Source organism: Streptomyces sp. NPDC021356 (assembly GCF_040641015.1).
Lineage (GTDB): Bacteria > Actinomycetota > Actinomycetes > Streptomycetales > Streptomycetaceae > Streptomyces.
Window position 1 is genome coordinate 1 of sequence record NZ_JBFACU010000041.1, and the last position, 57,671, is coordinate 57,671.

The 57,671-nt window shown below is 73.5% G+C and carries 38 protein-coding genes and 3 pseudogenes (1 of these 41 running past the window's edge); 24 read left to right on the forward strand and 17 right to left on the reverse strand.

Features of this window, described 5'->3' with window-relative positions:
* Nucleotides 1–389 precede the first annotated feature (389 nt).
* Entirely contained in the window at nucleotides 390–2,276 is a 1,887-nt protein-coding gene (locus tag AB0G56_RS35895; protein ID WP_360978422.1) for an MMPL family transporter, read from the forward strand.
* Nucleotides 2,261–2,527, forward strand: a pseudogene (locus AB0G56_RS35900) (TetR/AcrR family transcriptional regulator); the annotation flags it as partial. The gene AB0G56_RS35895 and the pseudogene AB0G56_RS35900, both read left to right, overlap by 16 nt.
* Before the next feature lie 39 nt (nucleotides 2,528–2,566).
* Here the strand turns inward: AB0G56_RS35900 and AB0G56_RS35905 are convergent.
* Nucleotides 2,567–3,277 (reverse strand): DUF4232 domain-containing protein, encoded by a 711-nt coding sequence (locus AB0G56_RS35905; RefSeq protein WP_360978425.1) that lies wholly within the window; start codon nucleotides 3,275–3,277, stop codon nucleotides 2,567–2,569.
* A 385-nt stretch (nucleotides 3,278–3,662) separates the two neighbouring features.
* On the opposite strand from AB0G56_RS35905, the gene AB0G56_RS35910 reads away from it, so the two are divergent.
* On the forward strand, nucleotides 3,663–4,016 hold the full coding sequence (locus tag AB0G56_RS35910; RefSeq protein WP_360978428.1) for a hypothetical protein: 354 nt from the start codon (nucleotides 3,663–3,665) through the stop codon (nucleotides 4,014–4,016).
* A gap of 160 nt (nucleotides 4,017–4,176) precedes the next feature.
* Here the strand turns inward: AB0G56_RS35910 and AB0G56_RS35915 are convergent, their stop codons facing one another.
* A complete protein-coding gene (locus AB0G56_RS35915; protein WP_360978431.1) occupies nucleotides 4,177–5,070 on the reverse strand; it encodes a helix-turn-helix transcriptional regulator in 894 nt (297 codons plus the stop codon).
* Between the two features lie 264 nt (nucleotides 5,071–5,334).
* On the opposite strand from AB0G56_RS35915, the gene AB0G56_RS35920 reads away from it, so the two are divergent.
* The 4 genes from AB0G56_RS35920 to AB0G56_RS35935 all read left to right on the forward strand — a co-directional run bounded on the left by AB0G56_RS35920 (nucleotide 5,335) and on the right by AB0G56_RS35935 (nucleotide 8,069).
* A complete protein-coding gene (locus AB0G56_RS35920; protein WP_360978433.1) occupies nucleotides 5,335–6,351 on the forward strand; it encodes a zinc-dependent alcohol dehydrogenase family protein in 1,017 nt (338 codons plus the stop codon).
* A gap of 258 nt (nucleotides 6,352–6,609) precedes the next feature.
* Nucleotides 6,610–7,275 (forward strand): SDR family NAD(P)-dependent oxidoreductase, encoded by a 666-nt coding sequence (locus AB0G56_RS35925; RefSeq protein WP_360978436.1) that lies wholly within the window; start codon nucleotides 6,610–6,612, stop codon nucleotides 7,273–7,275.
* A 245-nt stretch (nucleotides 7,276–7,520) separates the two neighbouring features.
* Nucleotides 7,521–7,868, forward strand: a complete 348-nt coding sequence (locus AB0G56_RS35930) for a cyclophilin-like fold protein (RefSeq protein ID WP_360978439.1) — start codon at nucleotides 7,521–7,523, stop codon at nucleotides 7,866–7,868.
* A 24-nt stretch (nucleotides 7,869–7,892) separates the two neighbouring features.
* Nucleotides 7,893–8,069 (forward strand): hypothetical protein, encoded by a 177-nt coding sequence (locus tag AB0G56_RS35935; RefSeq protein WP_360978442.1) that lies wholly within the window; start codon nucleotides 7,893–7,895, stop codon nucleotides 8,067–8,069.
* A gap of 20 nt (nucleotides 8,070–8,089) precedes the next feature.
* Here AB0G56_RS35935 and AB0G56_RS35940 read toward each other — a convergent pair whose 3' ends face one another.
* Nucleotides 8,090–9,001, reverse strand: coding sequence for an SDR family oxidoreductase (locus tag AB0G56_RS35940; protein WP_360978445.1), 912 nt, complete (start codon nucleotides 8,999–9,001; stop codon nucleotides 8,090–8,092).
* A gap of 143 nt (nucleotides 9,002–9,144) precedes the next feature.
* On the opposite strand from AB0G56_RS35940, the gene AB0G56_RS35945 reads away from it, so the two are divergent.
* Both AB0G56_RS35945 and AB0G56_RS35950 read left to right on the forward strand, forming a co-directional pair.
* Nucleotides 9,145–9,750, forward strand: a complete 606-nt coding sequence (locus tag AB0G56_RS35945; protein ID WP_360978448.1) for a TetR family transcriptional regulator — start codon at nucleotides 9,145–9,147, stop codon at nucleotides 9,748–9,750.
* A 224-nt stretch (nucleotides 9,751–9,974) separates the two neighbouring features.
* On the forward strand, nucleotides 9,975–13,412 hold the full coding sequence (locus AB0G56_RS35950; protein WP_360978451.1) for a phosphocholine-specific phospholipase C: 3,438 nt from the start codon (nucleotides 9,975–9,977) through the stop codon (nucleotides 13,410–13,412).
* A gap of 279 nt (nucleotides 13,413–13,691) precedes the next feature.
* Here the strand turns inward: AB0G56_RS35950 and AB0G56_RS35955 are convergent, their stop codons facing one another.
* On the reverse strand, nucleotides 13,692–15,188 hold the full coding sequence (locus tag AB0G56_RS35955) for an MFS transporter (protein WP_360978454.1): 1,497 nt from the start codon (nucleotides 15,186–15,188) through the stop codon (nucleotides 13,692–13,694).
* A 55-nt stretch (nucleotides 15,189–15,243) separates the two neighbouring features.
* Between AB0G56_RS35955 and AB0G56_RS35960 the strand changes: the two genes are divergently transcribed.
* The 3 genes from AB0G56_RS35960 (at nucleotide 15,244) to AB0G56_RS35970 (ending at nucleotide 17,616) form a co-directional block, all read left to right on the forward strand.
* Nucleotides 15,244–15,999: a helix-turn-helix transcriptional regulator gene (locus AB0G56_RS35960; RefSeq protein WP_360978457.1), complete on the forward strand. Its 756-nt coding sequence runs from the start codon at nucleotides 15,244–15,246 to the stop codon at nucleotides 15,997–15,999.
* 304 nt (nucleotides 16,000–16,303) lie between these two features.
* Nucleotides 16,304–16,732, forward strand: a complete 429-nt coding sequence (locus AB0G56_RS35965; RefSeq protein ID WP_360978460.1) for a hypothetical protein — start codon at nucleotides 16,304–16,306, stop codon at nucleotides 16,730–16,732.
* Nucleotides 16,733–16,908: 176 nt separating this feature from the next.
* A complete protein-coding gene (locus AB0G56_RS35970) occupies nucleotides 16,909–17,616 on the forward strand; it encodes a hypothetical protein (protein WP_360978463.1) in 708 nt (235 codons plus the stop codon).
* Between the two features lie 42 nt (nucleotides 17,617–17,658).
* Here the strand turns inward: AB0G56_RS35970 and AB0G56_RS35975 are convergent, their stop codons facing one another.
* Nucleotides 17,659–18,624, reverse strand: coding sequence for an alpha/beta hydrolase (locus AB0G56_RS35975; RefSeq protein WP_360978466.1), 966 nt, complete (start codon nucleotides 18,622–18,624; stop codon nucleotides 17,659–17,661).
* A gap of 146 nt (nucleotides 18,625–18,770) precedes the next feature.
* Here AB0G56_RS35975 and AB0G56_RS35980 point away from each other — a divergent pair, with 146 nt between their 5' ends.
* Nucleotides 18,771–19,448, forward strand: coding sequence for a response regulator transcription factor (locus AB0G56_RS35980; RefSeq protein ID WP_360978469.1), 678 nt, complete (start codon nucleotides 18,771–18,773; stop codon nucleotides 19,446–19,448).
* Nucleotides 19,449–19,600: 152 nt separating this feature from the next.
* Here AB0G56_RS35980 and AB0G56_RS35985 read toward each other — a convergent pair whose 3' ends face one another.
* Both AB0G56_RS35985 and AB0G56_RS35990 read right to left on the reverse strand, forming a co-directional pair.
* Entirely contained in the window at nucleotides 19,601–21,127 is a 1,527-nt protein-coding gene (locus tag AB0G56_RS35985) for a carboxylesterase family protein (protein ID WP_360978471.1), read from the reverse strand.
* Between the two features lie 48 nt (nucleotides 21,128–21,175).
* Nucleotides 21,176–21,607: an ASCH domain-containing protein gene (locus tag AB0G56_RS35990; protein ID WP_360978474.1), complete on the reverse strand. Its 432-nt coding sequence runs from the start codon at nucleotides 21,605–21,607 to the stop codon at nucleotides 21,176–21,178.
* A gap of 223 nt (nucleotides 21,608–21,830) precedes the next feature.
* On the opposite strand from AB0G56_RS35990, the gene AB0G56_RS35995 reads away from it, so the two are divergent.
* Complete coding sequence (locus AB0G56_RS35995) at nucleotides 21,831–22,139, forward strand: hypothetical protein (RefSeq protein WP_360978477.1); 309 nt, start codon at nucleotides 21,831–21,833, stop codon at nucleotides 22,137–22,139.
* Between the two features lie 17 nt (nucleotides 22,140–22,156).
* Here the strand turns inward: AB0G56_RS35995 and AB0G56_RS36000 are convergent, their stop codons facing one another.
* Nucleotides 22,157–23,026, reverse strand: a complete 870-nt coding sequence (locus tag AB0G56_RS36000; RefSeq protein WP_360978480.1) for an SDR family oxidoreductase — start codon at nucleotides 23,024–23,026, stop codon at nucleotides 22,157–22,159.
* A gap of 197 nt (nucleotides 23,027–23,223) precedes the next feature.
* Entirely contained in the window at nucleotides 23,224–24,132 is a 909-nt protein-coding gene (locus AB0G56_RS36005) for a helix-turn-helix transcriptional regulator (RefSeq protein WP_360978482.1), read from the reverse strand.
* A 222-nt stretch (nucleotides 24,133–24,354) separates the two neighbouring features.
* On the opposite strand from AB0G56_RS36005, the pseudogene AB0G56_RS36010 reads away from it, so the two are divergent.
* Nucleotides 24,355–24,471, forward strand: a pseudogene (locus AB0G56_RS36010) (aldo/keto reductase); the annotation flags it as partial.
* Nucleotides 24,472–24,590: 119 nt separating this feature from the next.
* On the forward strand, nucleotides 24,591–25,619 hold the full coding sequence (locus tag AB0G56_RS36015; RefSeq protein WP_360978485.1) for an alcohol dehydrogenase catalytic domain-containing protein: 1,029 nt from the start codon (nucleotides 24,591–24,593) through the stop codon (nucleotides 25,617–25,619).
* On the opposite strand, the gene AB0G56_RS36020 is transcribed toward AB0G56_RS36015, so the two are convergent.
* Together AB0G56_RS36020 and AB0G56_RS36025 are read right to left on the reverse strand one after the other, a co-directional pair.
* A complete protein-coding gene (locus AB0G56_RS36020; protein WP_360978488.1) occupies nucleotides 25,606–25,923 on the reverse strand; it encodes a hypothetical protein in 318 nt (105 codons plus the stop codon). The genes AB0G56_RS36015 and AB0G56_RS36020 overlap by 14 nt on opposite strands.
* Entirely contained in the window at nucleotides 25,871–26,761 is an 891-nt protein-coding gene (locus AB0G56_RS36025; protein WP_360978534.1) for a hypothetical protein, read from the reverse strand. Before AB0G56_RS36025 ends, AB0G56_RS36020 begins: the two co-directional genes overlap by 53 nt.
* Here AB0G56_RS36025 and AB0G56_RS36030 point away from each other — a divergent pair.
* A pseudogene (locus AB0G56_RS36030) lies at nucleotides 26,699–26,884 on the forward strand (LuxR C-terminal-related transcriptional regulator); the annotation flags it as partial. The gene AB0G56_RS36025 and the pseudogene AB0G56_RS36030 overlap by 63 nt on opposite strands.
* Nucleotides 26,885–27,112: 228 nt before the next feature.
* Here AB0G56_RS36030 and AB0G56_RS36035 read toward each other — a convergent pair.
* Entirely contained in the window at nucleotides 27,113–28,144 is a 1,032-nt protein-coding gene (locus tag AB0G56_RS36035) for an LLM class flavin-dependent oxidoreductase (protein WP_360978491.1), read from the reverse strand.
* A gap of 398 nt (nucleotides 28,145–28,542) precedes the next feature.
* Between AB0G56_RS36035 and AB0G56_RS36040 the strand changes: the two genes are divergently transcribed.
* Together AB0G56_RS36040 and AB0G56_RS36045 are read left to right on the forward strand one after the other, a co-directional pair.
* Entirely contained in the window at nucleotides 28,543–29,349 is an 807-nt protein-coding gene (locus AB0G56_RS36040) for an alpha/beta hydrolase (protein ID WP_360978494.1), read from the forward strand.
* A gap of 13 nt (nucleotides 29,350–29,362) precedes the next feature.
* Nucleotides 29,363–30,298, forward strand: coding sequence for a TauD/TfdA family dioxygenase (locus tag AB0G56_RS36045; RefSeq protein ID WP_360978531.1), 936 nt, complete (start codon nucleotides 29,363–29,365; stop codon nucleotides 30,296–30,298).
* A gap of 88 nt (nucleotides 30,299–30,386) precedes the next feature.
* Here the strand turns inward: AB0G56_RS36045 and AB0G56_RS36050 are convergent, their stop codons facing one another.
* The 5 genes from AB0G56_RS36050 to AB0G56_RS36070 all read right to left on the reverse strand — a co-directional run bounded on the left by AB0G56_RS36050 (nucleotide 30,387) and on the right by AB0G56_RS36070 (nucleotide 35,257).
* Nucleotides 30,387–31,223, reverse strand: a complete 837-nt coding sequence (locus AB0G56_RS36050; protein WP_360978497.1) for an ABC transporter permease — start codon at nucleotides 31,221–31,223, stop codon at nucleotides 30,387–30,389.
* The gene (locus AB0G56_RS36055) at nucleotides 31,220–32,194 is read right to left on the reverse strand and encodes an ATP-binding cassette domain-containing protein (protein ID WP_360978500.1); all 975 of its coding nucleotides are present in this window, start codon (nucleotides 32,192–32,194) and stop codon (nucleotides 31,220–31,222) included. Before AB0G56_RS36055 ends, AB0G56_RS36050 begins: the two co-directional genes overlap by 4 nt.
* A 25-nt stretch (nucleotides 32,195–32,219) precedes the next feature.
* On the reverse strand, nucleotides 32,220–33,455 hold the full coding sequence (locus AB0G56_RS36060; RefSeq protein ID WP_360978503.1) for a lipase: 1,236 nt from the start codon (nucleotides 33,453–33,455) through the stop codon (nucleotides 32,220–32,222).
* 129 nt (nucleotides 33,456–33,584) lie between these two features.
* The gene (locus AB0G56_RS36065) at nucleotides 33,585–34,847 is read right to left on the reverse strand and encodes a methylaspartate mutase (RefSeq protein ID WP_360978506.1); all 1,263 of its coding nucleotides are present in this window, start codon (nucleotides 34,845–34,847) and stop codon (nucleotides 33,585–33,587) included.
* Nucleotides 34,844–35,257 carry a cobalamin-dependent protein gene (locus AB0G56_RS36070; protein WP_360978509.1) on the reverse strand — a complete coding sequence of 138 codons (414 nt, stop codon included), beginning with the start codon at nucleotides 35,255–35,257 and terminating at the stop codon, nucleotides 34,844–34,846. The genes AB0G56_RS36065 and AB0G56_RS36070 overlap by 4 nt, the downstream gene beginning before the upstream one ends.
* Before the next feature lie 443 nt (nucleotides 35,258–35,700).
* Here AB0G56_RS36070 and AB0G56_RS36075 point away from each other — a divergent pair, with 443 nt between their 5' ends.
* From AB0G56_RS36075 to AB0G56_RS36095, 5 genes are all read left to right on the forward strand, one after another.
* Entirely contained in the window at nucleotides 35,701–37,524 is a 1,824-nt protein-coding gene (locus tag AB0G56_RS36075; protein WP_360978513.1) for a fatty acyl-AMP ligase, read from the forward strand.
* 186 nt (nucleotides 37,525–37,710) lie between these two features.
* Nucleotides 37,711–39,330 (forward strand): acyl-CoA dehydrogenase family protein, encoded by a 1,620-nt coding sequence (locus AB0G56_RS36080; protein WP_360978516.1) that lies wholly within the window; start codon nucleotides 37,711–37,713, stop codon nucleotides 39,328–39,330.
* Nucleotides 39,327–41,051 carry an acyl-CoA dehydrogenase family protein gene (locus AB0G56_RS36085; RefSeq protein WP_360978519.1) on the forward strand — a complete coding sequence of 575 codons (1,725 nt, stop codon included), beginning with the start codon at nucleotides 39,327–39,329 and terminating at the stop codon, nucleotides 41,049–41,051. The genes AB0G56_RS36080 and AB0G56_RS36085 overlap by 4 nt, the downstream gene beginning before the upstream one ends.
* A 293-nt stretch (nucleotides 41,052–41,344) precedes the next feature.
* Nucleotides 41,345–41,632: an acyl carrier protein gene (locus AB0G56_RS36090; protein WP_360978522.1), complete on the forward strand. Its 288-nt coding sequence runs from the start codon at nucleotides 41,345–41,347 to the stop codon at nucleotides 41,630–41,632.
* A 116-nt stretch (nucleotides 41,633–41,748) separates the two neighbouring features.
* Nucleotides 41,749–57,671, forward strand: partial view of a non-ribosomal peptide synthase/polyketide synthase gene (locus tag AB0G56_RS36095; protein WP_360978525.1) — the 5' portion only. The gene runs 5,830 nt beyond the window's last position; only the first 15,923 of its 21,753 coding nucleotides appear in the window; it begins with the start codon at nucleotides 41,749–41,751; the stop codon falls past the right edge of the window.

A 57,671-nucleotide genomic window follows, 5' to 3' on the forward strand; every position in this document is an offset into this window, starting at 1 on the left:
CCCCCAGGTCATCCACTCGACAGGGGGGAACAGTCATGCCGGGCCCGGAGGCCAGCGGCCCTCTTGCAGGACCGCGAAGAAGATAACGGGGGCAGCCCGGCCAGGTCGTCGGAGCGGCCGGGGGAGACGCGGAGGCGAGACCTACGTCGTCCGGTGACCTCCGCGTCCTTCCGCCCATGGGTGGAAGTGGCGCGAACCGGGGTCGTCCTGTGCCGGGGCGCCCACCGAGGACACGTCGGCGAAAAGCACCGCTCCAGCGGCGCGACGGGGTGCCGACCCGACTGCGAGCCGGGGGAATCCCCCTCCCCTCCCGTCCACCGACCGGTGGACCCCAAGTTCGACCGGGCACCTCTGTCGGCGGACCGGGGCGGCGAGCGAGGCTCTCGGGTATGAACTCATTCGCGGTGCGCATGGCGCGACGAAGTGCTCGGCACCCCTGGTGGGCCATCGGCGGATGGCTCGTGTTCGTGGTGGTGTGCCTGGGGGTCGGCAGCGCGGTCGGCACGCACAGCGCCACCACGGCCGACTACCGGGTCGGGGAGGCCGGGCGGGCGGAGGCGATGGCCGCCGAGGGGCATCTGGAGCGAAGGTCCACCGAGCAGGTGCTGATCTCGTCCCGGTCGGGTGCCCTGGACGGGAAGGCGGCCGGCGCCGCCGCGAAGGATCTGACGCAGCGGATGGAGCGGCTGCCCGAGGTGGCGGGCGTGGCCGGTCCGCGGCTGTCTGCCGACCACCGGGTCCTCCTGGTCGAGGTGGCCCTCAAGGGCGAGGAACGGGACGCGAAGGACAAGGTCGACGCGCTGCTCGCCCAGACCGAGGCCGTGGGCAGGACGTACCCGGGGCTGCTGATGGAGGAGACCGGAAGCCCCTCCATCAGCAAGGGAGTCGACCAGCAGCGCGGTGACGACCTGGCGCTCTCCGAGGAGATGACGCTGCCCGTCACCCTGGTCACCCTGCTGGTCGTCTTCGGGTCGGTGACGATGGCGGGGGTGCCTCTGCTGCTCGCGCTGTCGTCGATCGCGGCGGCCGTGGGGCTTTCCATGGTGGTCTCGCACATCTCTCCCGACGCCGGGGTCGGCACGAACGTCATCCTGATGATCGGCCTCGCGGTCGGCGTCGACTACACGCTCTTCCACCTGAAACGGGAACGCGAGGAACGTGCCCGCTCGGGCGGCCGGCTGAGCCCGCAGGCGCTGGTGGAGCTGGCCGCGGCGACCTCCGGTCGCGCGGTCGTGATCTCCGGGCTCGCGGTGGTGGTCTCCACCGCCACGCTGTATCTCGCCTCCGACGTCATCTTCTCCTCGCTGGCCACCGGCACGATCGTGGTGGTCCTGGTGGCCGTGGCCAGTTCCCTGACGGCGCTGCCCGCACTCCTGGTCAAGCTCGGAGAGCGCGAGGAGCGCCGGGCGCGGCGGCGTGCGGAGCGCGGCAGGCCCGCGCGGCGGACGAGGGGCGACGGCGATGGCCGGGCATGGGCCGCGCTGCTGCGTCCCGCGAGCCGGAACCCCCTGGCCACCCTGTGCCTCTCGGTGCTCGCCCTGCTCGCGCTCGCCACCCCGCTGTTCGGGTTGAAGATCACGGAGATGAGCCGGGACACCCACTCCCGCGCCATCCCCGCCATGCGGGTGTACGACCGGCTCAACGACACGTTCCCCGAGCAGCGCGTCACTCACCAGGTCGTCGTACGGGCCGGCGCCGCGCGCTCCGGCGAGGTCACCGCCGCGCTGCGCGAGCTGGCCCGGCGCGCCGGCAGGGACCCGCTGTTCAGCGGCGCCTCACCCGTGCGCACCTCCGCCGACCACCGGATCAGCGTGCTCGAACTGAAGGTGCCGTACCTGGGCAACTCCGAGCAGGCGTACGACTCCCTGGAACGCCTGCGGGGCGACCTCATGCCCGCGACGGTCGGCCGGATCGCCGGGGCGGAGTCCGCGGTGAGCGGGGACGTCGCCCGGTACGCCGACTATCCCGCCCACCAGAACAGCAAACTCCCGCTGGTGCTCGGCGCGTTGCTGCTGGTGACCTTCGCCATGACCACGTACGCGTTCCGCTCGGTGGTCCTCGGCCTGATCGGTGTCGTACTGAACCTGCTGTCCGCGGCGGCGGCGCTCGGACTGCTCGTCCTCGTCTTCCAGGGAACCTGGGCCGAGGGACTGCTGGACTTCCGATCCACCGGTTCGATCGGCTCGCGCGTCCCGCTGTTCCTCTTCGTGATCCTCTTCGGGCTCTCCATGGACTACCAGGTGTTCGTGGTGAGCCGGGGGCCAAGTACGGCATGACCGACGCGCTGCGAGCCATCGCCGCGACGGGGAACAGCCCGTACGGCCACAGCCGGGAAATGATCCATGCCGCCCTGAGCACGCTCATGGACGCGTGTGTGGCCGCCGGGGAGATCCGCACCGACATCGGACCCACCGACATGAGCGCCGCCCTCGAAGGCATCGCCGTCACCTCGGCGAGCCCCGAGCAGCAGCAGCAAGCGGAACGCCTGCTCGATCTCACCCTGGACGGCCTGAAGATCCGTCCGTGAGGGAGGGAAACGGGGGGCGTGGCCCCTGAGACGTGCGGGTCAGCCGCCCTGGCCGGCGCTGCCCATCGGGCCGACCTTCACCGAGGAGGCGCTGTCCTCCGTCGCGGGCAGCGTGGCGGCGCCCGGCCAGGCGAGGGTGACCGTCTTCGTCTCGTCCGGCGGGGTCACCAGCAGCCCGGTGATGCGGACGCCGGAGCCGCCCGTCCTGTTGATCGGGTACTGGATGCCGAAGTACGTCGACTGCCCGTCCTTGAGGACGGTCCGGTCGGCCTTCTCCCCCGTGCGATTCGCGGACAGCGAGCCCGCGTTGGTCTTCAGGTCGACGCCCGCGTACCCGGACAGCGTGCAGTCCCGGCCGCCGCGGTTCTTCAGCCGCACCGCGACGGTGCCCTCGGGGTCGCCGCTGACGGTGCTGTCCGTCGCCGTGATCTCCAGCTCGTCGGTGCGGCACTTGCCGGCCTTGCCGCTCCCCGCGGAGCCGGTCCCGGCGGCCGTGTCCTGCCCGCCGGAGCTCTTCCCGGCGGAGTTCGTCCCACCGTTCTTCCCGCTCGTCCCGGCGGAGTCGTTCGCGCCGCCCTGACCGGAACCGCCGTCGGAGGCACCCGATCCCGAACCGCCGCCCGAGGACGCCGCGGTGGACCCGGACGACGAGTCGCTCTTCCCCGTGCCGCCGTCGTCGCTCTGGCACGCCGTGAGCGACAGACTCGCGGCAACGATCAGGGCTGCGAAGGTGACCTTGTGAACGCGCATCGTTGTTTCCTCGGTATGGGTTGGGGCGGCCGCTCGGCATGAGTCGGTACGAGCGAGTGTTTCTGATGACCAGGACCCGTTCCGCCCGGCCCACCGTTGCGCACAACCACCACCCAGTACATCCCTGTTACACGCACAACCAGGCACGACGCGCCATCGGCCGCCGGCACCGAGGCGGCCAGGGCAGCACCTGGCCGGTTGCGGCCCGAATCCACCGGCGCGCCGACCGGCGCCGTCGAGTCGTCAGGATCGCGGGCCGGCCCGTCATCCGTTCGCGGGGTGGGCAAACGATTCGGCGTGCACGTTCGGGGGACAGTGCGCTTGGCGGCCGGGGGCCGGGGCATCGCTGGAGGTGACCGGACCGACCTCCAGAAAGTCATGCCTCATGCCTTTTCGCACCATCACCGCAGCCGTGGGCGCTGCGGCCGGCGCTCTCGTTCTCCTCGTGGCCGTGCCGGGCTCGGCCTCGGCGGCGACCGGCCAGTTCCGCTACTCCTACACCACCGCCGAGGGATACGAGGCCGTCGGCTTCCTGAACAACCCGGACAGCGGCACGTGCATCAACCTCACCCCGCCGGGTTCCGCACCCGGATCCGCCTCACGGGCACCGAAGAACCGCACGGACGCCACTGCCACCGTGTTCCTCGACTCCGACTGCGAGGGCGACGTCTACTACACCCTGCGGCCCGGGGCGGGAGCCTCCGACCGCCTGCTCCTGCGCTCCGTCGTCTTCTCCTGACGGAGCGAGCGCCGCGTTCAGGGGGGTTGAACTCCGGCGCCGTCCGCGCGTCGGTCGCCGACGGTCACCGGGCTGCTCGCTCCCGGCGACCGTCGGCGCCGCGGGTGTGAGGACGGCCGGCGACCGGAGCGCGGCGCCGCTTCTCCCGTGGCCGAGGGGTTCAGCCGGTGGTCGCCGGTTCCGTCGTGGTGGCGGCCGCGTCCTGGGTGGCGGCCAAGGAGGCGAGGAGACGCAGGCCCTCCTCGGAGGGTGAGCCGGGTTCGGCGGTGTAGATGGTGAGGGTGAGCCCGGGTTCGGCGGCCATTTCCAGGCCCTCGAAGGCGAGCGTGAGTTCCCCGACGGCCGGGTGGTGGAAGCGCTTGGTGCCGGTGCCGTGGTGGCGGACGTCGTGGGCGCCCCAGCGGGTGCGGAACTCGTCGCTGCGGGTGGACAGTTCGCCGACGAGGTCGTGCAGGTCCTTGTCGTGGGGGTCGCGGCCCGCCTCGGTGCGCAGGATGGCGACGGCGACGTCGGCGAAGGTGTCCCAGTCCGGGTACAAGCGGCGGGAGGCCGGGTCGAGGAAGTTGAAGCGGGCGAGGTTCGCCTGGTTGTGGGACGTGGCGTAGAGGTCGGCGTAGAAGGCGCGGGCGAGCCGGTTGGCGGCGAGGACGTCCATGCGGCCGTTGCGGACGAACGCGGGCCCGGCGGTGATGGCGTCGAGCGTCCACTGCAGGCTGCGGTGGGGTGTCCACTGCCGGGTGGCGCGGCGCCGGGGGCGGGTGAGGGCGTCGGAGCCGTCGGCGGCCTGGGCCAGGTTCAGCAGGTGGGCGCGTTCGGCGTCGTCGAGCCGGAGGGCGCGGGCCACGGCTTCGAGGACGGCCGGGGAGACACCGGCGAGACTGCCTCGTTCCAGCTTGGCGTAGTACTCCACGCTCATGTCGGCCAGGGCTGCGACCTCGCTCCTGCGCAGGCCGGGCACCCGGCGCCGGCTGCCGGCCGGCAGCCCCGCCTGCTCGGGGGTGATCTTCGCGCGCCGCGAGGTGAGGAACTCGCGGACCTCTTCACGGTTGTCCACCCCTCGACCGTACGTCCTGCGGGCGGCCGCAGGGATGTACTGCCGGTACACCCCTTGACGGTGACTCGCTGCGTGCGCGAGAAGCCGGTTACCTGGAAGACGTGGTGCTCGTCCGCGACCGTCCACGCGGCGGGCGGACAGCCCACGCCCGGCCCGGACGGCCCGTCCGCCGGACCGGCACCCCGCCCCGGCGTCACCGGTCGAGCCGGCCGGTCCACGCCTGAGCACCGCTGAGCACCCCCGAGCACGCGAAGGAACCCCGACATGCGCGGCACCGTGATCCACGCCCCCGGCGACATCCGCTCCGAGAACCTGGACGACCCGAGGATCCTCCAGCCCACCGACGCGATCATCCGTACGGCCGTCACCTGTGTCTGCGGCTCCGACCTGTGGCCCTACCGCGGCCTGGAGCCGGTCGGCGACCCGCACCCGATGGGGCACGAGTACGTCGGCTTCGTGGAGGAGGTCGGCTCCGAGGTCACCTCCGTCAGGCCGGGCCAGTTCGTCGTCGGCTCGTTCGCCACCTCGGACAACACCTGCGCGAACTGCCTGGGCGGCTTCCAGTCCAACTGCCTGCACCGCGAGTTCATGAGCACCTGCCAGGCGGAGTACGTCCGCATCCCCCACGCGCAGGGCACCCTCGTCGCCACCGACGACGTACCGGCCGAGGAGTTCTGGCCCGGGCTGCTCGCCGTCTCCGACGTCATGGGCACCGGCTGGTGGGCCGCCGACGCCGCCGAGGTCCGGCCCGGCTCCACCGCCGTGGTGGTCGGCGACGGCGCCGTCGGCCTGTGCGCGGTGATCGCCGCGAAGGAGAGCGGCGCGGAGCGGATCATCGCGATGAGCCGCCACGCGTCCCGGCAGAAGCTCGCCCAGGAGTTCGGCGCCACCGACATCGTCACCGAGCGTGGCGAGGAGGGTGTGGCCCGGATCAAGGAGCTGACCGGCGGCATCGGCGCCGACAGCGTGCTGGAGTGCGTCGGCACCGCCGAGGCCATGCGGCAGGCCCTGCGCTCGGCACGGCCCGGCGGGAACGTCGGCTTCGTCGGCGTCCCCCACGAGGTCGCCGTCGACGGCCAGGAGCTGTTCTTCTCCCACGTCGGCCTGCGCGGCGGCCCCGCCCCCGTGCGCCGCTACCTGCCCGACCTGATCGACCGCACCCTGTCGGGCCGGATCGACCCGGGCAAGGTCTTCGACCTCGCCCTGCCCCTGGAGCAGGTCGCCGAGGGCTACCGGGCGATGGACGAGCGCCGCGCCATCAAGGCCCTCCTCAAGCCCTGAGCCATGGGCCCTGACCCATGGGCCCTGAGCCATGGGCCCTGACCCATGGGCCCTGAGCCACAGGCCCTGACCCATGGGCCCTGAGCCACAGGCCCTGACCCACGAGCCCTGAGCCACGGGCCCTGAGCCACGGGCCCTGACCCACGAGCCCTGACCCACGGGCCCTGAGCCACGAGCCCTGACTCACCCCCACCGCCTCCGCACAAGGACCGGCAGCGTCACCGCGCTCCGTCCGTGCGCTCCCGCGAAGGACTCGCCATGACCACGTTCGCTCTCGTCGGCGCCGGCCCCGGCCTGGGGCTGGCCACCGCCCGCCGCTTCGGAACGGCCGGGCACAGCGTCGCGCTCATCGCCCGCGACGCCGACCGTCTCGGCCATCTCGTCACCACGCTGCGACAGGAGGGGATCCAGGCCGGCGGCCACACCGCCGACGTCCTGGACGCCGCCTCGCTGACCACGGCGCTCGGGACGGCCGCCGACGAGCTGGGTCCGATCGAGGTCCTCCAGTACAGCCCGGTGCCGCGGGCCGACTTCATGAAGCCGGTCCTGGACACCGCCGCCGCCGACCTGGACGCTCCGCTGGCCTTCTCGGTCAAGGGGCCGGTCACCTGCGTGAACGCGGTCCTGCCCGGCATGCGGGCCCTGGGCCGCGGCACGCTGTTGTTCGTCAACGGGGGCAGCGCGGTACGCCCGCACCCCGACCGGGCCGGCACTTCGATCGCGTTCGCCGCTCAGAGCGCGTACGCGGCCATGCTGCACGCCGCGCTCGCCCCGGAGAACATCCACGCCGCCCAGCTGATCGTCCCCGGTGCGATCCGCCCCGACGCCGAGCACTCCAGCCCCGCCGCCCTTGCCGAACGCCTGTACGCCCTGCACGCCGACCGCGAGGGGTTCCGGCACTACGCCGAACCCATGCCCGACTGACGTGACGGACCACGCCGCGCCCTCCCTGCGCCGCCGGGCCCTGCTCCGTGCCGCTCCGGCCGCCGCCCTGCCGCCGATGTCGGCCGCGTGCTCCGCCGCCGCCCTGGCCGCCGACCCTCCGGCTGCCGACCGACCGACCCCTCGACCACCGGCCGGCGGCCCGTCGACCACCGCCCCGCGTGCGCCGACCCGCCAGGCGGGAGCGGCGTCCCCCCACCCCGTCCGGCTCCGAGAGGAACACCGCCATGGACATCCGTGTCACCCTCGACGGCCGACCCGTCGACGCGACCCTGAACGACAGCCCCGCCGCCCGCGACCTGGCCACCCTGCTCCCGCTCACCCTGGAGCTGAAGGACTTCCACGGGACGGAGCGGATCGGCTACCCGCCGCGCAAGCTCACCACCGAGGGTGCGCCCGAGCCGTCCGCGGCCAGGGCCGGCGACCTCGCCTACTACGCGCCCTGGGGCAACCTCGCCCTCTTCCACCGGGCCGGCCCCGCCGCCGACGCCGACCTGCTCGTCCTCGGCCACCTCGACGCCGGTGCCGACCGACTGGCTCGGGCCGAGCGGATCACCATCGAGCCCGCCCCCTGACCAACGTACGGAAAGAAGTCTTCGATGCCCTCCGCAGCCGGGTCCGCCGCCGGCAAGCTGCCCTTCGTCGTCTGGGTGCTCGCCGCGGGCACCTTCCTGATGGGAACCACCGAGTTCGTCGTCGCCGGACTGCTCCCCGAGATCGCCGACGACCTCGGCGTGAGCGCCCTTCCCGTCGACGGCGGCTGCACCGCCCGGTAGGCGCCGGGAGCGCGCTCGGGTCAGGCGGCCGGGGCGGCGAGGTAGTCGCCGTGCTCCAGGTCGTCGAGCAGCGCCGGGTGGGTCGGGGACCAGCCGAGCAGTTCCCGGGTGTGCGCGCTGGAGACGGGTCCGTCGAAGGCGTAGGCGGTGGCCATGAACGGGCTGACGAAGTGCGTGGCGGCCTCGTCGGGGGTCAGGGAGACCGTGGGGAGGTCCAGGCCCCGGGCGATCGTCTCGGCGATGCTCTTCAGGGTGACGCCGCTCTCGGCCACCCCGTGCAGCACACTGCCCGCGGGCGCCTTCTCCAGCGCCAGCCGGAACAGGGTCGCCGCGTCGAGCCGGTGCACCGCGGGCCACCGGTTGGTGCCGTCGCCGACGTAGGCCGAGACGCCCGTCTGGCGCGCGGTGGCGATGAGCATCGGGACGAAGCCGTGGTCCTCGGGCCCGTGCACGGTGGGCGCGAGACGGACCACGCTCGCGCGCACCCCCCGGGCGGCGAAGTCCAGGCAGGCCCGCTCACCGGCGATGCGGAAGGCGGCGATCCCGGCCGTGTCGGGCCCGTCCCGCTCCGTCGCCTCCCGGCCGGCGGGCATGACCAGGGTGCCGGAGGTGACGACGAGCGGCTTGCCCGAGTGTTCCAACGGCCGGCCGAGCGTCTCGATCGCGGTCCGGTCGCGCCGCATCATGTCGTCGAGGTCGGAGAAGTCGCCCCCGTAGGCCATGTGCAGGACGCCGTCGGCGGCTTCGGCGCCGGTACGCAGAGTGCCGAGGTCGTCCAGGGACCCGCGGTGCGGTGCGGCCCCCAGCGACTCCAGCCGGGCGGCGGCGGCGTCCGAGCGCGCCAGGGCGGTGACGGTGTGGCCGGCGGTGACGAGTTCGGTGACGACCGCTGGGCCGGTCTGGCCGGAACCGCCGGTGACGAACACGTGCATGGAGCGCCCTCCCCTTTGATGTCAGTGACTGGCACTACGTAGCGCCAGTCGCTGACCTTAAGTAGCGCCAGTCACTGGCGTCAAGTAGCGCCAGTAACTGTCGGCAAGTAACGCCAGTGACTGGCGGACGGTATTCTCGGGGGGTGCCACGAAGCGGAGCAGAAGCGCGCCGCCGCCTTCAGCAGGCGGCCCTGGAGCTGTACCGGGAGCGCGGATTCGACCAGACCACCACAGCCGAGATCGCCGCCAGGGCCGGTGTCAACGAACGCACGTTCTTCCGGCACTTCCCCGACAAGCGCGAGGTGCTCTTCGACGGCGAAGCCGACCTGCGCGCCGCGCTGGTCCGGGCGGTGGCCGAAGCGCCCGAGGAGCTGCAGCCGCTCGATGCGCTGCTCCGCGCCTTCCGGACAGCCGGCCGGATCCTTGAGGAGAACCGCCCGTTCTCCGAACCGCGGCTGGCGGTCATCGCGGTGACGCCGGCGCTCCGCGAACGCGACCTGGCCAAGGCCGCGTCGCTCACCGACGCCCTGGCGGAGGCGCTGCGACAGCGCGGCGTCGCCGGCCGGCTGGCCGGCCTGGCCGCCCAGACCGGCTGGGCCGCCTTCCACCACGCGGCCCAGGCCTGGATCGACGATCCCGCGCAGAGCCTGGACGCACATCTCCTCCGAGCCTTCGACGACCTGCGCGCCCTCTCCGCGCCCCGCGCGTGCGGGCCTTCGGCCGCCGCACCCGTTCACCCGGGCTCCTGAACTTGCCGCGCCTTCGGGCCGACGTCCCCCCAAGGAGGTGAACGGACAGGGAAATCCGCCCGGTCAGCCGCGTCCGCGCAGGTGGCGGAGCGGCCGGGCGTCGGGGCGTCCGGCCGGTCGGAGCTCCGATCAAGGAAAACGATCGATGTCATCGCCTGAACGGTCGGAGAAATCCTGCTGCGCATGCTTATGCGATGCGGTGAAGACGATCTAGCCTTCCGCGCATGTCTCATGTCTCCCGCCGCAAGGTCCTCGGCGCCCTCACCGGCGGCGCCGCGCTCTCCCTCCTTCCCCCGTCGCTGCACCAGGCGATGGCCGCGCCCATGCCGCGCGGCGGGATGCGTGCCATCGAGCACGTGATCGTCCTGATGCAGGAGAACCGTTCCTTCGACAACTACTTCGGAACCCTCAAGGGCGTCCGCGGCTTCGGTGACCGCACACCGCTGCGCCTGCCCACCGGGGCCGGCGTCTTCGAGCAGCCCCGGCGCCAGGGCGGCACGGTGCTGCCGTTCTCCGCCCGCCGCGCGGCCGTCGACGCCGGCCGCGAGGAGAGCGACATCCAGTACCTCGGATCGCTCGCGCACGGCTTCTCCGACGCCAACCAGGCCCGGGCGAAGGGCTGGTGGAACGACTGGGTCGCCGCCAAGACCCAGAGCACCATGGCCTTCTACGACCGCCGGGACATACCGCTGCAGTACGAACTGGCGGACCGCTTCACCATCTGCGACTCCTACTTCTGCTCCGTCTACGGTTCGACCAACCCCAACCGCCTGTACCTGTGGTCCGGCATGACCGGCTACGAGGCGGACGGCGTCAACCGGGCCGTCACCAACGCCGCGTACGACTACGCCCACCCCGGTTACACCTGGACGACGTACCCCGAGCGACTGGAGGCCGCGGGCGTCTCCTGGCAGATCTACCAGGAGTGGGACAACTTCACCGACAACGCGGTGGAGTACTTCCGGCCGTGGAAGGAGATCGGCCGGAAGATCCTCTCCAAGGTCACCGGCCAGTACTCCACCACCGAGCAGTTCTACGACAGCCTGTGGAAGAGGACCGCGGAGCAGCGGAAGACCGCGCTGGCCCAGTTCCAGCAGGGCGTCGACGCGTTGACCGAGGCCGAGCGCCGGCTCTTCCTGCGCGGCGCCTACCGCTCCGAGCCGGACACGCTCGTCCACCGGATCCGGTCCGACATCAAGAACGGCACACTGCCCAAGGTCAGCTGGATCGTTCCGACGGCGGCGCTCTCCGAGCATCCCAGCAGCTCCACTCCGGTCGGCAGCGCCAACCTCGTCTACGATCTCCTCGACGCCATCGCGAGCGACCCGAAGACCTGGTCGAAGACGGCGCTGTTCATCAACTTCGACGAGAACGACGGCTACTTCGACCACGTACCCGCCCCCGTCGCGCCGCAGCCGGCCTCCGGCAACAGTGACGACTGGTTCAACGGCAGTCCCGTCGGCCCCGGCCCGCGCGTACCGATGACGATCGTGTCGCCCTGGACCGTGGGCGGATTCGTCAGCTCGCAGGCGTTCGACCACACCTCGGTCATCCGGTTCCTGGAGCAGTGGACCGGCGTCAACGAGCCCAACATCAGTGCCTGGCGCCGCAGCGTGTTCGGCGACCTCACCTCCGCCTTCGACTTCCACCGCAGCCACCGGCAGCCCGAGGTCGAGCAGCCAGGGCCGGTGCCCGCGGCGGTCGCCCGCTGGAACCCCGTACCGCCGAAGGAGCAGTCACTGCCGCGGCAGGAGACCGGCACCCGCCCGACCCGCCCCCTGCCGTACCGGCTCTCCCTGCGGACCGACATCACCCGCTCCGGCTGCCGCCTGCGGCTCGGCAACCAGGGCACCGTCGCCGCCACGCTCACCGCCTACCCCGGCGACGGCACCGCCCCGCGCGCCTGGACGGTGCCCGCCCGCCAGAGCACCGACACCACGGTCGAGTACGGTGACGACGGCTACGACCTCCAGGTCCACGGCCCCGGCTGGTCCACCTGGGAACTGCGCGGATCGGGCGTGGGAGCCGACGCACACCTCGTCGAGCAACCCTCCGCCGGCCGGGTCGACGTGGTCTGCTCCAACCCCTCCGCGACGACCCGCACCCTCCTCGTCGGCGAGTCGCAGTACGCCCACCGGCACGGCGAGCCCGTACGCACGATCACACTGGCGCCCGGAAGGTCCCGTACCGTCAAGCTCCGCGTCCCGGACCACGGCTGGTACGACATCGCGGTCCTCGACCGCGGCGATCCGGCCTTCCTGCGCCGCATGACCGGCCGCGTGGCGGACGGCCGGCCGGGGGTCACCGACCCGGCGACCGGCACCCCGGCGGCGCTGACCGCGACGATCGGTGTGCCCGCCGCGCCTGCGCCGCTGGACACGCCGTTCACGCAGGGCAACCCGACCGAGGTCGTCGTCACCGTGGGAAACCGGGACAGCGGTCGGCTCGACGGGCTCTCCGTCGCCCTGCTCGCCCCCTCCGGCTGGACGGTGGAGCGGACCGGCGCGGCCCCCGGGCGGCTCGGGGCCGGTAAGTCGGCCGACGTGCACTTCACGGTCACGCCCACCGGCGACGCCACCGCGGGCCGACTGGTCGTCGCCGCGCACGCCGAGGGCGGCGGGCTGCTCAAGCACGCACAGGCGCGCTTGCAGACCGGGGTCGCCCCCGCCCTGAGCGTCACGCTGACCGGACCCGCCGCTTCACCCGGCACCGACGGCGCCGTGCTCTCACCGGGCCGTCCCGCCACGCTGACGGCCACCGTCACCAACGCCGGCGGCACGCCCCTCACCGACCTGGCCGCCACCCCGGCCGTGCCGGAGGGCTGGAGCGCCACGGCGAAGGGCGCCACTCCCACGACCGTCGCGGCCCGCTCGTCCGCGACCCTGACCTGGGACGTCGTCGCCCCCGGCACGGCCGTCCGCACCACGGCCACCCTCAAGGCCACCGTCACGGCGCGGCTGAAGGACCGGACCATGGAGGCGTCCGCGTCCCTGCCCGCCAGGACCGGTCCGCTCATGACCGGTCACCTGCTCGCGGAGGACTTCGAGTCCGTCGCCCCCGCTCTCGCCCCGGCGGCCGACCTCGGCAGGCCCGGGCTGCTCGGATGGACCGGGACCCCGCCCGAGGGCTGGACGGTCACCAACGCGGCGGGTATGCCGCAGGGCACGCGGGAACTGCAGGGATGGACGTTCCTGTCCAAGCAGTTCTGGTTCCCCGCCGGACAGGACCGCCAGGGCTTCACCCGGTCCCTCGGAGTCGTCGCCGTCGCGGACCCCGACGACTGGGACGACACGGGTGGTCCGTCGGCCCGGGGCCGCTTCGACTCGACCCTGAGCAGCCCGCCGGTGACGATCCCCTCGGGCACCGCCACCCTGCACCTGGGATTCGACTCCCACTACCGGCAGGAAAGCCCGCAGGAGGCCGAGGTCGTCCTGGAATTCGACTCGGGCGCGAGCGTGCGACTGCTCCACTACAGCAGTGCCTCCTCGGGCAACACCAACCAGGGGCTGGACCAGGAGAACCGGCTCGTCCGCCTCTCCTGCCCCGTACCGGCCGGCGCCACTTCGGCGAAGGCGAAATTCCGGATCTTCAACGCCGGCAACAACTGGTTCTGGGCGATCGACAACGTCCGCCTGGGCACCAGCCCGATCCCCGACGCCTGACCGGGCCCGAGCGCCGACGCCTGACCGGCCGGTCCCTCACGCACACCGCCGTGGTCCGCCCCACCCGAACCGCTCGTCCCCCGACCCGTGTGGTCACGGCCGGGACCTGCGCACCGAAGGGGCGGACCCCGCCGGCAGCGTCGGACACGCACGGCGCCGGGGCGATCGCCGCCCCGGCGCCAGGCCGTCTCCGGCAGCCGGGCGGCGCAGGCACCGCGGTGGCTCACCGGCCCCCTCGGCCAGGCCCTCGGCGGCTACTCGTCTTCGGGGATGCCGCCTTCACGCGGCCGCGCGCCGGGGGAGAGCAGGGTCGCCGGCGCGAGCCGTGTCCTCGCGGGAGGCGATCAGGCCCGAGACGAGCTGGACCGCGAGCACAGCCCCCAGCGCTGCCATGGGCACCGTCCAGCCGCCTGCCAGGCTGTGGACCGCGCCGAGGCCGAACGGGCCCAGGGCGGCGACGAGGTAGCCCGTGCCCTGCGCCAGAGTGGACAGCGCCGAGGCGTGCGCGGCGTCGGGCGCGCACCAGACGATGAGGCTCAGGGCCAGACTGATCGCGGCCCCCTGGCCCAGGCCGAGCAGCACCATCCACAGGTAGACGAGGGAGACCGGGGCGGTGGCCAGGCCCACGTAGGCCACCGCGCACACCACGACCGTGGCGACCACGGCCGGGGCACGGCCGCCCGGGCGCCGCCCGAGCGCGGGCGTGAGCAGGGAGGCGACGATGCCCGGGAAGGTGGAGAAGGAGAGCATCCAGCCGGCCTGTCCGTCGGACATGCCCGAGTCCTGGAGCAGCGACGGTATCCAGGACAGCAGCGCGTAGTAGCCCAGGCTCTGGGTGCCCATGAAGACGGTCACGGCCCAGGCGGTCCGGTCGTGGGCCAGGGCGCGCAGACCGGGACCGCCGCGCAGGCCGGCCGTCCGGGCACCCGGGGCTCCGGGGCCCGCGGGCGCGGAACCGTCGAGGACGAGCCGGTGGTCGGCCGCCTGGGCGGCCCGGCGGCCGCCGGTCTGCGGCAGCCAGAGCAGGAACGCGGCGATCGCGGGCAGCGCCCACAGCGCGAGCGTGTGCCGCCAGCCGGTCCCGAGGGCGTTCTCCAGGGGGATGGTCAGTCCCGAGGCCGCCGCCGCGCCGATGAACAGGGAGGTCGTGTAGAGGCCCATCATCAGGCCCGACCGGTGGGCGAAGTCGTGCTTGATCAGGCCGGGCATCAGCACGTTGGCGACCGCGATCGAGGCGCCCGCGACGACCGTCCCGGAGAACAGCGCGGCTGTGGACGGCTGGAGCCGGACCAGTACGCCGGCCGCCAGCAGCAGCATCGTCACGCCCAGCAGCCGGTGCATGCCCCACCGGCGGACCAGCGCGGGGGTGGCGAAGGCGAAGCCGCCGAAGCACAGGACCGGGATGGTGGTGAGGATCCCGGCGGCCGTGGAAGAGAGCGGCTGGCCGTGCTCGATGCCGTCCAGGACCGGGCCGACGCTCGCTATGGCGACGCGCAGGTTGAACGCGGCCAGCAGCAGCCCCGCCGCCAGGAGCACGAGACCGCCCCGACGGGCCCGGCCGACGGCGGCGGCAGCCGGAGCGGTGGCTGGAGCGGCAGCCGGTGCGGTGGCCGGTGCGGGCGGGACCGGGGCGGTGGCGGTGGCGGCGTGCCGTGTGGACGGGGTCGGGGCGGTGGCGGTGGCGGTGGCGGACGGCGGGGCGGAAGCGCCGGGCGCGGTCCCGGAGGCGATGTCAGGGACGACGTCGGGGTCCGGGTGCGAGGACTGTTCGTACATGGGGACCAGTCCACTCGCGACCGGCACCTGCGGTCGACCGTTATTCTGATTCATTATGCCGATCTTCCGCCACGCGGCCGGGGAGCAGTCCCACGACTTGGAACACCGTGAGCGCACCCCGGTCCACCGCCACGGCCAGGGCCACCTGATCTATCCGGCGCGCGGGGTGCTCTCCGCCTCCGCGTCGGGGCAGACCTGGATCATTCCGGCCAACCGCACCGCCTGGATACCCGCGCACTTCGACCACTCCCACCGGGCGCACGGGCGCACCGACATGCGGATCGTCTTCGTCGCCGCGTCGCTCGCGGTCCAGCTCCCGGACCGGCCGGCCGTGCTGTCGACCACCCCGCTGGCCCGCGAGGCGCTGCTGTCGCTCACCGACCCGCACCCCGTCGCGCGTACAGGGGCGGCCCGGGACCGGCTGCGGCACGTCGTCGTGGACGAACTGGGGCCGGCCCCCGAGGAGCCGCTGCACCTGCCCGAGCCGCAGGATCCGCGCCTGCGCGAGCTGGCCCGGATCATGGAGGAGGACCCGGCGACGACGGCCACACTCGGCGAACTGGGGCGGTCCATCGGGGTCGGCGAGCGGACCCTCAGCCGGCTCTTCCGTGAGGAGATGGGCACCGGATTCACCCAGTGGCGCACCCAACTCCGGGTGCACCGTGCGCTGGTGATGCTCACGGCGGGCGCGGGAGTGCTGGAGACCGCCCACGCCTGCGGCTGGTCCAACCCCAGCACGTTCATCAACAGCTTCACCGCCCTGGTCGGCCAGACGCCCGGCCGGTACCGCCGCAATCTGCCCGCCGGGTGAGCGCGTCGTGACCGGTGTGGAGACCCTGTCCGACGCCTCCCGGACACAGGCGGCCGGCACCGCGTCGCGGCGCGCCGGTGACGGTTGACGGTCCGGCGCGGACGATGTCGAGCCGGGAGGGGTTCATCCGGCAGGGTGCGGCCTTCCTCACGGCGCACCCTCGTGCAATCCGGTACCGGATCCACTCGGCGATCACGTAACGTCCTGGGCGAATCGACGAACTGCCGCAGTCGCCCGCCCAGTTGGAGAATTCTCCACGCCTCGACCAAGGGTGACGGCGCAAGGGGGAAGGAAGAAAACCCGCATGACGTCATCCAGTCTCCGCCGGCGCGTCGCCAAAACCGCGGCCACCGTGCTCCTGATCGGTGCCGGGGCCCTGGCGACCGCGCCCTCGGCGGCGGCCAAGGCCAATCTGCTGTCCATCGACAAGGTGGCACTGCACACCCCCGGCGTGCAGGTGAAGGTCACCTACTCCTGCGACGTCGGCATGGACCACGAACTCGTGGCCAACGCGACGACGCTCGACCACAGCCCCCACGACCAGTCCATCGCCGCGGGCACGGTCAAGAAGGCTCAGCTGGTCTGCGACTACGACGACCATGTCGCGCTGGTGACCATGCGCCCGGCCGCGGGCTCGCACTTCGACAAGGGGGACAGGGTCAAGGTCACCGTCTTCTACTTCGACAACGACGGGTTCAGGTACGCCGACGAGGAGACGGTCGCGGTCCTGTAGGACGGGACAACCGCCGCAACTCCCCGATGCCCTGTCGTCGAATTCCCGTCCGATCAGCTTCGGGTCGAAGAGGCGGGAAACCACCGGTGCGCGGGAGGGGCAGTCGGTCGAACCGATTCCCTGGCACGCCAACTCGCTTTACCATTCCTTGCCTTGGGACGGACGGGGGGAGGGTGATGGGCAGGGAGATGCCGATCGGGTCGGTTGTGGTGATCGCCTTGCTGTGCTGGTCGTTCTACGGAGTGTTCGTATCGATCCGCAGAACCGTGCACCGAAGAGGGCTGCCGCAACCGTCTCTCGCCCCCGGCCAACTGGAGGCGTGTCAGGGCCAGGCGTTCCGCGAGATCTGCCGCCGGGCCACGAACCCGGGCCCGCGCGTGGTGATGACGGACTACTTCACCGAGCGGGGATGGAACCGGGCGGACGTCCTGAACATCCTGGCCGAGCCGATCAAGCACAAGCTGATCAAGGTCAAGGGCTGGCGGTTCGGCGGGTACGGCGTGACACGCAAGGGCTGGGCCGAGTACGAGACGAAGTTCATCTGGGCAGGAGGCGAAGGAGTGCACATCTCGTCCGCGTCGGGCGGTTTCCTCGTGGCGAACGTCAACAGCCCCCAGGCCGTGGCCCACGGAGGCTACGGCAACAGGGCACAAGGACCTGACATCTCCCACCAGCAACTGATCGACGCCCTGCGGACGGACGCGGACACCGCGACCCCCGACGAGGCGGTACGGGCGCGGGAGTACGCCGACGACCTGGCCTCGGCCGTCGACGCGCAGGACAGCGACAGGACCACCCGCATCCTGGGAAGGATCAACGCCCTCCTGTCCACGGCGACCGCCGCCTTCGCGCTGACCCGCGATCTGCTGCCGCCCGGCTCGTAGGGGCCGGTCCCACCGCGGCCGGCGCCCCTCGGCGAGCTAGTGTCACGGGCTCTGCGGGCAGGAGCGGAGGAAGTCGACGAGGGCCGCGTTCACCTCGGCCGGGCGTTCCTGCTGGGTCCAGTGCCCGCAGCCCGTCAGTTCGACAGGGGCGCGCCGCAGGCCGGGCATGCGGTCGGAAAGGCTCCTGATCAGTTCGGGCGTGCCGGGGAAGGCGGGAACGGGGTCGCGGTCGCCGTAGACGTACAGGGACGGCGCGGTGACGACGGCGTCGGCCCACGGTGCGGTCAGTTCCCAGTTGCGGTCGAGGTTGCGATACCAGTTGAGCGCACCGGTGAAGCCCTCGGAGAAGCTCTCGGTGAGCGCGTCGAGGTCGCTCTCGGTGAGCCACCCCGGCAGGGTCTCGGGATCGGGCATGGCTGCGAGCCAGCCCCGTTCGGGGTCGACGAGCGGCTGCTTGACGTCTCCGGGAGCCTCGCCGGACGCCGAGTAGAGGAACTTCCGCAGTGCGGTGCGCGTGTCCCGGGCGAACTCGGCGTCGGCGACACCGGGGCGGTCGAAGTAGTTCCAGTAGAAGCGTCCGCCGAAGGCCCTGTCCATGGCGGCCAGCGGCGGCTCCTTGCCCCGGAACGGCGGCGGCACGCTCAGGCCCGCCACCCCGAGGACCAGGTCCGGGCGCATCAGCCCGGTGTGCCAGGCGACCGGTGCCCCCCAGTCGTGCCCGACGACGTACGCCCTCTCCTCGCCCAGCGCCCGGATCAGCCCGACCACGTCACCGACCAGGTGCAGGATCGTGTACGCCTCGACGTCGGCGGGATGGTCGCTGCGTCCGTAGCCCCGCTGGTCCGGTGCCACCACGCGGAACCCCGCTTCGGCCAGGGGAGCGAACTGGTGGCGCCAGGAGCGCCAGGACTCGGGAAAGCCGTGCAGAAGCACGACCAGGGGGCCTTCGCCCTGCTCGGCGATGTGCAGCCGGATCCCGTTCACATGGACCACGCGGTGCTCGATCATGAGCCGAGCGTACGCGCCGTCGCTCGACGCGGGCGGTGTCCTCCGCGTGGCCGGTGTCCTCACCGTCACGCTCCCGGGCGCCTGTGAGGGCTCGTGCCGCGCAGCGGCTCCCGCCGTCCGTTGCTCACCGCCTAGAGTCGGACGCCATGCGCATACTCGTCGTGCAGCACGCCTCGAACCTTGCGGCAGCGATGTCCAGGTGTCTGCTCCGGATCGGCTACGACATCGACGTGGCAGCCGATCTCGCCGAAGCCGATTTCAAGTTGGGCGGCGCCGCCTGGCACGGTCTGGTGGGCGACCGGGCGCAGCCCGACGGAGACGTCCTGCGCCTGGTCGCCGCCCACCGCCGGGCCGGCTGGACCGGTTCGGTCCTGATGCTGACCGCGCTCGATTCGCCCGGTGAAAGGGCGTCCCTCATCGAGCAGGGCGCGGACGACTACCTGGTCACGCCCTTCACCACCGCCGAACTGGCCACCCGCGTGCGGGTCCTGTGCCGCGCCCCCGTGGGCCCCGTGGTCGCCGACCGGGCTTCCCGGCTGCGCTTCGGCGATCTGGAACGGGACGGGCACGGCGGCCGGTTCACCCGCGCCGGGGTACCGCTGACCCTGACCGGCCCGGAGGCCGCGGTCCTCCAGGCCCTTCTGCTGGCCGGCGGCGCGCTGGTGACCCGGGACCGTCTGGCCACATACTGCGCCGGCGGACAGCACCGGCCCGAACCCCACGCGATCGAGGCGCTGATCGGCCGGCTACGCCGTCGGCTCGGTGACCCGGACCCGATCCAGACCGTCCGCGGGATCGGCTACCGCCTGGTCGATCCCGCCTGAGACGGCGACTCGGGCGGGCGACCGAGGGGCCCGCGACCGGGCCCGCGCTCACCTGCGCCCCGGGCGTCCGCCGACGCTCGGGTAAGAGGCCCCGGACACGTGCGTGAAGCCGCCACGGGTGTCTCCGTAGCCGTACGGCGGACCGGTCCGCGTCAGCGGTGCCCGGCCGCCCGCCCGGGGCGCAGCAGGTCGAACCGGACGTCGTGCCACAAGGCGCGGCGCCCGGACGTGTCGTCGGCGGCCAGGTGGTCGCCGGGGACGGCCCAGAACCTGACCGGCGTGGCCTCGGCGGTGACCGCCGGCCAGCCCGGGTCGCCGGTGGCCGAGAAGTCGGCCCAGCAGCGGAGCATACGGCGGGACAGGGCGCGGTCGTGGCCGTCGGGGGCGCCCCCGATGAGGAAGTCGGCGCCGGCGGCGTCCAGGTTGCCGAAGGCGAAGGGGACGTCCCCGGTGTGCCAGGGCCTGGCCTCTTCGCGTCTGCGGGCGAAGCGGGCCAGGAACGCCCGGCCGCCGGCTTTCGCGTGCTGCTCGGCCAGGCGGGTGGTGTACTCGCCGAACCGCGCGTCACCGAAGATCGTGAGGTAGCGGTCGAGGACCGGGGAGCCCGGCATCGACGCGTGGTAGCCGTCGACCAGGTGGGCCGGGAGGTGCAAGGCCTCGGTGAAGTCCGCCAGTTCGGCCTCGGTGACGACCTCCCGTACGGCTCCCACCGCGTGGAGGAACCAGTATTCGTCCAGGGTGTGGCACACCAGCAGGTCCACCTCCCGCGCGGCCCGGGTCCCGTGGGCGAGCGCGCGGAGCGGGTCCGTGTGCAGCGCCTCGCCGTCGACGACGGGTTGGAAGATCACCGGGTCGAAGGCATGGATGGCAGCCACGGGGTCGGTACCGCAGCGCGCGGTGACCCCGTCGGAGGCGGCCACCAGCGCCTCGGGCGGCACGGACAGCAGTCCCGCCGCCGTCGCGGCGACACCGGCTTCCACCGCGATCCGCCCGGTGACCGCGGCGGCCAGCTCGACGCTGAAGAACGTGTCGGGCACGCTGTGGGCGATGGCCCGCCGGAAAAGCCCCCGTGTCCGCTCCATGGCCATCAGGCAGGCCACCGAGCCGCCACCGGACGAGTGCCCGGCGACGGTGACGTTCCCGGGGTCGCCGCCGAAGGCCGCGATGTTCTCCCGGACCCAGCACAGCGCGGCGACCTGGTCGAGCAGCCCGCGGTTGCCGGGGAGCCCGGGAACGTGGCCGAAGCCCTCGAAGCCCACCCGGTAGTTGCAGCTCACCACGACCAGTCCGGCGCGGGCCAGGGCGCCCCCGTCGAAGTCCGGCTGTGCGGAGGAGCCGAAGGTGTAGGCGCCCCCGTGGATCCAGAAGAGCACCGGCGACCCGCCGCCGCCCGCGTGCTCGGGCACCCACACGTTGACGGTGAGGATGTCCTCGTCGCCGGGGCGCCACACCGGCGCTCCGGGCAGCTGCGCCGACTGCGGGGAGATGGGGCCGAAGGCGGTGCAGTCCCGGACCCCGCCCCAGGCCGGCGCCGGCGCCGGCTCCCGGAACCGGCGGGCCCCGAAGGGCGCGGCCGCGTACGGGACACCGAGCACGGCGGTGACACCGTCCCCGACCCCGCGGCCTCGCACACGGCCGCTCGTCGTCCGGAAGACTGCTTCCCCACCGCGTGGGCGCACGCGACCGTCACCCTTCACGGGCACGAACTTCGTCGAGGAGGAGGCGGGTCACCGGCCGCCCGGGGCGGCGGGTTCGGCCACTCGGAAGCGCTCCGCGACGACGAGGGTGTCGTCGTCGATGACCGGGGTGTGTCCCAGGTACTCGCTCACCCCGTCGCTCCGGAAGAACGCTTCGTGGGCCGCCCGCCACTCGGCCGCGTCGGAGTAGCCGCGGCCCTCCGCCCGCGCGAAGTCGTCGTCGATCTCCCTGATGGGAACCACGCGCACGTCGACGAGCTCGATCGTGACGGCCGGACGGCCCTCGGAATCAAGCACCGAGAAGCGCTGACCCGGCACCGGCACCGCCTCCCCAGCGTGCTCGTAGATCTCCAGGAGACCCGTGAGCGCGGTCTTCCGGCCGCTCACGATCGCCGCCACACCGCGGTCGCGTTCCGGACCCGGGAAGGCGAGTTCAAGGGCCGGAAGGTCGTCATGTCCCATCCGGCGAATGTACGGAGCCCGCCCGCGTCGATCAAGGGCCACCGCTGATTTCGCGCCCGCCCCCACGGCAGCACCGTGCCCCGGCAGGCGGCGGCACCGTCCCACGCTCGGTCCAGAGGGCCGGCCCCGGCCCGTGTATCGCGTGTGGGGCCGGGTAGGCGGACCAAGCGGATCATTTGATTCCGCTTTGGTCCTGTCGTCGCGCGAAGCCGGAGGAGCACCCGTGAACAAGCTGATGCGACACATCACGACCGCGAGCATCACCGCCGTGGCCGTCGGAGGCACACTCCTGGCCGGTGGGGGAGCGGCGGTGGCGGCCACCCCGCAGCACAGCGGCCGGCCCGGCCACCCGGCTCCGGCGGCAGCCCGTCACGAGCCCGCGCCCCGGGCCGCCGCACACCACCGCCTCGACGCGTGGATCATGGACCAGCTGCGCCTCTTCGATCCGGCGGCCGCCCGGCGGATCGCCGTGTACGACCCCTGGGTCAAGGACCAGCTGGCGCAGTTCACCGCGCACGGGAACTGCGCCTGACCGTCACCGCAGGCGGATCATGCCTGGTCGGCCCGGCCGCCGGCACCGAGCAGCCCCGTCGCTTCGAACGGCTCGGCGGCGGTGAGGTGCGGCAGTTCGCGGCGCGCCACCAGGGTCACCACCGCGGGCATCGCGGCACGTACGAGCTGGGCCGCGCGAAGCCAGCGGGGCACGTAGACCGACGGGCGGCGCCGTTCGATCGCGGTGACCAGCCGGGACGCCACGTGCTCGACGGCGTACACCTTGCGCGCGGGCGGCGGCATGTGGCCGCGCAGCTCCCGCAGCACCGGGTACTGGTCGCTGTCGCGGATCATGTCGGTGTCGGTCCAGTTGATGTACGCGATGCCGACCCCCACGTGCCGATGGGCCACCTCTGCTCGCAGCGAGTGCGCGAACGACTCCGCCCCGGCCTTGGAGGCGCAGTACGCGCTCATCATCGGCGCCGCGCCGAGGGAGGCGAACGACGCGACCTGGAGGAAGTAGCCGCGCGTGCGGAACAGGTCCTCGACGAACGTCCGGGCGGTGGCGGCACTGCCGATGAGGTTCACCTCGATCACCCGGCGCCACACCGCGGGGTCGGAGCCCGCGAACGGGCCGCTCTCGGCCACGCCCGCGTTCGCGATCACGACGGAGGGCGGACCGAGCCGCGCACGGACCTCCTCCCCGGCCCGGGCCATGCCCCGGTCGTCCGTGACGTCGACCTCCCAGCACTCGCTGACACCGGGCAGGGACTCCCCGAGCCGCGTCATCAGCCGCTCCTCACGCCCGAGCAGCGCCACCTTCGCTCCCCGCGCGGACAGCTCCCGTGCCATCGCCGCCCCCAGCCCGCGGGCCGCTCCGGTGACGACGGCCGTCCGTCCGCGCAGGGGGTTCTCGGAGACCGGCATGGAACGGTCCTCTCACGCGGCAGTGTCCGTCCCGCTCACCGTAAGGAGGGACGGCGCCGACGGCATGCCGGGAGCCGTCGCGCCGACCCTCGCGGGGCCTCGCCGGGCCGGCGGCGCCGCCCTGGGAGGCGCCGTGGCGCACCGCCGTCCACGCCCGCCCGGAGCCTTTCGGTCGTGTCAGCCCGTGGCGTGGCGGCTCACGGCTGCCTGCCGGTGGCTCGCGGGCCGGGCGCGGGGCGTTCTGCCTGCCGCGGTGCGGTCATGTCGAGCAGGAGCAGGGCGTCGTGGTCAGGGGTGCCGGGTTCGGCGGTGTAGACGCCGATGCGCCGGCCGGGGGTGCCCTCCACGTGCAGCGACTGCGAGGTGAGGGTGACCGTGCCGACGTCGGGGTGGCGGAACGTCTTGTGGGCGGGCTTGCGGCCGGTCACTTCGTAGCGTTCCCACAGCCCCGCGAAGTCCGGGCTCTTGAGGAGGAGTTCGCCGACCAGGTTGGTCAGGTCGGGTGCGTCGGGGGCGGTGCCGGCGACGGCGCGCAGCCGGGCGACGCAGGCGGTGATCTGCCGGTCCCAGTCGGTGAAGAGGTGGTGGGCCGCCGGGTGCAGGAAGAGGTAGCGGGCGAGGTTGCGCTGTGTGGCGGGCCAGTCCGCCAGACCCGCGTACAGGGCGAGGCCGCCGGGGTTCCAGGCGAGCACGTCCATGCTGCGGCTGATGACGTAGGCGGGGTTCGGGCGCAGTGATTCGAGCAGCAGCTTGAGGTGGGGGCCCACGGTGCGGCTGGGCGCGGGCGGCGGTTGCGCGGTGTAGCGGGCGGCGCGGGCGGCCAGCTCCCGCAGGTGCTGGTGCTCCTGGTCGTCCATGCGCAGGGCGCGGGCGAGCGAGTCGAGGACGGCGGGGCTGGGGCGGGTCTCCTTGCCGCGCTCCAGGCGCACGTAGTAGTCGATGCTGATGCCGGCGAGGGTGGCCACCTCCTCACGGCGCAGGCCGGGGGTGCGGCGGATGCCGGCGCCGACGGTGAGGCCGACGTGTCCGGGGCTGGTCTGGGTGCGGCGGGCCCGCAGGTAGCGGCCCAGCTCGGCGCCCCCGCTGTGCGCGCTCTCGGATGCCATGACTCCAGTCTCGTCTGCCCGGCACCCGCCGCGTGGGTGAGAGGGGGGCCCTGTCATTACCCCCGAAGAGCCCGCCCTGCCAGGGCGGCGCGATCCGGGCGAAGGTGAAGGGACAGGAGGCCGGGACCCCGGCCGACGCCGGAGCCGACCACGGACACGAGGCGGCAGGCCGGGCGGAAGCAGGGGTGCCGGGTATGCCGCGAATCGGAACGAAGAGGCGAGATGCGCTTCACAAAACTGCGTGACCTGGAGGTTTCCCGGATCGGTCCGGGCGCGATGGGCATGTCCCACGGCTACACCGGGTCCGGCACCGACGAGGCGGAGTCGATCAGGACCGTGCCCCCCTTGGGGCAACACCCCCTGTAGCAACCCGCCACTTGGAGGAACCCCCTCCGTAGCGACCCCCCTTGAAGCAACCCCCCGAAGCAACACCCCTTCCCCTTGGAGCAACACCTCTCATGCGTGCAGCAGTGATGTACGGAGCCGGAGACGTCCGCGTCGAGGACCGGCCCGATGCGAAGATCGTGCACCCGACCGACGGCGTGGTGCGCACCGTCGCCGCGTGCGTGTGCGGCAGCGACCTGTGGCCCTATCGGTCGATGCCCGCCACCGGCACCGGCCGCCCCATGGGGCACGAGTTCCTCGGCGTCGTCGAGGAGACCGGCGCCGGCGTGACCGGCCTGAAGGCGGGGGACCTGGTCGTCGCCCCGTTCACCTACAGCGACAACACCTGCGACTACTGCGCCAAGGGCCTGCACGTCTCGTGCCGCGGCGGCGGCCGCTACGGCTTCGACGGCGTCGACGGCGGGCAGGGCGAAGCCGTACGCGTCCCGCACGCGGACGGCACCCTGGTGAGACTGCCGGTGGCCGCCGACTCCGCACTGGTGCCGTCGCTGCTGGCCCTGTCGGACGTGATGACCACCGGCCACCACGGCGCCGTCACCGCCGGCGTCGGCCGCGGGGACACGGTGCTGGTCGTCGGGGACGGCGCGGTCGGCCTGTGCGCGGTCATCGCCGCCGGGCGACTCGGCGCCGAGCGGATCGTGCTCGCCGGCCGCCATGAAGGCCGCACCGGCCTGGGCCGCGCCTTCGGCGCCACCGACGTCGTCGCCGAGCGCGGCGAGGAAGGCGTCGCCCGCATCCGCGAGCTGACCGGCGGCGTGGACAAGGTCATCGAGGCCGTCGGCACCCGGCAGGCCCTCGACACCGCCCTGGGCGCGGTCGTGGACGGCGGCACCGTCAGCCGCCTGGGCGTCCCGCAGTACGAGCAGGGGCCGATCGGCCCGGCCGCGTTCATGCGCAACATCACCCTCACCGGCGGGGCCAGCCCCGCCCGCGCCTACATCGAGGAACTGCTGCCCGACGTCCTCGACGGCACCATCGCCCCGGGCCGCGTCTTCGACCAGGCCTTCCCCCTCGACCGGACACCGGACGCCTACCGGGCCATGGCCGACCGCCAGGTCCTCAAGGCCCTCATCCGCCCGTGACCGCGTCACGCGCTCCGCCGCGCCCGTGCTTCTCACGGCGTCTGCCCGCGCAGGCTCTTCGCGGTGACCGCGATCCCGGCCGCGACGGCAGCCGGCAGGGGCCGGCGATCGCGGCCGCGAGAGTGGCGGTGTCCAAGTGCAGGCCCACGTCGGTGGAGTCGGCCCGGAAGAGGCCGGATGCCAGGCCCGCCGGCGGGGGCAGTGTCACCAGGACGCCGAGGACGGCCCCGATCACGACGACCGTGGCGGTCTCACCGGCCGAGACCAGGAGCAACTGGCGGTCGGTGCCACCGGCGGACTTCATCACCCCCCAGGTCGCGACGCCGGCCGTGGGCCGCCATGGCCATGCTGTTGGCGACGGCGAGCACGCTGTAGCCGACGGCGATGACGATCAGCATCATGGCCAGGCTGTCGGTGAGCTCGGCGTCGGTCTGGTAGTCGGCACGTGCGTACTCGGCGGCGTCGTGCAGCGCCGTGCCGGGGATCGCGCCGGAGGCCACGGCGTTGCCGGGGACGAAGATGTCGTCGGTGAGCGCGGCCGGATCGTGGGCGCGGACCAGGTCACGGGCGACCACGAAGTCGCCGCGGGCCGGGTCGGCGGGCAGGACCGCGCCGACGCGCAGCGTGACGAGGGCGCCGCCGGCGAAGCGGACCGGCACCTCCTGGCCCTTGCGCACCCCCAGGCCCTCGGCGGTGCGCTCGCCGAGCACCGCCTGACCCGGCTTGCCCCAGCGCGGGTCCCGGCTGCCCAGGACGTCCAGCACGGTCGCGCCGGCCGGGGCGGCGGCGTGCCCCGGGCCCTCGGCGGCCTGCTGGACCTTCAGCTGGTCCTTCAGCACGAAAGCGCGGGTCGGCAGGGCGGCCTTGCCCACCGGGTCGGCGGCGACGACCTCGTCGGTGTTGCCGGGTGTGCCGTCGGCGGTCACGACCGTCTGGCCCTTCACCTTCATGGCCTCGCCCGCCGGGTAGGCCACCCGCGTCGTCTCCACCATGCCGCTGAGCAGCACCGCGAAACCGACGGCGGCGATCACCGGGGCCACCAGCGAGGCGGCACGGCGCGGGTCGGCGATCAGCTCGCCCGGGAGCGCGAGGTCCTCGCGCTGATCGCGCAGGGCCGCGCCAACGCCGGTCTCGCCAAGCACCTGTTCATCAGCGAAGCGGCCGTGAACAAGCTCATCGGCAACATCTTCAGCAAACTCGACCTCCCGGTCGACACGGAGGGCCACCGGCGGGTACTGGCCGTCCTTGCCTTTCTGCGCGCCTGACGACACGCACGACGGAATTCGTATCCCGCCGGGATTTCTTGGGGCTCACCGATCGGGACGCAGGGTATGTAGATCTTCTTTTCGCGGAACTGCATGGACCGGGAGAAAAGGCGGGAGAGCGAGCAGGAAAGCGTTCCGGCCATGCCGTGCAATGCCGTGCCGTGCCGTGCAATGCCGTGCAGTGCAATGCCGTGCCGTGCCGTGCAATGCCGTGCAGTGCCGTTGCAGTCATGCGGCGCGATGCGACGCGAGGGCGCGCAGCAGGCGGGATCGGTCACCGAACGGCATGGCGATGAGGGTGTCCGCGCCGGCGGCCCGGTAACGGTCGAGCCCCGCGGCGAGTGTGCCGTCCGTGGCGGGAAGCGAGACGAGGTCGATCAGCTCGTCGGAGAGTTCGGCCGCGGCACCGCGCCGGTCTCCGGCGAGGAACCGTTCCTGGCAGGCCCGTGCCGATGCTCCGTGGCCGTAGCGTTCGGCGAGGTCGACGTAGAAGTTCCGCTCCCGTGACCCCATGCCCCCGAAGTAGAAGGTGAGGAAAGGGCGGATCTGGTGGCGTGCGGTGGCGGGGTCGTCGGCGAGCGCCATGGGTACGATCGGTGCGATGTCGACGTCCGGCCGGCTGCGGCCGGCCTTCTCGATTCCCCGCAGCAGCGGCGCGGTGAGTTCCTCACCGTGTCCCGGACTGAACAGGAACGGGAGCCAGCCGTCGGCGATCGCACCGGCCTGCTCGACCGTTCTGGCTCCGGAAACACCCAGGTAGAGCGGTATCCGGCGGGGGGCCGGCGGCGCGAGCAGCTTCAACGGCAGCCCCTGTCCGAGTCCCTGCCCGTAGGCGGGAATGGTCCACTGCTCGCCCTGGTGGTCGACCGGTTTCCCGCTCAGTGCCGCGCGGATCACCTCGACGTACTCCCGGGTCCTGGGCAGCGGTCTGGTGAAGGGGACGCCGTACCAGCCTTCGGAGATCTGCGGTCCGGACAGCCCCAGGCCGAGCATGAACCGTCCGCCGGACAGGTCGTCGAGGGTCGCCGCCGCCGTCGCGACGGTGGTGGGCTGCCGGGCCGGGATCTGCAGGACGGCGGCGCCGAGCCGGACGCGTTCGGTGACGGCCGTCAGGTGGCCCAGGAGGGAGACCGCCTCCTGCCCCCAGGTCTCCGCGACCCAGACGGAGTCGAGTCCCAGGTCGTCGGCGAGCCGGGCGACTTCGATCTGCTCCTTCAGCCTGAACCAGGGCCAGTACGCGACAGCGACGCCAAGACGCACGGCTGCTCCTTCGGTGGTGTGGGCGGCCGGCGGGAGATGTGCCGTATCGGCCATCGGCCCGGTCAATTGGACAACCGACTTCGTGCTGGAATCAACCCCTGCTTTTCAATCCTGACTTTGGTCGGGTAAATCGATGGCGAAAGTCGCTTGACGGCGCGTCGGTCCGCTGGGCGAGTCCTCTCGGAGAGGAAAACCCTTGACGTCCGCTTGAAGATCCACTTAGGGTGCGGAGAAAGACAACAGGCGCGGGGGGCCTGTCTGTTCTTCTCTGTCTGGTCCGGGTCCGAGCCGCGCATTGCCTGCGAGATCTCGCCCGGGGACAGCAGCCCCTCGACGCGTTCCGGAACTGCGGGGACGTACAGTGCGCCGGCGGCGTCCCGGCGGAGGGGGAGGGGCGGATGGCGTGGGCAGCCGTGAACGGGATACGGATGCACTACGACTCGCAGGGCACGGGGCAGCCGGTCCTGATGGTGATGGGGAGCGGCAGCCGGGGAAGGGTGTGGGACCTGCACCAGGTGCCGGCTCTCACCGCCGCCGGATACCGGGTCATCACCTTCGACAACCGCGGGGTTCCCCCCACGGACGAGTGCGCCGAGGGCTTCACCATCGACGACCTGGTGGCCGACACCGCCGCCCTGGTCGAGCACCTCGGGATCGGGCCCTGTCTGTACGTGGGCACCTCCATGGGCGCTCAGATCGTGCAGGAACTCACCCTGAAAAGGCCCGAGTTGGTGCGCAGGGTGGTACTGATGGCCACCCGCGGCCGGTCGGACACGATGCGCCGTGCCCTGGCCGCCGCGGAGATCGCCCTCCACGACTCGGGGCTGCGGCTGCCTGCGGGGTACACCGCGGTGGTGCGCGCGATGCAGAACCTCTCGCCGCGGACCCTGGCCGACTCCGACCAGATCAAGGACTGGCTGGACCTCTTCGAGATGTCGGCGCCGACGAGCGGGGGTGACCGCGTCCACATGGAGTTCTCCGCGATGGACGACCGGCTCGCGGCCTACGCCGGCATCGACCGGCCGTGCCATGTGGTCGCCTTCGCCGACGACCTGATCACCCCCGCCCCCTTGGGCAGGGAAGTCGCCGACGCCGTTCCCGGAGCGACGTACGACCTCCTGCCCGGCTGCGGGCACTACGGCTACCTGGAAGACCCGGACGCCGTGAACAAGATCATCATCGAGTTCTTCAGGCAGGAAGGATGACCGCATGAGCGACCTGGCCGAGCTGCGCGCCTGGAAGCCCTTCGAGCTGCGTCCCGACGGCACCCCGGGCGATCCCGGGGCACTGGCCGAACTGATCCGCGGCCACGAGGACTTCGCGGGCCTGCTCACCCGTGAGAAGGCCGTCGTGTTCCGCGGCTTCCACCTCACCGAGGAGACCCTGGACCCCGTCCTGGACCTGCTGCTGCCGAACCGGCTCGCCTATGTGCACGGCAACTCGCCCCGCACCAAGGTGGGTTCGAACATCTACACCTCCACCGAGTACCCGCAGGACCTGACGATCTCGATGCACAACGAGCTGAGCTACGGCCATCGCTGGCCGTCGCGGCTCGTGTTCTTCTGCGCCACGGCGCCCGCCACCGGCGGTGCCACACCCGTGGTCGACGGGCAGCTGTGGCTCGCCTCCCTCGACCGGGAGGTGCGCGAGGCGTTCGCCGGCGGGGTGCGCTACACGCAGAACCTGCACGACGGCCTGGGGCTGGGCAAGAGCTGGCAGGAGACCTTCGAGACGACCGACCGGGCAGCGGTGGAGGCCTTTCTGCGTGATGCGGAGGCCGACTGGAAGTGGCTCCCCGACGGCACGCTGCGCATCACCCAGGTGCGCCACTCCACCATCACCCACCCCGAGACGGGCGTGGACGTGTGGTTCAACCAGTCCGACCAGTGGCACCCGGCGTCCCTCGGCGACGAGACGGCGGCCGAACTCGCGCAGATCCTGCCGCAGGAGGAGCTTCCGCAGTCGGTCACCTTCGCCGACGGCAGCGCCATCCCCGCGGAGTACGTCCTCCAGGTACGCGACCGGGGCCTGGACAACGCGGTCGACGTCGACTGGCACCAGGGCGACCTGATGGTGATCGACAACCTCGCCGTGGGACACGGCCGGCGCCCTTTCACGGGTCCCCGCCGGGTCCTCGTCGCCATGACGGACTGACCGTCCCGCAGACCACGCCGAAGGGGGCGGACGCCGGCCGGCGTCCGCCCCCTTGCGTCGTCCGGCCCGTCGGCGGCCGGAGGTGAGGTCAGCGGGTGAGCGGTCTGCGGAACCCCGCCACCGCCGCCCACACGGCGACAGCCATGACCAGGAGACTGGTCGCCACCGCCCCCAGCACGTCGCCGCCCGGCGACCAGCCCAGGGCCAGTTCCCGTGTGGCGTCCACGGCGTACGAGACCGGATTCACCACGGCCACGGCGCGCAGCCACACGGGCAGCGCGTCCAGGGGGACGTACGCGCTGGAGGCGAACATCAGGGGAAAGAGCGCAAGACCGCTGACACTCTGCATGATCCGTGCGCTGCGCACCCATGTGCCCAGCGCGATGAAGACCCACGTCAGCGAGGTGATGACGAGGAGCGCCAGCACCAGCGCCCCGGCGACGCCCAGCACGCCGCCCGCGGGTTCGAAGCCGAAGAACAGCGTGGCGCACACCAGGAGCAGCGCGGTCTGGGCCGTGGTGCGCAGCACGTCCGTGACGGCGCGGGCGACCAGGATCCAGTGCAGGCCGACCGGCAGCGAGCGGAAGCGGACCAGCACGCCGTTGTCCATGTCCCGGATCAGCTCGGCGCCGGAGCCGACGGCCGACGTGATCCCGCTGGTGACCAGGATGGCCGGCATCAGGTAGTCGATGTAGCTCACGCCCGCGGGGAAGCGGTCCGGGGAGGCCATGCTGCCGAACACCTGGCTGAAGATGACCAGGAGGATCAGCGGCTGGACCAGCGTGAGGACGACGAGCCTGCGGTCGGCGACAAGGCCGCGCAGGCTCCGCCCGGTCAGCACGGCGAACTGGGCGCGCGGGCCCGCCGGTTTCCAGCGCTCGGGGGGCGCGGAGGTGACGCGGCCGGCAGGTGCCGTGACGCTCATGACGGTTGCTCCTCGGTGAGTCGGCGAGCCGCGGTCGCCACCGGCCCGGCGGCGAGGGAGAGATAGACGTCGTCCAGGGACGGCTCCGACAAGGTGAGCCCGGTGACCGGCACCTCGGCGACCTCGACCGCGCGCACGACCTGCGCGAAGTCGTCGAAGTCGGCGACCGGCACGCTCACCGCGCCCTCCCGCGGTGTCTGCACGGCGGCGAACCCGGCTCGGCGCAGGGCCCCGGCGACCTTGACGGCGTCCCCCCGCCGGGTCGTCGACAGATGGGCCCGGCGCTCACCCACGCGGGACTTCAGCTCGCTCGGCGTTCCCGCCGCCACCACACTCCCTTCGGACAGGACCGCCACGGTGTCGGCGAGGCGTTCCGCCTCCTCCAGGTACTGCGTGGTCAGCAGCACGGTGGTGCCGTCCGCGACCAGTGCCTCGACCGTCTCCCACAGGGAGAGCCGACTGGCCGGGTCCAGCCCGGTGGACGGCTCGTCGAGGAAGATCACTCGTGGCCGGCCGACGAGCCCGGCGGCGAGATCGAGCCGCCGGCGCATCCCACCCGAGTAGGTACGGCACAGCCGGCGCCCCGCCGAGGAGAGATCGAAGACGTCGAGCAGCGCGTCGGCACGCGCGCGGGCCTGCCGGGCACTGGCCCCCAGGAGCCGCGCGATCAGCACCAGGTTGTCGAAGCCGGACAGCTTCTCGTCGACCGAGGCGAACTGTCCGGTGAGCCCGATGCAGCCGCGCACGGCACGGCTGTCGCGGACCACGTCATGACCGGCCACGACCGCGCTGCCACCGCTCGGCGGCAGCAACGTGGCGAGGATGTTCACGAGCGTCGTCTTGCCGGCGCCGTTGTGCCCGAGCAGGCCCAGCACCGTGCCCTCCGCCACGTCGAGGCTCACGCCGCGCAGGGCGTGCACTTTCTCGTAGGACTTGGTGAGGTCCCTCGTGCTGATCATCGGTTCGGCCATGGATCCCCCCGTAGGTCAGGCCGGTTCAGTCGCCCGGGCGATGCGGGCCGCGCAGATGGCGGCCGAAGAAGCCGGTGACGATCGCGCGTTCGCTTCGCACCACGGCCTCCGGAGCACCGGTGCCGATCAGCCGGGCCGTCCGCCGCCCCGGCAGATCCGCCCGGTGGCGCAACTGCGGGAGCAGCGACTGGAAGTCGGTGAACGAATAGTGCGCTGTGCCCGCGAGGCGGCGGACCGTCACCGACGCCGGTGAGCTGTCGAGCAGCCGGCCCGGCAGCGCCCCGGCGGGCGCCGCGCCGGACCCCACCATCAGGAACGGGCGGTCCAGTCCCGTGCGTACCAGGCGGTCCAGTTCCGGCCAGGAGCGCCGTTCGGGTGTGACGTTGAATCCGTCGAGGTCCAGGCCCGCGTCGATCCGCTCGTCCAGCGCCATGGTCTCGGCCGCGGTGATCCCGCCCGCCGAGTGCCCGAACATCCCGATCCGGTCCAGGTCCAGCTGCGCGCCCAGCCCCGCGGGCAGCGCGCGCCGCGTGCCGGGCCGGGCGAGCGCGTCCAGGACGAAACGGGTGTCGGCGGTGCGCACCCGCATGCGCCGGGCCAGCCCGTCCGCGGTGCCGGCGTGAGCCGTCATGGGCCGGGCGACCCGGCCGTGCCCGAGATCCACCCCGAGGGCCTCGTACGTGTGGTCCATCGTCACGACGACGTAGCCGCGGCCGGCGAGTTCCTCGACCAGCGCCGTGCCCCACGAGCGGGAGGTGCCGAGACCGGGCGAGTACAGGATCACCGGCCGTCGCCGCGCGGGCTCGGCTGCCGGTGCGCCGACCGCCGCGTGGGTCGTCACCGCCGACCAGTCGACGCGTCCGGCCGGGAGACCGAGGATGCGGGACGCGTTCCCCGCGAAGCCGTGCGCGACGGCAGGGGGCATCCAGGGGGCCCGGGGCCGTCCCGTCGTGTCGCCTGCCGGGTACCAGACACTGATCATCAGCTCCCGTGGACCGCGGCGCGTCCAGGGGTCGGTGCGCTGGCGGTCGACCAGGCGCAGATCGGCCCGGCCGACGGGGTACGGCCCGGTGGGCGCCGGCAGGCGGGGCACCACGGCCGCCGCCGGAGCGGCGATCGCGGCACGGGGGGCCGGGGGAGCGGCGATCGCGGCACGGGGAGCCGGGGGCGCGGACAGCCGCAGGCAGAGCCCGGTGAGCAGCAGCGCCAGGGCCGCCGTCGGCAGCGCGGCGAACAGGGACAGGGGGTGGTGCCGTTTCATGCGTCCAAGATCCCCGCGGCGGGCCCGCGGCACATCTGCGGAAAGGCATGACCTGACCCTTTCGTCCGGCACGCAAATGCTCTGCCGAAGGTGATCCGAACAGGAGGCCGCCGCGTCGCCCGATGGGGTTCATGAGTCGTAGGCCCGCCGGACGAAGGCCAGGGAGTCCAGCAGTCCCTCCGCGGTCATGGCCCGTGCGGGCTGCGGCGCGGCCGTGCGCGGCAGGGGGAGACCGCCGGTGGACGACCAGCGCAACCAGCCGCCGCCGTCGATGACGCTGCGGGTTCGGCCCTGGTTGTCCGGGTGCAGGCAGAACGGGACGTCCAGCAGGCCCCGGGCGAACGCGCGGACCAGGGCCGTTCCCACGTCCGGGTGCAGTTCCCTGACGGCGTGCACCAGCGCGCGGGCCTCCGCGTAGACCCCCCCGCCGGACGCGTCCGGCACCGGCCCCGGGCCGCCGCGGCAGTCCTGCCGGGCGGTGTGCGAGGCCAGTTCGAGTGCGGTCACGTTCTCGTCGATCGTGGGGATGCGATGCGCCTCGGCCGCGGTCTTGACGATCAGCCGGGCGGCGCCGCCGCGCACCGCGAGCGAGGCCGCGGAGCGCAGCAGCCGCTCCGCCCCCCGGCCGGTGCTGGGATACAGACCCATGTACGCGTACAGCACGCTGTGCCACCGCACGTCGGCGGGCAGTTCCCGGGCCGCCAGCCGGTGCAGCGCGGCAAGCGCCTGCATGTCCTGTTCGGTGCTGGTCTGCTGGGCGTAGCTCAGGGAGATGCTGCGCAGCCCGTGCTGGGCGAAGAACAGTCCCTCCAGCACGCTCAGCGCCACCAGCAGGCCGGGTGGGCAGAGCTGGCCGAGCATGCAGCCGCCGAAGGTCTCGAGGTGGGGCACGAGGTCCGGACGGCCGGCCGAGGCCAGCAGTTCGCAAGCGTCCGCCCAGGACCGTACGGACTCGCGCAGCGGCGTACGGCTGTAGGGCAGGCAGTACGAGACGGGGCCGCCCTCGGTGGCGTGCACGCCCGCCGCGACCAGCTCGGCGAAGATCGCTCGCGGACGGGCCGATCCATGGCGGACCTGGACCGGGAAGGAGTCGTCCTGGACGCCGTCGAGGAGGACTCCGGTCGCTGCCGCTCCATGGGCCAGCAGGGGATAGCCGTTGAGGGGGGCACCGCGGGCCAGCGCCGCCTCGGCCGCGGCGTACTCCCCCAGCCGGGTGTAGCTGTCCAGGGTGATCGTGCCCACGGTGACCCCCGCGGCCCGCTTGGTCCGCTCCAGGCCGGCGCGCATCCGCGCCGCGCCGGCGAACCCCATGCGCGGCTGCACGACGAGGTCCCCGCGCGCCCGGGCGCGGGCCACGAAACCGCCGAAGCCCCGGTCCGACGGAGATGTCATGCCGCGGCCGTGCGGTGACGGTTCAGGAAGAGTTCGAAGGCACCGAGGTCGCCGGTGTCGAAGACGGCGTCGAAGCCCGCGTCGAGGAGTCTGCGCGTGCTGCCGGCGTTGCGCAGTCCGTCCGTGCCCAGCTTGCCGCCGATCACCACCGGGAGGTGGCGCAGGCCGGGCTCCGCCCTGATGGCCCCGATGGCCTGGAGTCCGTCGTCGAACCCGTGCCCGTTGACGCTGCTGAGGACCACGAGATCCGGGCGCAGCTCACGGCAGGAGCGGACGAGGAGGTCATCCGGAACGCAGGAACCGAGATTACTGACCGTGTATCCACGCTCTTCAAGGAAGAGGTGTACATAAATTAAATTCCAGGTGTGCGCATCTGACAACGTGCCAGATACCAGTACCGTTCCCCCCACGGTCAAACACCCTCTCCACGTAATGGCAGTTGGATGATCAATCGGACCTTAGGTGTGTCTCTAGCGGAGTGTCAAGGGCAAGTCAAGTGGCGTCGGTCTCAGGGATCCAGGAGGTGGGGATGTGTGGAATCGGGGCAACCTTCCGGATGGTTGGGGAGTGCATGACCTTCGTTGGGTGTGGACTGACCAAAGTAGGTTGACCCCGCCTTGATGAGGGGTTTGATACTGGCTCGGCGCCGTTCGCGGCTCCTGTGAAGGTGGCTAAAAGGGCTTGACTTTACGATTCAATGGTCCTTAGGGTCGATGAAAGTTGACCTTGGTCACCGGTCGATGGTCAGAGGAGGACGCACCGGTTCGGATCCAGAGATCAATGAATGGCAACCGCATAGGAAGATGTGGCACCGCGGGCAGAAATGCGGCGCTGCGGGGGAAGGATCTTTTTGATGCACGCCAATTTCGTCCAGGCCATCCGTGGGAATGTCGCGAAGCGCGGTTCGTCCACCGCCGTCACCTTCTTATCCGATTTCGATGCCCATGACGGCCGAATATCCGTGACCTATCCGGAACTCGACCGGAGGGCCCGCTCGGTGGCCGCCGCGCTGCTGGAGCGATGTGCGCCCGGGGACCGCGCACTGCTGCTGTACCCCGAAGGCCTCGAATTCGCCACGGCTTTCATCGGCTGTCTGTACGCCGGCGTCGTGGCCGTACCCTCACCGCTTCCCGGCCGGTACCGCCATCACCGGCGCCGGGTGTCCGCCATCGCCGCCGACGCCCAGGTCGCCGTGGTTCTCACCGAGGGCCGCAGCCTCTCGGAGGTCGGCGACTGGGCCGAGGGAGCCGGACGGGACCGCGACGCGCTGCTCGTCACCGACACCCTCGACGTGCCGCCCCTGGCCGAGCAGTCGCTGCCTGCCATCGACCGTGACTCGGTCGCCCTGCTCCAGTACACCTCGGGTTCGACGGGCAGCCCCAAGGGCGTCGTCCTCACCCATGGCAACCTGCTGCACAACGCCGACAGCCTGTGCCGCACCTTCGGCCTCGACGCGGGTTCCCGCTTCGGCTCCTGGCTCCCGCACTACCATGACATGGGCCTCATGGGCATTCTGCTGCCGCCGCTGTATCTCGGCAGTTCCTGCGTTCTCATGAGCCCGACCACCTTCCTCAAGCGGCCGCACTGGTGGCTGCGGATGATCGACGAGTTCGACATCGCCTGGTCCGCGGGCCCCAACTTCGCGTACGAACTGTGCAGCCGTCAGATCACGGACGAGCAGCTCGCCGGCCTGGACCTGTCCCGCTGGCGGTACGCCAACAACGGCTCCGAGCCGGTCCAGGCCGCCACCCTCACCGCCTTCGCCAAGCGCTTCGCCGTCGCCGGTCTGCGCACCGAGGCGCTCAACCCGTGCTACGGCATGGCGGAGGCGACCGTCTTCGTCAGCGGCTCCGGCCACCGCGAACCGGTCGTGCTCCACGTCGACGAGCAGCGCCTCGCCGGCGGCACCCTCGCGCCCGTCTCCGCGGCCGGCCCCGGCAGGGACGTCGTCTCCTGCGGCTTCCCGCACGACTACGACGTACGCATCGTCGAGCCCGGGAGCCGGCGCGCGCTGCCCGACGGGGAGATCGGCGAGATCTGGCTGCGCGGTCCGAGCGTCGGCCACGGCTACTGGGACAATGCGGAAGCCACCGAGCGGACCTTCCACGCCACGCTCGCCGATGGCGATGCTGATGCCGGAGCCGGAGCCGGAGCCGGAGCCGGAGCCGGAGCCGGAGCCGACGCCGATGCCGGAGCCGACGCCGAGGGCGGTTACCTGCGGACCGGGGACCTGGGCGCCGTGCTGAACGGTGAGCTGTTCATCACCGGACGGCTCAAGGAAATGCTCATCCTGCGCGGCCGCAACCTCTATCCGCAGGACATCGAGTACGAGGCGCGCCAGCACCATCCCCACCTGCACGGCACGTTCGGAGCCGCCTTCACCGTGCCCGTGCGCGACGACGAAGGCCGCGAGGAGGAACTCCTCGTCCTCGTGCACGAACTGCGCGGCCGGCACACCGAGGCCGAGCTGGAGGAGCTGGCCACCTCCATCCGCCGCACCGTCTTCACCGAGTTCGGCGCGCACCTGTCGGGGCTGGCCCTGGTCCGCCGCGGGGCCGTGCCGCGTACCACGAGCGGCAAGATCCAGCGCCTGGAGATGCGCGAACTCTTCCGCGCCGGAGAGGTCTCCGCGCTCATCAGCAAGCTCGACCCTCGTCTGGAAGCAGCCACCGCGTAAGCACGCCGCAGACACACCGGCCGGCCCGCACCGAGCGGGCGCCGGACCACGAACAGTTCCTCGCGCGCCGCCCGGCCCGGGGAGCCACACACCGGGGGATCCACAGTGCAGCACACCTCTGTGCTCAGACTCGATCAGTTCCTGCGCCGGTCAGACTCCGCAGACGGCTCTCTGAGCCCTCGAACCATGGCCGCGCTGGACCGCGCGGAACGTTTCCCGGCCGAGGCCTGTCGCACGCTCGACGACTTCGGCCTCGCCGCCCACTACGTCGACGCCCGCCACGGCGGCCTCCTGGACGACCACGTCGAACTCGTCCAGCTGCTGCGCACCGTGGCCCGCCGCGACCTGACGGTCGCGGTCGCCCACGGCAAGACGTTCCTCGGCACCGCCCCCGTCCGGGTCGGGGGCAGCCCCGCGCAGGCGGACCTGCTCGCCGCGCAGGTACGGGCCGGCGCCGTGGCCTCCTGGGCGCTGACCGAGCGCGAGCACGGCAGCGACCTGCTCGCCGGAGAGTTCACCGCCCGCCGCACGGCGCGGGGATGGCGGCTCGACGGGGAGAAGTGGCTCATCAACAACGCCACACGGGGCCGGTTCCTGTGCGTCCTCGCCCGCACCGACGAGCGCGGCGGCGCCCGGGGCTTCAGCCTCTTCCTGGTCGACAAGGAGCAACTGGCCCCCGGCAGCCACCGGCACCTGCCCAAGGTGCGCACCCACGGCATCCGCGGCGCGGACATCAGCGGCATCGCCTTCGACGGCGCCGTCGTGCCGGACGAGGCGCTGGTGGGTGCGGCGGGCACCGGAGCGGAGACCGTCCTCAAGACCCTGCAGCTGACCCGCACCGTGTGCACCGCCCTGTCGCTGGGCGCGCTCGACCACGGGCTGGAGATCGCCGCCGACTACGCGCTCGGCCGTCACCTGTACGGGCGGCGGCTCGGCGACCTGCCGCGCGTGCGCCGCATCCTGGGCCAGGCGTGCGCCGGGCTGATCGTCGCCGAAGCCGTCACCACCGTGGCCGCCCGCGCCATCCACACCCTGACCTCCGAGATGAGCGTCATCGCGTCCGTCGCCAAGGCCCTCGTCCCGACGCTCGCCCAGGACACCCTCGACCAGCTCGGCGAACTGCTCGGGGTGCGGAGCTTCCTGAGCGACACCTACCGCGAGGGCGCCTTCGCCAAGCTCGACCGGGACCACCGCATCGTCGCCGTCTTCGACGGCAGCACGGCCGTCAACCGCAGCCTGCTCATCGACCACTTCCCGGCCCTCGCCCGGTCCTGGCGCCGTGGCACGGCCGACCGGGACGCCGTCGCCGCGACGACACCGAGCGGACCCGCCCGCCCCTTCGACCCGAGCCGGCTGCGGTTGCTGTCGACCCGGGGATGCAGCCTCGTGCAACTCCTGCCGGACGCGGTCGGCCGACTGCGCACCGCCGTCGGGCAAGGTCAGCTGCCGGCCGAGGCGGCGCGCATGGCGGACGAGCTCACCGAGATCGCCGACGCCGTGCACACCGGGATGGAGCAGCAGGAACGCACCGTCCGCGACGTCCCGCAGTCCGCCTTCGACCTGGCCGAGCGATACGAACTGTGCTTCGCGGCAGCGGTCCTCGTGCACCTGTGGCTGGACAGCGCCCGCACCCCGCACGACGGGTTGTGGCTGCAAGCCGGTCTCGCCCTCGTCCTGGGCCGGCTCGGCCACGCCGTCGACGAGACGCGGGCCGGCGCCTTCGACCGGCTGGCCGACCGGCTGCTCACCGCGCCCGACGGGCCACCGTTGTCGCCGGCCCACCACGCGCGAAGGGGCGCCCAGTGACGACGGCACCCACCACCGCCCTGACCGCACGGCTGCACGCGCTGGAGTCGGCGCTCGGCGATCCCTTCGCCGACGACAACCCGCTCGGCCTGCACGCCGTCCTCGAAGCCGACGAGCGCGGCGAGATGTTCGAGGCCGGGGAACAGGCGCTGCACGCGTACGGCCTGGGCGCCGAGTTCGTCCCCACGGCCTTCGGCGGCCGCCTCGACCGGCTCGACCACCTCGTGGAGATCATGCGCTCGGTCTACCGGCGCGACCCCTGCCTCGGACTGGGCTACGGCGCCAGCTCGTTCATCGCGGGCGTCAACCTGTGGGCCGCGGGCAGCGACGAGCACTGCCGGCAGGCCGCCGAACTGCTCCGTTCCGGCCGCCGGGTGGCCGTCGCCTACCACGAACTCGCGCACGGCAACGACATGGCCGGCACCGAGTTCACCGCACTGCCGGGCCCGGCCGGACTCGTCCTCAACGGCCGCAAGGAGATCATCACCAACGTGCGGCGGGCCGAGGCGGTGGTCGTCTTCGCCCGTACCGCACAGCGTCCCGGCAGCCGCAGCCACTCCCAGCTGTTCGTCGACAAGTCGCGGCTTCCCGAGGGGCACATGACGTACCTGCCCCGCTACCGGACCAGCGGCATGCGCGGAGTGCAGCTGGGCGGCATCGAGTTCCGCGACTGCCCGCTGCCCGACAGCGCCGTCCTCGGCACCCCGGGCCAGGGTCTGGAGACCGCGCTGCGGTCCTTCCAGGTCACCCGCACCACCCTGGTGTCGATGTTCACCGGGGTCCTCGACACGGCACTGCGCCTCACCCACGCGCACGTCGTGGGCCGGCGCCTGTACGGCCGGACGGCCGCCGATCTGCCGCACGTCCGCTCGGTGCTCTCCGCCGCGTTCTCGGACCTGCTCACCGCCGACTGCTTCGCGACCGTGGCGACCCGCGCGCTGCACCTGCTGCCTGCCGAGACCCCGATCTACGCGCAGGCCGTGAAGTTCTTCGTCTCCAAGACCCTCATGGACGCCATGAACCGGCTCTCGGCCGTACTGGGCGCCCACTTCTACCTCCGCGAGGGAGCGTCCGCGGCCTTCCAGAAACTCCTGCGGGACATCCAGCCCGCCGGTTTCGGACACGCGGCGCGTGCGGCGTGCCAGATGTCCCTGCTGCCCCAGCTCCCGCTGCTCGCCCGGCGGTCCTGGCGCGGCGACGCCACCGCACCGCCCGAGCTGTTCCACCCCGGCGCCGACCTTCCCGAGTTCGACTTCCGCCGGCTCGCCATCAGCGCCGCCGGCCGCGAGAGCCTGAGCACCTCGCTCGGCGCCGGGCTGGCCGCCATGCCGCAGGGCGGCGGAGCGGCGTACACCGCGCTGCGCGAGCACGGCGAGCACTTCGTCCGGGAACTCGCCGTCCTGGCCGAGGAGTGCGCGGCGCTCCCGCCGTCCGAGCTGTCGGTCGGGGCGGCCTCGCACACCTACGACCTCACCACCCGCTATGTGAACGTCCTCGTGGCCGCCGCCTGTTCCGAGACGTGGCGGCACGCCCAGGACCTTGACGACACCTTCCTGGCGGACCCGGTCTGGGCGGCCGCCGCCCTCCACCGGTTGCGCACCCCGTCCGGCGCCCCCCGGGCCTCGCTGCCCGACCACCTCGAACAGCCGCTGTGGGCCGAACTGGTGGACCGCTGCGCCCAGGCACGTGGCCTCGGACTGCTGCCACGGCCGCTCGCCTGATCCCACACCTGATCCACGCCCGAGTCACTCCTCATCCCACACCTGATCCACGCCCGAGTCACACCGGATCCCACACCTGACCCGTCCTCGACTCACACCTGACCCCACACCTGATCCCACCCGGCCGGGCGCCGGCGGGCCCCGGCCCGAGCACCACCGCGCCGCTGCCGCTGCCGCTGCCGCACGGGCGCACGCCCACCGGCAGTCCGCCGACCGCCCGCAACCCGCCGACCGCTCACCGCCGACCCACTGGCCCGCCGCCCCTCCGACCTCGTACCCCGACAGGAGACCCCATGTCCGAGAGCACACCCCCGAGCGCGACCGGCTCCGGCGACGACGACCTGCGCGACTGGCTGGTGGCCAGCGTCGCCGAACACCTGAGGATGCCGGCCGCCGACCTCCGGCCCGACGTGCCGCTCAGCGACTACGGCCTGGACTCGGTGTACGCCCTGTCCGTCGCCGCCGAGATCGAGGACCACCTCGGTTTCCCGGTCGACCCCACGATGATGTGGGACAACCCCACGATCGACGCCCTGCTCACCGCCATCGGCGAGGAGCGGGCCCGCAGCCGCGCGGCCTGAGCCGCACAGCGCACCTTCCACGCATCCGCAGCATCCGCACACCGCAGTTCCACGCAGACCGCAGCGCCCTGGGGGATGGGAAGCCCGTGTCCGACGTCAGCACCACACTCCGTACCGTGTCCGCCGCGCAGACCGGCATCTGGGTGGCCCAGCGCATGGCGCCCGACAACCCCTTCTACAACTGCGCCGTCACCTACACGGTCGCCGGACGCCTGGACGAGTCGGCCCTGCGCCTGGCCGTCGCCCAGGCACTCGCCGAGACCGAGACGCTGCGCACCCGGTTCCACGACACAGCGGACGGCCCCCGGTTGAGCATCGAACCGGCCGGCACGCCCAGGCTCCACGTCGTCGACCTCACGGACCGGCCCGACCCCGACGCGGAGATCGAGGCCTGGACGGCCGCCGACCTCGCCACCGCGACCGACCTCACCCGTGAAGCGCCCTGCACGCACGCCCTGTTCACCGTGGGCGCGCGGCGCAGCGTCCTGTACTTCCGCTACCACCACATCGTGCTGGACGGCTTCGGCCAGCACCTGTACATCCGGCGGCTCGCCGAGCTGTACACCGCGTTCGAGCGGGGCATCGTCCCGGCGGGAACCGGCGCGGCCCCCCTCGCCGACCTGCTCGCCGAGGACGCCGCCTACCTCGCCTCCCCCCGCCACGCCACGGACGCGGCGTACTGGCGGGAGGCGTTCGCCGGCCACCACGAGGGCACTCCGCTCGCCGGACGCGTCGCCCCGCCCACGCTCAGCACCATGCGCCGGGTCACCCCGATGGCACCGGAGCTGCTCGCGGGACTCGCCGACGGGAGCCGCGGCGGCGTCGGCGGCCTGTCCGCCACGATCGTCGCCGCCACCGCGGCGTACGCGCACCGCCTGCTCGGCCGGCCCGACGTCATCGTCAACATGCCGATGGCGGCCCGCCGTTCCCGCACGGAACTCGGCACGCCCGCGATGCTCGCCAACGAGGTGCCCGTCCGCCTGTCCGTCAAGCCGGACACCACCTTCGGCGACCTGGTGGACCAGGCGGAGCGGCGGATCCGGCAGACCATCCGGCACCAGCGCCACCGGGGCGAGGCGCTGCGCGCGGAACTCGGCCTGTCCGCCGAGGCAGGCGCCCTGACCGGACCGCAGGTCAACGTGATGGCCTTCGAGCAGGAGACCCGCTTCGGCGCCCACCCGGCCGCGCGCCGCCAGCTCGCCAACGGCCCGATCGCCGACCTGACGGTCAACGTCTACCGCACGGCCGGCTCCGAGGACTGGGAACTGGAGTTCTGCGGCAACCGCGCCCTGTACACCGAGGACGACCTCGTCCGCCACCAGGAACGGTTCTGCGCCTTCCTGGAGCGCGCCGCCGGGCACCCCGGCCGCCCGGTCGCCGCCCTGGACCTGCTCACCGGCACCGAGCGCGACACCCTGCTGAGCCGGTGGCACGGCCCCGTGCGCGAGCGGGCGGCCACCACCCTCCCCGGCCTGTTCGAGGCACAGGTGGCCCGGACCCCGCACGCGCCCGCCCTCCACCACGCCGGCGGCACCCTCACCTACGCCGAACTCAACACCCGCGCCAACCGGCTCGCCCACCTGCTCATCGGTCACGGCACCGGCCCCGACCAGCACGTCGGCCTCGCCCTGCCGCGCTCCACCGACCTCGTCGTCGCCCTGCTCGCCGTGCTGAAGGCAGGCGCCGCCTACCTGGCCGTCGACCCTGACTACCCGGCCGACCGCATCGCCCACCTGCTCGGCGACACCCGCCCCGGCCTCGTCCTGACCACCGCCGACCTGGCGGCCGGCCTGCCGCTGGACGGCGTGCGACCGCTGCTCACCGACGCCCTCGACACCAGCGGGCAGCCCGCGCACGACCCCACCGACGCCGACCGCCACCGGCCGCTGACCGCCGCCCACCCCGCCTACCTGGTCTACACCTCCGGTTCGACCGGCGTACCCAAGGGCGTGGTCGGACTCCACGAGGGGGCCGTCAACCGGCTGCTGTGGTTCGGCGAGGAGTTCCCCTTCGACGGGCGGCCCGTCCTCGCCAAGAGCTCCCTCAGCTTCGTCGACGGCACCACCGAACTCCTCGCCCCGCTCGTGCACGGCGCCCCCGTCGTCCTCTGCGACGCCGACACCGCCCGCAGCGCCGCCGCCATGACAAAGCTCGCCGCCCGGCACGGCGCCGCCCGGATCACCCTCGTGCCCAGCCTCCTCGCCGAACTGCTGGACGGCGACGACACCGGTGCCCTGGCGCCGTGCACGCTGTGGGTGACCAGCGGCGAGGCACTGCCCCCGGCGTACGCCGAACGGTTCCGCGCCGCGCTGCCCGGCGCCCGCCTGCTCAACCTGTACGGCTCCTCCGAGGCCAGTGGCGACAGCCTGTACGCCGATGTCACCGCCGGCACCGTGCGGATCGGCCGGCCCATCACCAACACCCGCGCCTTCGTGCTGGACGCGTCCCTGCGCCCGGTGCCGGCCGGCACCCCGGGCGAGCTGTACGTGGCGGGCGCGGGCCTGGCCCGCGGCTACCTCGGGCGGCCCGCCCTGACCGCCGAGCGGTTCGTGGCCTGCCCCTTCGGCGGCGCGGGCGAGCGCATGTACCGCACCGGCGACCTGGCCCGCTGGACGGCCGACGGGGAGCTGGAGTACCTCGGCCGCGCCGACCAGCAGGTCAAGGTGCGCGGCTTCCGCGTCGAACCGGCCGAGATCGAGGCGGCCCTCACCGCCCACCCCGAGGTGGAGCACGCCGCCGTGGTGCTGCGCGAGGACCGGCCCGGCGACAAGCGGCTGGTGGCCTACACCGTCGGCGGCGCCGACGCCGGGCACCTGCGCGCCCTGGTGGCGGAGGCCCTGCCGGACTACATGGTGCCGTCGGCGTTCGTCACGCTGGCGGCGCTGCCCCTCAGCCCCAACGGCAAACTGGACCGGGCCGCCCTGCCCGCACCCGCCTACGCCTCCCGGGGCGGGGCCCCGCGCACCGCCGCCGAGACCCGGCTGTGCGCCCTGTTCGCCGAGGTGCTCGGCGTACCGCGGGCCGGCGTGGACGACAGCTTCTTCGACCTCGGCGGCGACAGCATCCTGGCCCTGCGGCTCGTCGCCCACGCCCGCCGCGCCGGCCTCGCCTTCAGCGCCCGCGACGTCTTCGTGCACCGCACCGTCGAGGCCATCGCGGCAGTGGCCCGGACGGCCGCGGACACCGGCCCGGACACCCGCACCCTCCCGCCGCCCCTGCCGGACGCCGAACTCGCCCTCGTCGACGCCCCGCCCGGCGCCCGCGTCCTGCCGCTGACCCCGCTGCAGGAAGGCCTGCTCTTCCACAGCGTCTTCGACGAGGACCAGCCCGACCTCTACACCGTCCAGGCCGTCCTGGAACTCGGCGGCCCGCTCGATGCCGCCGCCCTGCGCACCGCGGCGGCGCGGCTGCCGGAGCGGCACGACGCGCTGCGAGCCGCATTCCGGCACGAAGGACTGAGCCGCGCCGTCCAGGTCGTACCCCGCGAGGCACCGCTCGTGTGGCGGGACGAGACGGCCGAGGACCCGCAGGCCCTCCAGGCGCTGCTCGACGCGGAACGCGCCACGCGCTTCACCCTGCGGCGGCCGCCGCTCGTCCGGTTCCTGCTGGTCCGCACCGCGGCCGACCACCACGTCCTGGCGCTGACCGCACACCACGCCGTCCTCGACGGCTGGTCGCTGCCCGTTCTCGTCCGCGACCTGCTGCGCGCGTACGCGAGCGGCCGGCCGCTGCCCCGGGCGCGGACGTTCGAGGACCACTTGGCGTGGCTCGCGGCGCAGGACACCGACGCGGCCCGGCACGCCTGGACCGCCGCGTTCGACGGCTTCGACGAGCCCGCCCGGCTCGCCCCGGCCGCGCCCGGCCGCACCCCTGTGCCGCCCGCCCGGGTGGAGCACGACCTGCCGGCCGGGCTGACCGCCCGCCTGGGACAGCGCGCCCGTGAGCTGGGTGTCACCCTCAACTCGCTGACCACGGCCGCCTGGTCGCTGGTCCTGTCCCAGCTGCTCGGCCGGAGCGACGTGGTCTTCGGCACCACGGTGGCCGGCCGCCCCGCCGAGCTGAACGGCGTGGAGGACATGGCCGGCCTCTTCATCAACACGTTGCCCCTGCGCGTACGGCTGGACCCGGCGGAAGGTGTCGGAGACCTCGCCGTACGACTCCAGCGGGAGCGGACGGCCCTGCTGGAGCACCAGCACATGGGACTCGCCGACATCCAGCGCTGGACCGGCCTCGGTGAACTCTTCGACACCTCCATGGTGTTCGAGAACTACCCCTTGGACCGGGGCGCGCTCGGCACCCTCGCCGAGGAGGCCGGCCTGCGGCTCCTGGACGCCCGCGCCCACGAAGGCGCCCACTTCCCGCTGAGCCTCGTCGTCCACCCGGGCGAGCGTCTGCGGCTGCGGATCGACCACCAGCCCGACCTGGTCGACGCCGACGCGGCCCGGCGGACCGTCGCCCGCCTGGCGAGCGTCCTGGAACAGATCGCGGCCGACCCGGCCACGGCGGCGGGACGCGTGGACGTCCTCGTCGGCACCGAACGCGCGACGCTGCTGGAGCGGTGGAACGCGACCGGGCGCCCCGTGCCCCCGGTCGCCCTGCCGCAGCTCTTCGAGGCCCGCGCGGCCCGCACCCCGCACGCCACGGCCGTGGTCCACGACGGCCACGAGGTCAGCTACGCGCAACTGAACGCCCGGGCGAACCGCCTGGGCCGGCTGCTGGCCCACCAGGGGGCGGGCCCCGGCCGCCGGGTCGCGGTCCGGCTGCCGCGCTCCGTCGACCTCGTCGCCGTACTGCTCGCCGTCGCCAAGTCAGGAGCGGCGTACGTGCCGCTCGACCCGGACTTCCCCGCCGACCGCATCACGTACATGATCGAGGACTCCCGGCCCGTCCTCGTGGTGGACGAGGACTGGCTCGCCGGGGCCCGGACCGAGGAGCACGCCCCCGACGACCTGGCCGCGGTGTCCCCGCACAGCCCCGCGTACGTGATCTACACCTCCGGGTCGACCGGCCGCCCCAAGGGCGTCGTCGTCGGGCACGCCGCGCTGGTCAACTTCCTCGACTCGATGGCGCGGTCGCTCGCCCTCGGCGCCGAGGACCGGCTGGCGGCGGTCACCACGGTGGGCTTCGACATCGCCGCCCTCGAACTGTACGCGCCGCTGCTGGCCGGCGCGTGCGTGGTGCTCGCCGACAAGGACACCACCCGGGACCCGCAGGCACTGGCCGGCCTGATCGGCACGGCCGGGGCGACGGTGATGCAGGCGACCCCGAGCCTGTGGCGCGCCCTCCTCGACGAGGTCCCGGACGCCCCCGCCGGGCTGCGGGTCCTCGTCGGCGGCGAGGCACTGCCCGCCGACCTCGCCGACCGCCTGCTGGCCACGGCCCGCACGGTCACCAACCTCTACGGGCCCACCGAGACCACCGTCTGGTCCACGGCCGGGAAGGTCTGCGGCGACAGCGCCGTCCGGGGTGCGATCGGCCGCCCCATCGGCAACACCCGGGTGTACGTCCTCGACGCCGCCCTGCGCCCTGCGCCCGCCGGTGTGGCCGGCGAGCTGTACATCGCGGGCGCGGGACTGGCCCACGGCTACCTGGACCGCCCCGGCCTGACGGCGGAGCGGTTCGTCGCCGACCCGTACGGCGAGCCGGGAGCGCGCATGTACCGCACCGGTGACCTGGCGCGCTGGTCCGCCGACGGCGAACTGGAGTACCTCGGCCGCACCGACCAGCAGGTCAAGGTGCGCGGCCACCGCATCGAACCCGGCGAGATCGAGACCGCCCTGCTCGCCCACGAGAGGGTCTCGCGCGCCGCGGTCGTGGTGCGTGAGGACCGACCCGGCGACCAGCGCCTGGTGGGCTACGTCGTCGGCACCGGCACCGCCCCCGAAGAGCTGCGTGCCCACCTGGCCCGCACCCTGCCGGAGTACATGGTCCCCTCGGCCCTCGTCACGCTGGACGAACTGCCCCTGACCCCGAACGGCAAGCTGGACCGCAAGGTTCTGCCCGCCCCCGACTTCACCGCGGCCCTCTCCGGACAGGCGCCCCGCACCGCACGCGAACGCACCCTGTGCGCCCTGTTCGCCGAAGTGCTCGGCGTACCGGAGGCCGGCGTCGACGACAGCTTCTTCGCCCTCGGCGGCGACAGCATCGTCGCCGTGCGCCTGGTCGGCCGCGCCCGCCGGGCCGGACTCCGCATCGCCGTCAAGGACGTCTTCGCCCACCGTACGGTCGCCGCGCTCGCCGCGGCCCTGCCCGAGGACACCGACGACGGCACGGATCCCGCCGCGGCCGCCGAAGGCCCCGCCGACACCCCGGTCGACGTCCCCCTCGACACCGGGGAACTGGCCGGGCTGCGCGCGCAACTGCCCGCCTCGGCGCAGGTGCTGCCGCTCACCCCGCTCCAGGACGGCCTGGTCTTCCACAGCGTCTTCGACCGAGACGCCCCCGACGTCTACACCGTGCAGGTCGCCGTCGAACTCCTCGGCCGCCTCGACACGTCCGCCCTGAAGGCCGCCGCCGCCGCTCTGCTCACCCGGCACGACGCGCTGCGCGCCGGCTTTTGGACAGAGGGGCTCAGCCGCCCCGTGCAGATCGTCCACGCCGACGTACCGCTGAACTGGCAGCAGACCGAGGCCGCCGACGCGCAGGCGCTCCAGGACCGGCTGGTCCGCGAACGCGAACGCCGCTTCGACCTCACCGCACCCCCGCTCGTCCGCTTCCTGCTCGCCCGCACCGGCACCGACCGTGCCGTGCTGGCCCTGACCGTCCACCACGCCGTCCTCGACGGCTGGTCGCTGCCCGTGCTGCTGCGGGAACTGCTGGAGCTGTACCGGGGCCGCACCGACCTGCCCGCGCCGCGCCCCTTCCACGACCACCTGCGGTGGTTGCAGCACCGCGACCCGGCCGCGGCCGAGCGGGCCTGGCGGGAGGCGTTCGCCGATCTCGACGAGGCGACCCGGATCGCCGCCGCCCCGCCCGGCCGGATCCCGGTCCGGCCGGGGCGCGTGGAGACGACGCTGCCCGCACCCGCCACGGCGGCGCTCACCGAGCGGGCCCGCGCCCTGGGCGTGACGCTCAACTCGGTGATCGAGGCGGCCTGGGCGCTGGTGCTGTCCCGCACCCTGGGCCGCGACGACGTCACCTTCGGCGTCACCGTCTCCGGACGGCCCGCCGAGATCGACGGCATCGAGAACGGCGTCGGGCTGTACATCAACACCGTCCCGCTGCGCGTGCGGCTGGATGCGGCCGAACCGCTCGGCGACCTGCTGCGGCGCGTGCAGAGCGAGCGGCAGCGGCTGCTGGAGCACCAGCACACCGGCCTCGCCGACATCCAGCGCGCGGCCGGACTCGGTGAACTCTTCGACACCTCCGTGGTGTTCGAGAACTTCCCGCTCGACGCCGCCGCCTTCACGGAACTCACCGCCACCGCCGGCCTGCGCGTCGGCGAGGTCCGCGCCCACGACGCCGTGCACTACCCGCTCGGCCTGGTCGTCGTCCCCGGCGACACACTGCGGCTGCGCCTGGACCACCAGCCCGACCTCGTCGACCACGCCGTTGCGCAGAGCGTCGCCGACCGGTTCGTACGCGTCCTCCAGGCCCTCGCCGACCACCCCGAACGGCCCACCGGGCGGCTCGACGTGCTCACCGACGACGAGCGGCGGCTGACCCTGCGCACCTTCGCCGGCACCGACCACGAGGTGACCGCGACCACCCTGCCCGCCGCCTTCGAGGCACAGGCCGCCCGCACCCCGCACGCCACCGCCGTCGTCTTCGAGGACACGCGGCTGACCTACGCCGAACTCAACGAGCGGGCCAACCGGCTCGCCCGGCTCCTGGTGCGCCACGGTGTCGGCCCCGAGCGGCGGGTGGCGATCGCACTGCCCCGCTCCGTCGAACTCGTCGTGGCGATCCACGCCGTGGTGAAGGCGGGCGGCGCCTACCTGCCCGTCGACACCGGCTACCCGGCCGACCGCATCGCCCATCTGCTCACCGACGCGGCGCCCGAACTCGTGCTGACCCGCGCCGACGTGGCCGGCCGGCTGCCCGCGACCGGCACCCCGCGGCTGCTCGTCGACGAGGCGGACACCACCGCCCTGCCCGGCACCGACCTCACCGACGCCGACCGCACGGCCCCGCTCGGCCTCGCCCACCCCGCCTACGTCATCTACACCTCCGGCTCCACCGGCCGGCCCAAGGGCGTCGTCGTCAGCCACGCGGCCATCGCCAACCGGCTGCTGTGGATGCAGGGCGCCTACGCCCTCGACGCCACGGACCGCGTGCTGCAGAAGACCGCCTTCGGCTTCGACGTGTCGGTGTGGGAGTTCTTCTGGCCGCTCGCCGTCGGAGCGGCACTCGTCGTCGCCCGGCCCGAAGGCCACCGCGACGCCGCCTACCTCGCCGAGCTGGTCCAGGCGCAGCGGGTCACCACCGTGCACTTCGTCCCCTCGATGCTGCAGGCCTTCCTCCAGGAGCCCGCGGCGGCCCGCTGCACCTCGCTGCGACGCGTCGTGTCCAGCGGCGAGGCGCTGCCGCGCGACCTCCAGCAGCAGTTCCACCGGCTGCTGCCGGCCCGGCTGCACAACCTCTACGGCCCCACCGAGGCCGCCGTCGACGTCACCGCCTGGGACTGCGCCCCCGACGACGCCGGCCCCTCCGTACCGATCGGCCGGCCCATCTGGAACATCCGTATGCGGGTACTGGACGGCGGGCTGCTGCCGGTGCCGGTGGGCACCCCTGGCGAGCTGTACATCTGCGGCGCGGGGCTGGCCCGCGGCTATCTCGGCCGGCCCGGCCTCACCGCGGAGCGCTTCGTCGCCGACCCCCACGGCCCGGCCGGTTCGCGGATGTACCGCACCGGCGACGTGGCCCGCTGGCGGGCCGACGGCGCGCTGGAGTACCTCGGCCGCACCGACCACCAGGTGAAGATCCGCGGACAGCGCGTCGAACTGGGCGAGATCGACGCCGCGCTGGCCGGCCACCCGGACCTCGCCTGGGCCCAGACGGTCGTGCGCGAGGACCGCCCCGGCGAGCGCCGTCTCGTCGGCTACGTCCTGCCCGAGCGGAACCCGGTCGACCACGACCTGCTGCGCGACCACCTGGCGGCCACGCTGCCCGACCACATGGTCCCCTCCGCCTTCGTCACGCTGGACCGGCTGCCGCTGACCCCGAACGGCAAGCTGGACCGCACCGCCCTGCCCGCCCCCGAGCGGCCGGCGACCGGCGGCGGCCGGGCGCCGCGCACCGCGACCGAGCACATCCTGGCCCGGCTCTTCGGCGACGTGCTCGGCCTGCCCGAGGTCGGTGCCGACGACGGCTTCTTCGACCTCGGCGGCGACAGCATCATGTCGATCCAGCTGGTCGGCCGGGCCCGCAGGGAGGGGCTCGTCCTGTCCGCGCGGGACGTCTTCGAGCAGCGCACGGTCGCGGGCCTCGCCGCCGTCGCGGCACCCGCCGACGCCGGCCCCGCCGGGGAGCCGGACATCGCGACCGGGCCGGTCCCGCTGCCGCCCATGGCCCACTGGCTGGCCGAACGCGGTGGCCCCGCCGACGGGTTCGCCCAGTCACTCGCGGTGCGGGTCCCCGCCGGGCTGCGCCGCGGGGACCTGCTGACGGCCCTGCAGGCCGTCCTCGACCACCACGACGCCCTGCGGATGCGCCTGGCCGACGGCGAGCCGTGGTCGCTGGAGATCGGCGAACGCGGCTCGGTACGGGCCGGTGCCCTGCTGCGCCGGGTCGGCACCGACAGGGCCGACGGCGCCGGACTGGACGACCTCATGGCCGAGCAGGCCGCGGCGGCCCGCACCCGGCTCGCACCGCGGGACGGCGTGATGGTGCAGGCGGTGTGGCTCGACCGCGGCCCGGCCCGGTCCGGCCGGCTCGTGCTCGTCGCCCACCACCTGGTCGTGGACGGCGTGTCCTGGCGGGTGCTGCTGCCCGACCTCGCCGACGCCTGGCGAGCGGCCGCCGCGGGCCGCGCCCCCGCCCTCGCTCCGGCCGGCCCGTCCTACCGGTCCTGGGCCCGCCGCCGGCACACGGCGGCCGCCGAGGGCCGGTACCGGGACCAGCTTCCCCACTGGCGCGAGGTGCTGGCCGCGGCCACCGCCACGACCGGCGGCCCCGCCCTCGACCCCGCGCGCGACACCCACGGCAGTGCCGCCTCGCTGCGCCTGCGGCTGCCCGCCGACGTGACCCGGGCCGTGCTGACCACCGCCGCCGCCCGCTACCGGGCGCGCCCGGACGAGGTCCTGCTCGCCGCGTTCGCGGCGGCCGTCACCGCCTGGCGCGGCACGGACGACCCGGCCGTGGTGGTGGACGTCGAGGGTCACGGCCGCGACCAGCTGGACGCGGGCGACACCGACGTGTCCCGCACCGTGGGCTGGTTCACCAGCCTGTACCCCGTGCGGCTGGACGCCGGCCGGCTCGACGCCGAGGCGCGCGGCGCCCTTCGGGCGGGCGGCCCGGAGGCCGGCCGGCTGCTGAAGCGCACCAAGGAACTGCTGCGCGCCGTGCCCGGCCACGGCCTCGGCTTCGGCGTGCTGCGCCACCTCGACGCGCAGACGCGCCCCGAACTCTGCGCACCCACCCCGCCGGAGCTGGGCTTCAACTACCTGGGCCGGGCCGCCACCGGCGACGACGCGGACTGGAGCGTCGTACCCGGCAGCAACGGCATCGGCGGCGACGCCGACCCCGGCCTGCCGCTCGCGCACGCCGTGGAACTCAACGCGCTTGCCGAGGACGGTCCCGACGGACCCGAACTCGTCGCCACCTGGACCTGGGCGAGCCGCCTGTTCGACGAGGACCGGGTGCGCCGCCTCGCCGAGGAGTGGTTCGAGGTCCTGCGCGGCTTCGCCACCCACGCGCGGCGGCCCGACGCGGGCGGCCTCACGCCCTGCGACATCGCCCCCGCGCGGCTCGGCCAGCGCGAGATCGAGGAACTGGAACGCCGCCTGCCGGGCCTGGAGGACGTGCTGCCGCTGTCCCCGCTGCAGGAGGGTCTGCTCTTCCACCACTCCTTCGACGAGGACTCCGGCGACGTCTACACCGTGCAGCTCGCCGTCGACATCGAGGGCGAGCCGGACACCGCGGCGCTGCGTGCCGCGGCGGCCGCGCTGCTCGACCGGCACCCCAACCTGCGGGCGGCCTTCCCGCACGACAACCTGAGCACCCCCGTACAGGCGGTGCTGCGCGAGGTCCCGCTGCCCTGGCAGGAGGCCGACCTCGGCGCGCTGGACGAGGCCGAGCGCGAGCAGGAGGCCCGCCGCCTGCTCGACACCGACCGCGCCCGGCGCTTCGACCCCGCCCGGCCCCCGCTCGTCCGCTTCACCCTGCTGCGGCTGGGCGAGCGGCACCACCGGCTGGCGATCACCTCGCACCACGTGCTGTGGGACGGCTGGTCCCTGCCCGTCGTCGTCCGCGAGCTGCTGGAGCTGTACCGGGGCGAGCAGCCGCTGCCGCCGGTGCGGCCCTACCGGGACCACCTGGCGTGGCTCGCCCGGCAGGACCGCGCCGCCGCCGAGGCCGCCTGGCGCGAGGCGTTCGCGGGATTCGAGGAGCCGACGCTGGCCGCCGCGCCCGACACCGGCCGCACCCCGCTCCTCCCGGCCACCGTGGAGGCCTCCCTGCCCGCCGCCGACACCGCCCGGCTGACGGAGCGGACCCGCGCCCTCGGCGTCACCCTCAACTCGGCCGTCCAGGCGGCCTGGGGACTCGTCCTGGCCCACCGGCTGGGCCGCGACGACGTCGCGTTCGGCGTCACCGTGTCCGGCCGCCCGGCCGACGCCGACGGGGCCTGGGACAGCATCGGCCTGTTCATCAACACCGTGCCGGCGCGGCTGCGGGTGGACCCCGCCGAGTCCGTCGGCGACCTGCTGCTGCGCACCCAGCGCGAACAGGCGCGACTGCTGGAGCACCAGCACCTCGGCCTCGCCGACATCCAGCGGGCCACCGGATTCGGCGAACTCTTCGACACCTCCCTGGTGTTCGAGAACTACCCCCTGGACGCCGGGACACTGAACGCCGTGGCGGCCGGCACCGGCCTGCGGCTCACCGGCGCCCGCACCCGAGACGCCGTCCACTACACGTACGGCCTCGTGGCGACGCCCGGCGACGAGCTGCGCTTCCGCCTCGACCACCAGCCCGACCTGGTCGGCCCGGACACGGCACGCCTGGTCATGGACCGCCTCCTGCGGATCCTGACGGCCATGGCGGACGCCCCCGAGCTGCCCGTCGCCCGGATCGACCCGCTCACCGCCGACGAACACCGGCTGCTCGTCGACGAGTGGAACGCCACCGACCACCCGGTGCCCACCGGCACGCTGCCCGAGCTGTTCCAGGCCCAGGCGGCCCGCACCCCGCACGCCACCGCCGTCGTGTTCGAGGACACCCGCCTGACCTACGCCGAACTCGACGAGCGGGCCGACCGGCTCGCCCGGCTGCTGGCCGCACACGGAGCCGGACCGGAGCGGTGCGTCGCGGTGTCCCTGCCGCGCTCGGCCGACCTGGTGGTCACCCTGCTCGCCGTCATGAAGACCGGAGCCGCCCACGTCCCCGTCGACCCGGACTACCCCGCCGAGCGCGTCGCGCACATCCTCGCCGACGTCGACCCCGTGCTGTGCGTCGACCCGGCCTGGCTCGCGACCGCCGGCACCCGCGGATACGACGACGGCGACCTCGCCCCCGTCGACCCGGCCTCGCTCGCCTACGTCATCCACACCTCCGGCTCGACCGGCCTGCCCAAGGGCGTCGCGGTCTCCCACCGGGGCATCGCGAGCCTGGCCGGCGGACAGATCGACCGCTTCGCCGTCAGCCCCGGCAGCCGGGTGCTGCTCTTCGCCTCACCCAGCTTCGACGCGGCCGTCTCCGAACTGTGCATGGCCCTGCTGGCCGGCGCCACCCTGGTGCTGGCCCCCGCCGAACGGCTGCTGCCGGGCCCCGCGCTGACCGACCTGGTGCGCGAGCAGCGGATCAGCCACCTCACCCTGCCGCCCTCCGCGCTGGCCGTGCTCCCGGACACCGCGCTGCCCACCGTCACCACCCTGGTCGTGGCCGGCGAGGCCTGCCCACCGGACCTGGTGGACCGCTGGTCGCGGGGGCGCCGCATGATCAACGCCTACGGACCCACCGAGTCCACGGTGTGCGCCAGCATGAGCGCGCCGCTGGCCGGGGACACCGCCCCGCCCATCGGCACCCCCCTGATCAACACCCGCCTGTACGTCCTCGACGGCGCTCTGCGGCCCGCCCCCGCGGGCACCCCCGGCGAGCTCTACATCGCCGGCTCCGGGCTGGCGCGCGGTTACCTGAACCGGCCGGGGCCGACCGCGGAGCGGTTCGTGGCCTGTCCGTTCGGGGCGCCGGGGGAGCGGATGTACCGCACGGGTGACCTGGCGCGGTGGACCGCGGACGGTGAGCTGGAGTACCTGGGCCGCGCCGACGACCAGGTCAAGATCCGCGGCTTCCGTATCGAGCCGGGCGAGGTCGCCGCCGTCGTGGCCGGCCACCCCGCGGTGGCCCGCGCCGTGGTCGTCGTACGCGAGGACCAGCCCGGCGACAAGCGGCTCGTGGCCTACGTGGTGCCCGCGCCCGGCACGGACACCGATCCGGCCCACCTGCGCCGGCACGCCGCCGCACGGCTCGCCGCCCACATGGTGCCCTCGGCGTTCGTCGCGCTGGACACCCTGCCCGTCACCCCCAACGGCAAGCTCGACCGCAAGGCGCTGCCGGCGCCCGAGTACGGCACGATGTCCGCGGCCGGATACCGCGCGCCGCGCTCCCCGCGCGAGGAGATCCTGTGCACCCTGTTCGCCGAGGTGCTCGGCGTCGACAGGGTCGGCATCGACGACGGCTTCTTCGACCTGGGCGGCCACTCCCTGCTGGCCACCCGGCTGGTCAACCGCGTGCGCGCCACGCTCGGCGAGGAACTGCCGGTGCGCCGCCTCTTCGAGACCCCGACCGTCGCCGGGCTCGCCGCCTGGCAGGGCACCGGCCCCGCCCGCCCCGCCGCCCGGGCGGGCGAGCGGCCCGAGCGGCTGCCGCTGTCCTTCGCACAGGAACGGCTGTGGTTCCTCAGCCAGTTCGACGAGGCCTCCGCCACGTACAACATCCCCGCCGCCCTGCGGCTGACCGGCGCCCTGGACCGCGGGGCGCTCGCGGCGGCGCTGGCCGACGTGGCGGCACGCCACGAGGTGCTGCGCACCGTCGTCGCCGAGGACGCCGACGGCCCCCACCAGCGCGTGCTCGACGCTGCCGCGGCCGTGCCGCCCGTGACGGCCCAGCCCGCCGACGAGGCCGGACTCGGCGCCGCACTGGCCCGCGAGGCCCGCCGCCCCTTCGACCTGTCGTCCGAACCCCCGCTGCGCGCCCGGCTGTTCGTGCTCGGCGAGCAGGAACACGTGCTCCTGCTCGTCCTCCACCACATCGCCGGCGACGGCTGGTCGGTGGGACCGCTCGCGCAGGACCTGACCGCCGCCTACGCGGCCCGCCGCGCCGGCCACGCCCCCCGCTGGGGCGCGCTCCCGCTCCAGTACGCCGACTACGCGCTGTGGCAGCGGCGGACGCTCGGCTCCGGGACCGGCGAGGACAGCCCCCTGGCACGGCAGCTCACGTTCTGGACCGACGCCCTGGCCGGCCTGCCCGAGGAACTGGACCTGCCCACCGACCACCGCCGCCCGGCCGTGTCCTCGTACACCGGTGGTGTGGTGGAGTTCGAGGTGCCGGCCGCCCTGCACGAGCGGCTGGTGGGCCTGGCCCGTGAGCTGCGGGCGACCCCGTTCATGGTGGTGCGGGCCGCGCTGGCGACGCTGCTGTCGCGGCTGGGCGCCGGGACCGACATCCCCATCGGCACCCCCGTCGCCGGCCGCGGCGACGACGCCCTGGAGAGCCTGGTCGGGTTCTTCGTCAACACGCTCGTACTGCGCACCGACCTGTCCGGCGACCCGAGCTTCCGCGAACTCGTCGCTCGGGTCAGGGAGTTCGACCTGGCCGCGTACGCCCACCAGGACGTGCCCTTCGAACGCCTCGTCGACGCGCTCAACCCGGCCCGCTCGACGGTCCGTCACCCCCTGTTCCAGACCTCGCTGACCTGGAACGACACCACCGAGCAGGCCCTCGGCGCGCTGCGCGGCCTGCCCGGCCTCGCGGTCCGGCCCGAACCGGTGGACACCACGGCGGCCAAGTTCGACCTGTCCTTCGTCCTGGAGGAGCGGCGCGCGGCCGACGGCACACCCGCCGGACTGCGGGGCAGCCTCGCCTACAGCGCGGACCTGTACACCCGCAGCACCGCCACGTCCCTCACCCGGCGCCTGGTGCGGGTCCTCGACGCGGCGCTGGCCGACCCGGACCGGCCGGTCACCCGCGTCGAAGTCACCGACGCGGCCGAGCGGGCCCGGCTGCTCGCCGCGGCCGGCGAGGGCGGCGAGGGCGGCACGCCCACGCCGGCCCGGTCGCTCGCCGGCCTCTTCGAGGAGCGCGCCGCACAGGCCCCGGACGCCGTCGCCGTCACCTGCGCGACCCGCTCCCTGACCTACCGGCAGCTGGACGAGCGGGCCGACCGGCTGGCCCGCCGGCTCGTGGCACACGGCGCCGGCCCGGAGCGGTTCGTCGCGGTCTGTCTGCCCCGCGGCCTCGACCTCGTGGTGGCCCTGCTGGCGGTGGTGAAGTCCGGAGCCGCGTACGTCCCCGTCGACCCCGGCCAGCCCGAGGAACGGATCGCCTACATCCTGAAGGACACCGGCCCCGTCCTCGTCGTCGACGAGCAGTGGCTCGCCACGGCCGCGGCCGGGGAAGCCGGGCCCGCCGCACACGACCGGGCCCCGGTCGACCCGGATCACCCCGCGTACGTGATCTACACATCCGGTTCCACCGGCCGCCCCAAGGGGGTCGTCGTCCCGCACGCCAACGTGGTCCGGCTTTTCACCGCCACCGAGGACGTCTACGGCTTCGGCCCGGACGACGTGTGGACCCTGTTCCACTCCGCCGCGTTCGACTTCTCCGTGTGGGAGCTGTGGGGCCCGCTGCTGCACGGCGGACGGCTCGTCGTCGTACCGTT

Bases quoted from the DNA above. Each gene is read 5' to 3' on its own strand.
- AB0G56_RS35925 (WP_360978436.1), top strand. From the start codon at position 6,610: ATGACCACGTTCGCTCTCGTCGGCGCCGGCCCCGGCCTGGGGCTGGCC.
- AB0G56_RS35955 (WP_360978454.1), bottom strand. From the start codon at position 15,188: ATGTACGAACAGTCCTCGCACCCGGACCCCGACGTCGTCCCTGACATC.
- AB0G56_RS35905 (WP_360978425.1), bottom strand. From the start codon at position 3,277: ATGCGCGTTCACAAGGTCACCTTCGCAGCCCTGATCGTTGCCGCGAGT.
- AB0G56_RS35940 (WP_360978445.1), bottom strand. From the start codon at position 9,001: ATGCACGTGTTCGTCACCGGCGGTTCCGGCCAGACCGGCCCAGCGGTC.
- AB0G56_RS36060 (WP_360978503.1), bottom strand. From the start codon at position 33,455: ATGAAACGGCACCACCCCCTGTCCCTGTTCGCCGCGCTGCCGACGGCG.
- AB0G56_RS36090 (WP_360978522.1), top strand. From the start codon at position 41,345: ATGTCCGAGAGCACACCCCCGAGCGCGACCGGCTCCGGCGACGACGAC.
- AB0G56_RS36075 (WP_360978513.1), top strand. From the start codon at position 35,701: ATGCACGCCAATTTCGTCCAGGCCATCCGTGGGAATGTCGCGAAGCGC.
- AB0G56_RS35930 (WP_360978439.1), top strand. From the start codon at position 7,521: ATGGACATCCGTGTCACCCTCGACGGCCGACCCGTCGACGCGACCCTG.
- AB0G56_RS36000 (WP_360978480.1), bottom strand. From the start codon at position 23,026: ATGCCGGTCTCCGAGAACCCCCTGCGCGGACGGACGGCCGTCGTCACC.
- AB0G56_RS35920 (WP_360978433.1), top strand. From the start codon at position 5,335: ATGCGCGGCACCGTGATCCACGCCCCCGGCGACATCCGCTCCGAGAAC.
- AB0G56_RS35980 (WP_360978469.1), top strand. From the start codon at position 18,771: ATGCGCATACTCGTCGTGCAGCACGCCTCGAACCTTGCGGCAGCGATG.
- AB0G56_RS36080 (WP_360978516.1), top strand. From the start codon at position 37,711: ATGGCCGCGCTGGACCGCGCGGAACGTTTCCCGGCCGAGGCCTGTCGC.
- AB0G56_RS36040 (WP_360978494.1), top strand. From the start codon at position 28,543: ATGGCGTGGGCAGCCGTGAACGGGATACGGATGCACTACGACTCGCAG.
- AB0G56_RS36005 (WP_360978482.1), bottom strand. From the start codon at position 24,132: ATGGCATCCGAGAGCGCGCACAGCGGGGGCGCCGAGCTGGGCCGCTAC.
- AB0G56_RS35910 (WP_360978428.1), top strand. From the start codon at position 3,663: ATGCCTTTTCGCACCATCACCGCAGCCGTGGGCGCTGCGGCCGGCGCT.
- AB0G56_RS36050 (WP_360978497.1), bottom strand. From the start codon at position 31,223: ATGAGCGTCACGGCACCTGCCGGCCGCGTCACCTCCGCGCCCCCCGAG.
- AB0G56_RS35970 (WP_360978463.1), top strand. From the start codon at position 16,909: ATGGGCAGGGAGATGCCGATCGGGTCGGTTGTGGTGATCGCCTTGCTG.
- AB0G56_RS36065 (WP_360978506.1), bottom strand. From the start codon at position 34,847: ATGACATCTCCGTCGGACCGGGGCTTCGGCGGTTTCGTGGCCCGCGCC.
- AB0G56_RS35950 (WP_360978451.1), top strand. From the start codon at position 9,975: ATGTCTCATGTCTCCCGCCGCAAGGTCCTCGGCGCCCTCACCGGCGGC.
- AB0G56_RS35960 (WP_360978457.1), top strand. From the start codon at position 15,244: ATGCCGATCTTCCGCCACGCGGCCGGGGAGCAGTCCCACGACTTGGAA.
- AB0G56_RS36015 (WP_360978485.1), top strand. From the start codon at position 24,591: ATGCGTGCAGCAGTGATGTACGGAGCCGGAGACGTCCGCGTCGAGGAC.
- AB0G56_RS35990 (WP_360978474.1), bottom strand. From the start codon at position 21,607: ATGGGACATGACGACCTTCCGGCCCTTGAACTCGCCTTCCCGGGTCCG.
- AB0G56_RS35895 (WP_360978422.1), top strand. From the start codon at position 390: ATGAACTCATTCGCGGTGCGCATGGCGCGACGAAGTGCTCGGCACCCC.
- AB0G56_RS36020 (WP_360978488.1), bottom strand. From the start codon at position 25,923: ATGAAGTCCGCCGGTGGCACCGACCGCCAGTTGCTCCTGGTCTCGGCC.
- AB0G56_RS36055 (WP_360978500.1), bottom strand. From the start codon at position 32,194: ATGGCCGAACCGATGATCAGCACGAGGGACCTCACCAAGTCCTACGAG.
- AB0G56_RS35965 (WP_360978460.1), top strand. From the start codon at position 16,304: ATGACGTCATCCAGTCTCCGCCGGCGCGTCGCCAAAACCGCGGCCACC.
- AB0G56_RS35975 (WP_360978466.1), bottom strand. From the start codon at position 18,624: ATGATCGAGCACCGCGTGGTCCATGTGAACGGGATCCGGCTGCACATC.
- AB0G56_RS35935 (WP_360978442.1), top strand. From the start codon at position 7,893: ATGCCCTCCGCAGCCGGGTCCGCCGCCGGCAAGCTGCCCTTCGTCGTC.